This window comes from Oerskovia gallyi, from assembly GCF_014836745.1.
GTDB lineage: Bacteria > Actinomycetota > Actinomycetes > Actinomycetales > Cellulomonadaceae > Oerskovia > Oerskovia paurometabola.
Genome location: NZ_JACSQE010000004.1, coordinates 257,571 through 311,528, shown reverse-complemented (window position 1 = coordinate 311,528; position 53,958 = coordinate 257,571). Strand labels below are relative to the sequence as shown.

46 protein-coding genes and 1 riboswitch are annotated in these 53,958 nt (G+C 73.1%); of the genes, 24 read left to right on the top strand and 22 right to left on the bottom strand.

Annotated elements, in window-relative coordinates:
• Positions 1-37 precede the first annotated feature (37 nt).
• Together H9640_RS07135 and H9640_RS07130 are read right to left on the bottom strand one after the other, a co-directional pair.
• On the bottom strand, positions 38-352 hold the full coding sequence (locus H9640_RS07135; protein ID WP_191790010.1) for a DUF4190 domain-containing protein: 315 nt from the start codon (positions 350-352) through the stop codon (positions 38-40).
• Between the two features lie 172 nt (positions 353-524).
• Positions 525-1,001, bottom strand: a complete 477-nt coding sequence (locus H9640_RS07130) for a hypothetical protein (RefSeq protein ID WP_191790009.1) — start codon at positions 999-1,001, stop codon at positions 525-527.
• A gap of 179 nt (positions 1,002-1,180) precedes the next feature.
• Here H9640_RS07130 and H9640_RS07125 point away from each other — a divergent pair, with 179 nt between their 5' ends.
• Positions 1,181-1,795, top strand: a complete 615-nt coding sequence (locus H9640_RS07125) for a 1-acyl-sn-glycerol-3-phosphate acyltransferase (RefSeq protein ID WP_191790008.1) — start codon at positions 1,181-1,183, stop codon at positions 1,793-1,795.
• Positions 1,796-1,880: 85 nt separating this feature from the next.
• Here H9640_RS07125 and H9640_RS07120 read toward each other — a convergent pair whose 3' ends face one another.
• The gene (locus H9640_RS07120; RefSeq protein ID WP_191790007.1) at positions 1,881-3,536 is read right to left on the bottom strand and encodes a bifunctional phosphatase PAP2/diacylglycerol kinase family protein; all 1,656 of its coding nucleotides are present in this window, start codon (positions 3,534-3,536) and stop codon (positions 1,881-1,883) included.
• 142 nt (positions 3,537-3,678) lie between these two features.
• Here H9640_RS07120 and H9640_RS07115 point away from each other — a divergent pair, with 142 nt between their 5' ends.
• The 3 genes from H9640_RS07115 (at position 3,679) to H9640_RS07105 (ending at position 4,996) form a co-directional block, all read left to right on the top strand.
• Positions 3,679-4,347 (top strand): response regulator, encoded by a 669-nt coding sequence (locus H9640_RS07115; protein ID WP_191790006.1) that lies wholly within the window; start codon positions 3,679-3,681, stop codon positions 4,345-4,347.
• Positions 4,348-4,478: 131 nt separating this feature from the next.
• Positions 4,479-4,682 carry a hypothetical protein gene (locus H9640_RS07110; protein WP_030152361.1) on the top strand — a complete coding sequence of 68 codons (204 nt, stop codon included), beginning with the start codon at positions 4,479-4,481 and terminating at the stop codon, positions 4,680-4,682.
• Entirely contained in the window at positions 4,679-4,996 is a 318-nt protein-coding gene (locus tag H9640_RS07105; RefSeq protein ID WP_191790005.1) for a type II toxin-antitoxin system PemK/MazF family toxin, read from the top strand. The genes H9640_RS07110 and H9640_RS07105 overlap by 4 nt, the downstream gene beginning before the upstream one ends.
• 38 nt (positions 4,997-5,034) lie before the next feature.
• On the opposite strand, the gene H9640_RS07100 is transcribed toward H9640_RS07105, so the two are convergent.
• The 4 genes from H9640_RS07100 to H9640_RS07085 form a co-directional block, all read right to left on the bottom strand.
• On the bottom strand, positions 5,035-6,243 hold the full coding sequence (locus H9640_RS07100; protein WP_318243687.1) for a GAF domain-containing sensor histidine kinase: 1,209 nt from the start codon (positions 6,241-6,243) through the stop codon (positions 5,035-5,037).
• A gap of 294 nt (positions 6,244-6,537) precedes the next feature.
• The gene (locus H9640_RS07095) at positions 6,538-7,134 is read right to left on the bottom strand and encodes a hypothetical protein (RefSeq protein ID WP_191790003.1); all 597 of its coding nucleotides are present in this window, start codon (positions 7,132-7,134) and stop codon (positions 6,538-6,540) included.
• A 155-nt stretch (positions 7,135-7,289) separates the two neighbouring features.
• Positions 7,290-8,489, bottom strand: coding sequence for a hypothetical protein (locus H9640_RS07090; protein ID WP_191790002.1), 1,200 nt, complete (start codon positions 8,487-8,489; stop codon positions 7,290-7,292).
• A 53-nt stretch (positions 8,490-8,542) separates the two neighbouring features.
• Positions 8,543-9,070, bottom strand: a complete 528-nt coding sequence (locus tag H9640_RS07085) for a hypothetical protein (protein WP_191790001.1) — start codon at positions 9,068-9,070, stop codon at positions 8,543-8,545.
• A gap of 406 nt (positions 9,071-9,476) precedes the next feature.
• On the opposite strand from H9640_RS07085, the gene H9640_RS07080 reads away from it, so the two are divergent.
• The 3 genes from H9640_RS07080 (at position 9,477) to H9640_RS07070 (ending at position 13,754) form a co-directional block, all read left to right on the top strand.
• The gene (locus H9640_RS07080) at positions 9,477-11,201 is read left to right on the top strand and encodes a M15 family metallopeptidase (RefSeq protein WP_191790000.1); all 1,725 of its coding nucleotides are present in this window, start codon (positions 9,477-9,479) and stop codon (positions 11,199-11,201) included.
• A complete protein-coding gene (locus H9640_RS07075; protein ID WP_191789999.1) occupies positions 11,198-11,704 on the top strand; it encodes a nucleoside deaminase in 507 nt (168 codons plus the stop codon). The genes H9640_RS07080 and H9640_RS07075 overlap by 4 nt, the downstream gene beginning before the upstream one ends.
• Positions 11,705-11,948: 244 nt before the next feature.
• Entirely contained in the window at positions 11,949-13,754 is a 1,806-nt protein-coding gene (locus tag H9640_RS07070) for an ABC-F family ATP-binding cassette domain-containing protein (protein ID WP_191789998.1), read from the top strand.
• Here H9640_RS07070 and H9640_RS07065 read toward each other — a convergent pair.
• Positions 13,743-14,939 (bottom strand): PrsW family intramembrane metalloprotease, encoded by a 1,197-nt coding sequence (locus H9640_RS07065; RefSeq protein ID WP_191789997.1) that lies wholly within the window; start codon positions 14,937-14,939, stop codon positions 13,743-13,745. The genes H9640_RS07070 and H9640_RS07065 overlap by 12 nt on opposite strands.
• Entirely contained in the window at positions 14,936-15,559 is a 624-nt protein-coding gene (locus H9640_RS07060; protein ID WP_191789996.1) for a hypothetical protein, read from the bottom strand. The genes H9640_RS07065 and H9640_RS07060 overlap by 4 nt, the downstream gene beginning before the upstream one ends.
• 166 nt (positions 15,560-15,725) lie before the next feature.
• Here H9640_RS07060 and H9640_RS07055 point away from each other — a divergent pair, with 166 nt between their 5' ends.
• The 4 genes from H9640_RS07055 (at position 15,726) to H9640_RS07040 (ending at position 21,253) form a co-directional block, all read left to right on the top strand.
• Positions 15,726-16,205, top strand: coding sequence for an aminoacyl-tRNA deacylase (locus tag H9640_RS07055; protein ID WP_191789995.1), 480 nt, complete (start codon positions 15,726-15,728; stop codon positions 16,203-16,205).
• A 119-nt stretch (positions 16,206-16,324) separates the two neighbouring features.
• Positions 16,325-16,669: an STAS domain-containing protein gene (locus H9640_RS07050; protein WP_191789994.1), complete on the top strand. Its 345-nt coding sequence runs from the start codon at positions 16,325-16,327 to the stop codon at positions 16,667-16,669.
• A 103-nt stretch (positions 16,670-16,772) separates the two neighbouring features.
• Positions 16,773-18,050: an exonuclease SbcCD subunit D gene (locus tag H9640_RS07045; protein ID WP_191789993.1), complete on the top strand. Its 1,278-nt coding sequence runs from the start codon at positions 16,773-16,775 to the stop codon at positions 18,048-18,050.
• Positions 18,050-21,253: an AAA family ATPase gene (locus H9640_RS07040; protein ID WP_191789992.1), complete on the top strand. Its 3,204-nt coding sequence runs from the start codon at positions 18,050-18,052 to the stop codon at positions 21,251-21,253. Before H9640_RS07045 ends, H9640_RS07040 begins: the two co-directional genes overlap by 1 nt.
• Here the strand turns inward: H9640_RS07040 and H9640_RS07035 are convergent.
• From H9640_RS07035 to H9640_RS07020, 4 genes are all read right to left on the bottom strand, one after another.
• A complete protein-coding gene (locus tag H9640_RS07035; protein ID WP_318243686.1) occupies positions 21,237-22,010 on the bottom strand; it encodes a uracil-DNA glycosylase in 774 nt (257 codons plus the stop codon). The two genes, H9640_RS07040 and H9640_RS07035, sit on opposite strands and share 17 nt — an antisense overlap.
• A 34-nt stretch (positions 22,011-22,044) precedes the next feature.
• Entirely contained in the window at positions 22,045-22,416 is a 372-nt protein-coding gene (locus tag H9640_RS07030) for a VOC family protein (protein WP_191789991.1), read from the bottom strand.
• Between the two features lie 270 nt (positions 22,417-22,686).
• Positions 22,687-24,048, bottom strand: a complete 1,362-nt coding sequence (locus H9640_RS07025; protein WP_191789990.1) for a multidrug effflux MFS transporter — start codon at positions 24,046-24,048, stop codon at positions 22,687-22,689.
• 69 nt (positions 24,049-24,117) lie between these two features.
• Positions 24,118-24,900 (bottom strand): LLM class F420-dependent oxidoreductase, encoded by a 783-nt coding sequence (locus tag H9640_RS07020; protein WP_191789989.1) that lies wholly within the window; start codon positions 24,898-24,900, stop codon positions 24,118-24,120.
• 125 nt (positions 24,901-25,025) lie between these two features.
• Between H9640_RS07020 and H9640_RS07015 the strand changes: the two genes are divergently transcribed.
• Entirely contained in the window at positions 25,026-25,712 is a 687-nt protein-coding gene (locus tag H9640_RS07015) for an LmeA family phospholipid-binding protein (protein WP_191789988.1), read from the top strand.
• A 1-nt stretch (position 25,713) separates the two neighbouring features.
• Positions 25,714-26,883, top strand: a complete 1,170-nt coding sequence (locus H9640_RS07010) for a winged helix DNA-binding domain-containing protein (protein WP_191789987.1) — start codon at positions 25,714-25,716, stop codon at positions 26,881-26,883.
• Between the two features lie 88 nt (positions 26,884-26,971).
• Here the strand turns inward: H9640_RS07010 and H9640_RS07005 are convergent, their stop codons facing one another.
• The gene (locus H9640_RS07005) at positions 26,972-28,876 is read right to left on the bottom strand and encodes an ABC transporter ATP-binding protein (protein ID WP_191789986.1); all 1,905 of its coding nucleotides are present in this window, start codon (positions 28,874-28,876) and stop codon (positions 26,972-26,974) included.
• 5 nt (positions 28,877-28,881) lie between these two features.
• The gene (locus H9640_RS07000; protein WP_191789985.1) at positions 28,882-30,876 is read right to left on the bottom strand and encodes an ABC transporter ATP-binding protein; all 1,995 of its coding nucleotides are present in this window, start codon (positions 30,874-30,876) and stop codon (positions 28,882-28,884) included.
• 571 nt (positions 30,877-31,447) lie between these two features.
• Between H9640_RS07000 and H9640_RS06995 the strand changes: the two genes are divergently transcribed.
• The 4 genes from H9640_RS06995 (at position 31,448) to H9640_RS06980 (ending at position 35,424) form a co-directional block, all read left to right on the top strand.
• Positions 31,448-32,377 (top strand): ABC transporter substrate-binding protein, encoded by a 930-nt coding sequence (locus H9640_RS06995; RefSeq protein ID WP_191789984.1) that lies wholly within the window; start codon positions 31,448-31,450, stop codon positions 32,375-32,377.
• 196 nt (positions 32,378-32,573) lie between these two features.
• Positions 32,574-33,497: an ABC transporter substrate-binding protein gene (locus H9640_RS06990; RefSeq protein ID WP_191789983.1), complete on the top strand. Its 924-nt coding sequence runs from the start codon at positions 32,574-32,576 to the stop codon at positions 33,495-33,497.
• A gap of 29 nt (positions 33,498-33,526) precedes the next feature.
• Positions 33,527-34,570: an amino acid ABC transporter permease gene (locus tag H9640_RS06985; RefSeq protein WP_191789982.1), complete on the top strand. Its 1,044-nt coding sequence runs from the start codon at positions 33,527-33,529 to the stop codon at positions 34,568-34,570.
• Between the two features lie 89 nt (positions 34,571-34,659).
• Complete coding sequence (locus H9640_RS06980; protein WP_191790054.1) at positions 34,660-35,424, top strand: amino acid ABC transporter ATP-binding protein; 765 nt, start codon at positions 34,660-34,662, stop codon at positions 35,422-35,424.
• Between the two features lie 98 nt (positions 35,425-35,522).
• On the opposite strand, the gene H9640_RS06975 is transcribed toward H9640_RS06980, so the two are convergent.
• A complete protein-coding gene (locus H9640_RS06975; RefSeq protein ID WP_191789981.1) occupies positions 35,523-36,536 on the bottom strand; it encodes an excalibur calcium-binding domain-containing protein in 1,014 nt (337 codons plus the stop codon).
• A 257-nt stretch (positions 36,537-36,793) separates the two neighbouring features.
• On the opposite strand from H9640_RS06975, the gene H9640_RS06970 reads away from it, so the two are divergent.
• A complete protein-coding gene (locus H9640_RS06970) occupies positions 36,794-40,735 on the top strand; it encodes a TM0106 family RecB-like putative nuclease (RefSeq protein WP_191790053.1) in 3,942 nt (1,313 codons plus the stop codon).
• A gap of 51 nt (positions 40,736-40,786) precedes the next feature.
• Here the strand turns inward: H9640_RS06970 and H9640_RS06965 are convergent, their stop codons facing one another.
• The 5 genes from H9640_RS06965 to H9640_RS06945 form a co-directional block, all read right to left on the bottom strand.
• Positions 40,787-41,785, bottom strand: coding sequence for a transglutaminase-like domain-containing protein (locus H9640_RS06965; RefSeq protein WP_191789980.1), 999 nt, complete (start codon positions 41,783-41,785; stop codon positions 40,787-40,789).
• 134 nt (positions 41,786-41,919) lie between these two features.
• Complete coding sequence (locus tag H9640_RS06960; RefSeq protein WP_191789979.1) at positions 41,920-42,672, bottom strand: hypothetical protein; 753 nt, start codon at positions 42,670-42,672, stop codon at positions 41,920-41,922.
• Between the two features lie 132 nt (positions 42,673-42,804).
• On the bottom strand, positions 42,805-43,179 hold the full coding sequence (locus tag H9640_RS06955; RefSeq protein WP_191789978.1) for a hypothetical protein: 375 nt from the start codon (positions 43,177-43,179) through the stop codon (positions 42,805-42,807).
• A gap of 105 nt (positions 43,180-43,284) precedes the next feature.
• Positions 43,285-43,396, bottom strand: a riboswitch (SAM riboswitch).
• 129 nt (positions 43,397-43,525) lie between these two features.
• The gene (locus H9640_RS06950; RefSeq protein ID WP_030152390.1) at positions 43,526-43,729 is read right to left on the bottom strand and encodes a cold-shock protein; all 204 of its coding nucleotides are present in this window, start codon (positions 43,727-43,729) and stop codon (positions 43,526-43,528) included.
• Positions 43,730-43,911: 182 nt separating this feature from the next.
• Positions 43,912-45,456, bottom strand: a complete 1,545-nt coding sequence (locus H9640_RS06945) for a polysaccharide deacetylase family protein (RefSeq protein WP_191789977.1) — start codon at positions 45,454-45,456, stop codon at positions 43,912-43,914.
• Positions 45,457-45,701: 245 nt separating this feature from the next.
• Here H9640_RS06945 and H9640_RS06940 point away from each other — a divergent pair, with 245 nt between their 5' ends.
• The 6 genes from H9640_RS06940 to H9640_RS06915 all read left to right on the top strand — a co-directional run bounded on the left by H9640_RS06940 (position 45,702) and on the right by H9640_RS06915 (position 52,458).
• Positions 45,702-46,553: an aldo/keto reductase gene (locus H9640_RS06940; protein ID WP_191789976.1), complete on the top strand. Its 852-nt coding sequence runs from the start codon at positions 45,702-45,704 to the stop codon at positions 46,551-46,553.
• 447 nt (positions 46,554-47,000) lie between these two features.
• The gene (locus H9640_RS06935; RefSeq protein WP_307823913.1) at positions 47,001-48,092 is read left to right on the top strand and encodes a branched-chain amino acid ABC transporter substrate-binding protein; all 1,092 of its coding nucleotides are present in this window, start codon (positions 47,001-47,003) and stop codon (positions 48,090-48,092) included.
• A gap of 170 nt (positions 48,093-48,262) precedes the next feature.
• Positions 48,263-49,297, top strand: coding sequence for a branched-chain amino acid ABC transporter permease (locus H9640_RS06930; RefSeq protein WP_191789974.1), 1,035 nt, complete (start codon positions 48,263-48,265; stop codon positions 49,295-49,297).
• The gene (locus H9640_RS06925; RefSeq protein ID WP_191789973.1) at positions 49,294-50,733 is read left to right on the top strand and encodes a branched-chain amino acid ABC transporter permease; all 1,440 of its coding nucleotides are present in this window, start codon (positions 49,294-49,296) and stop codon (positions 50,731-50,733) included. Before H9640_RS06930 ends, H9640_RS06925 begins: the two co-directional genes overlap by 4 nt.
• A 125-nt stretch (positions 50,734-50,858) precedes the next feature.
• Positions 50,859-51,752 carry an ABC transporter ATP-binding protein gene (locus H9640_RS06920; RefSeq protein ID WP_225226852.1) on the top strand — a complete coding sequence of 298 codons (894 nt, stop codon included), beginning with the start codon at positions 50,859-50,861 and terminating at the stop codon, positions 51,750-51,752.
• Complete coding sequence (locus tag H9640_RS06915; RefSeq protein WP_191789971.1) at positions 51,739-52,458, top strand: ABC transporter ATP-binding protein; 720 nt, start codon at positions 51,739-51,741, stop codon at positions 52,456-52,458. The genes H9640_RS06920 and H9640_RS06915 overlap by 14 nt, the downstream gene beginning before the upstream one ends.
• A gap of 121 nt (positions 52,459-52,579) precedes the next feature.
• Here H9640_RS06915 and H9640_RS06910 read toward each other — a convergent pair whose 3' ends face one another.
• Positions 52,580-53,797, bottom strand: coding sequence for a glycoside hydrolase family 3 protein (locus H9640_RS06910; protein ID WP_191789970.1), 1,218 nt, complete (start codon positions 53,795-53,797; stop codon positions 52,580-52,582).
• Positions 53,798-53,958: the final 161 nt, after the last annotated feature.

Below are 53,958 nucleotides of genomic sequence, written 5' to 3'. Positions count from 1 at the left end.
CCGGGGGGGGGGGGCCGGCCTCGTGGGCGGACCCGTGTCAGTACGAGCTGACGCTGCCCGTGGAGACGGCCGCGACGGCCACGATGACGACGAACACGAAGTAGACGACGTAGATCGCCGTGAACACGATGCTGAGGATGAGGCCCCACTTGGCGAGCTGGTTGTCGAAGCCGGCCTCGCGGGACTTCTTCTTGCCGATCGCGCTCAGCACGATGCCGACGGGTGCGAAGAGGAAGGCCAGGATGAAGCCGACGATGCCGAGCGTCTTGCCCGGGTCCTCGACGGGGGCGCCGTAGTACTGCGGGGCGGGAGCGGACTGCGGGGCCTGCGGGGAACCGTAAGGGGTGGTCATGGGGGTTTCTCGTTTCTCTCGCGCACACGAGCCTTAGTCGGGTGCGTGGGGGTCGTGGCGACGGGCGCCACGAAGTGCGGTGCTCATTGTGGTGGAGAAAGGCACCGCTGCACAGGGGGATTTCTCCCCATGCGGGTGAAAAACGAGAAGCAGGTCCGGAACGTGGGCCGGGTCAGGACGCGGCGCGGCTCGTCTCGCCCCGGAGGTGGTCGATCGTGTTCTGCACGTCGCGCAGCGTCGAGCCGACGTCGGCCCCCTGCGCCACGGTCTTGTCCGCGACGTAGCGGAGCTGGGCCGAGGCGGCGTCGAGCGCGACCTGCGCGTCGGTGAGGGCGATGACCGCGCGGCCGTCGCCGAACGGGTCGGCGGCTGCCTGGGCGAGCGCGGCGTTGGCCTCGTCGGTCGCGGCCTGGGCGTTCCCGACGGCGTCCTCGACCTCGCTGCGCAGGCCGGCCGGCAGGGAGGAGAGCTGGGTCGCGGCCTTCTCGAGGTCCTCGCCGATCGAGTCGACCTGACACTGGGTGTCCTCGAGGAACTGGGTGACCTCGGCGGCCGATGCGGTCGCGCTCAGCGGCAGCATCATCGCGAGGGCGAGGAAGCTGGCGGCGGCGAGCCGGGCGGCTGGTCCTGATGTCTTCGGCGACGTCATGTCGAGAAGTCTGCACGGCGAACCTGGGAAAAGACAGGGAGGACATGGACAGGAGGTGGAGATTTCGCCCACAGTCGCGGGGGACGCCCGCGCGCGGCACCTCGGCCACGACGGCCCGGTCGCGCGGGTAGCGTTGCTGCCGTGCCCCACCCCGTAGCCCCCGCCCCCGAGGCGCCCCGATGATCCGCCGCGCCCTGGCGCGCGCCTACTGGGCCGTGAGCAGGTGGACGCTGCGCACCGAGCAGCCCCCGACCGACCGGCCCGGCATCCTCATCGGCGCCCCGCACACGTCCAACTGGGACTTCGTGCTCATGCTCGCGATCTCGACGAGCGTGGGCGTGAGGGTCCGCTGGCTCGGCAAGCACACCCTGTTCAAGGGTGTCATGGGGCCGTTCGCGCGAGCGCTCGGCGGGATCCCCGTGGACCGGACCGACCCGAGCCTCGTCGTCGACGACATCGTGTCGCGGGTCCGCAGGGGTGAGGTGTTCTCGCTCGTCATCACGCCCGAGGGGACGCGCAGCAAGGGCGAGTACTGGAAGTCGGGCTTCTACCGGATCGCGCGCGAGGCGGGCATGCCCGTGACGCTCGGGTACGTGGACCGCACGACCATGACCGCGGGCCTGGGCCCCACGCTCGAGCTCACGGGTGACGTGCGCGCCGACATGGACCTGGTCCGCGCGTTCTACGCGGACAAGGCCGGGTTCGACCCGTCGCGTCGCACCGAGCCGCGCCTGCGCGAGGAGGACCGTCCCGCGCCGGACGCGGCCACGGGAGAAGCCGGCTCGACCGCCTGAGACGGGCGACGCCGTCGGGCCCGCTGCTCGCCTGCCCGACGGCGCCGCGCACCCCGCGCGCACCCAGCGCGCCTCGCCGGGGCGCTCAGCCCGCAGCCGGGTCGGTCGGCGCGTAGATCCGCAGGCCGCCGGGGACCATGGTGAGCGTCGCGCCGGTGACCTGGTCACCGTCGAGCTCGAGCGTCTCGCCGTCGTGCGCGAGGATCACGGGGTCGTGCGGGGCGCCGTCACCGAACCGGAGCGACAGGTCGGGCGTGGTCCAGGCGTCGAGCGCGAGGTGGCGTTCGAGTCGACGGACCCGTCCGGCGAGCGAGGACGCTGCCCCGCCCGCGACCGTCTCCAGGAACAGGCGTGCGCGGCTGTAGCGCTGCTCGGCGCGCCCCGTGCGGACGTCGAGCACGCCGTCGTCGAGCCGGATGCGCTCGACGGGCGCGAGGTTCTGCGGGACGTACTTGTTGACCCCCGCGAAGAACGACCAGTAGCTCCCGACGACCCCGTCGACCGACACCCGGAGCGGGGTCGCGGAACGCAGCACGCGCGACGTCGCCCAGACCGTCGCTGGCCACTTCCCCAGGCGCTTCTCGGCGCGTTCGCGCTGCGACACGAGCTCGGGGTAGATGCCGAGCGAGAACGTGTTGAGGACCGTCATCGGGTCCTGCCCGTCGACGCGGAGCTCGGCGACGTCGACGCGAACGCCCGACCCCGCCTGGACGGCCCGGACCGTCGCGGTCATCGACGTGAGGTCGGCGGCCTTGGCGAAGTGGTTGAGCGTGCCGCCGGGGAGGACGACGAGCGGGAGGTCGTGCTCGCGCGCTGCGGCGGCAGCGGTCGCGACGGTCCCGTCGCCACCGCTGATCCCGAGGGCTCGGGCGGGGCGGGCCTCGCTGTCGCCGTCGGACCCGCCGGTACCCTCGCCCTTCGCCGCCCGGTCGTAGATCTCGCGCAGGTCGTCGCCCTCGGCGAGCACGTGCACCCGCGCCTTCGGGAGGTCGCGGCGCAGGACCTCGAGCGGGTCCTCCTTGAGGATCCGCCCGGACCCTGCGGCCGTGTTGACGACGACGAACAGGCCCTCGCCGTCGGGGAGCGCGGGCACGTCCGTGGGCGGTCCGGCGGGTACGTCCGGCTCGGGCCCCGGTGGGGAGGGCACGAGCCACCGGCCGAGCACCGCGAGCCCGACCCCGAGCGCCGCGCCCCCGACGACGTCCGAGAACCAGTGCGCGCCCACGTGCAGCCGCGAGTACATGACGGCCCCCGCGACAGGAGCGACGACCAGCCCGGCGGCGGGCCACTCCAGGGCCACGCCCGCGGCGAACGCCCCCGCGGTGGCCGAGTGGCCCGACGGGAACGACGGCGTCGTCGGGTAGCGGCGCAGGCGCCGCACGAGGGGCAGCGGGTCGGCGGAAGGGCGGTCGCCGCCGAACAGCCCCTTGCCGAGCAGGTTCGCGGTCGCGCTCGCGGCGGCGACGCTCACGAGACCCCGCACCGCGGCGCGGCGGCCGCGCGCGCCGGTCGCGGCCAGCCCCGCGCCGAGCCCCATCCACAGGACGCTGTGGTTCGCGGCGGTCGTCAGGCGCACGAGGGCCGCGTCCGCCCGGGGCCCGAGCTGTCGCCGGTACGTCCGGTCGTTCATGCGGCGGTCGAGGCGGGCGACGGCGGGGAACGCCTCGTGGGGCTTGACGAGGCCCGTGAAGCGCGGCTTCCGTCGCGGGGTCTGGGGTGGCGGGACGGGAGCGGACGACATCCAGCCACGGTAGGACGCTCGCGCCCCGTCCGCCCACCCACGCCGCCCCGAGGGCGCCCGCGCACCCGGGGGAGCGGCGCCGTCGGGCCTCTTCGCGCGGCCCGGCACCCTCGTTCTGACACAACTCCGATAAGTTCTCCCTATGGGCACCACCCCCGACCCGATCCGGGTCTTCCTGCTCGACGACCACGAGGTCGTCCGCCGCGGCGTCGCCGCCCTCCTCGAGGCCGAGGACGACATCACGGTCGTCGGCGAGGCCGGCACCGCCGCCTCCGCGCTGACCCGCATCCGCGCCGTCCGACCCGACGTGGCCGTGCTCGACGTGCGCCTGCCCGACGGCTCGGGCGTCGAGGTCTGCCGTGACGTGCGCTCCGAGATGCCGGAGATCGGCTGCCTCATGCTCACGTCCTTCGCGGACGACGAGGCGCTGTTCCAGGCGGTCCTCGCGGGCGCCTCGGGCTACGTCCTCAAGCAGATCCACGGCTCGGACCTCGTGGGGGCCGTACGGACCATCGCGGGCGGCGGCTCGCTGCTCGACCCGGTCAGCACGGCGCGCATCCTCGACCGGCTGCGCACGCCGCAGGCCCAGGAGGTCGACCGCCTCGAGGGGCTCTCGCCGCAGGAGCGCCAGATCGTCGACCTCATCGGCGAGGGCATGACGAACCGGCAGATCGGCGAGCGCCTGTTCCTCGCGGAGAAGACGGTCAAGAACTACGTGTCGCACATCCTCTCGACGCTCGGGCTGCAGCGCCGCACGCAGGTCGCGGTCCTCGCGACCGAGATGCGCACGGAGGACCGCCCGCGCGGCTGAGCGGTGTGCCGCGGCGGTGCCGCGGCGTCGAGCAGCACGGAGATGCCCGACGACGGAGCGCACGTGGGTGCGCGGGTCGCGCTGGGCGCGTGATGTTCGACAGATGTTCGACACGCCCCTAGGGTGGGAACATGTCGCAGAGCACCGTCGGCTTCCGACCGACCGCCGAGGAACGCCGACTCCTGGAGGAGATCGCACGCAAGGGCATGTCCACGAGCGATGCCCTGCGCCGCGGCCTGCACCTCGTGGCCCACGAGCAGTGGCTCGACCAGGCGCGTGCCGATGCCGAGATGCTGCGTGAGGAGAACCTGAACGACGAGCCGGACGCCTGGTGATCCGCGGCGCCGTCTACCGGGTCGACCTCGGTGCCCTGCGGGGGCACGAACAGGGCGGGCGTCGGTACGGGCTCGTCCTCTCGCCCTCGGAGATGAACTGGTCGGTGGCGACCATCGTGCCGACCTCGACCAGCGCCCGACCGGCGACGTTCCGGCCCGAGCTGGTCATCGATGGGCAGCAGACCCTGCTCCTGGTCGACCAGATCCGGACCGTGGACACCGCCTACCTGGTGGGAGACCCCGTCGACCACCTCAACCACGACGAGCTCACCACGGTGGAGCAGGCCGTCATCCACTACCTCGGGCTGGTGTGATCGAGCTCCGCAGCCGTGCGGGCGCTCCTGGCTGACCGTCAGGCGTTCGGGATCCGCCACACGAGCGCGGTACCGCGGCCCGTGGGACCGACACCCGTCGACCCGTCCGCCGTCGACGCGTCCCCCGGCCCGCCGGCGGCGCCCGCGAGCTCGCGCGCCGCAGCCTCGGCCGGTCCGACGGACAGGGTCCCGCGCAGCGCCTCGGCGCGCGTCGCGAGGTTGTGCAGGCCGCCGCGGTGGTCGCCCGCGTCGACGCCCGCGCAGCCGATCCCGTCGTCGACCACGGACAGGGTGATGGCGTCGTCGGTCACGCGCAGCCGCACGTCGACGCGCGACGCACGTGCGTGGCGGGCCACGTTGGTCAGGGCCTCGCCGACCACGACCACGAGCTGGTCCGCGACTTCTGCGGGCACGAGCGACGAGTCGTCGCTCTCGATGATGATCGAGGGCGCGAACCCGAGCGCGGACGTCACCGCACCGGCGGCCGCGGTCAGGCGTTCCTGGAGGCTCGCCTCGGGGGGAGTGGTGGCCTGGAGCGCGAAGATCGTCGAGCGGATCTCGCGGATCGTGTCGTCGAGGTCGTTGACGGCCTCCTCGACGCGCGAGCGCACGAGCTCGTTCTCGATGTGCTTGGTCGTGCTCATGAGCGTCATCGCGGACGCGAAGATGCGCTGGATGACGACGTCGTGCAGGTCGCGCGCGATGCGCTCGCGGTCCTCGAGCACCGCGACCCGGCGCCCGTCCTCGTAGAGTCGGGCGTTGTCGACGGCCACCCCTGCGGCGGCGGCCAGGGCGCGGACCGCGGCCTCGTCGTCGCGCGTGAAGGGCGACCCGTCGCGCTTGTCGGTCAGGTAGAGGTTGCCGTAGACGGAGTCGCGGACCTGGATGGGGACGCCGAGGAACGTGTGCATGGGAGGGTGCCCCGCGGGGTAGCCGGACGCGGCCGGGTAGCCCTCGATCTTGTCGACGCGCAGGGGGTGCGGGTTGCGGATGACCTCGCCCAGCAGGCCGTGCCCGTGGGGCCAGTGGTCGATCGCCTCGACCTCGGAGTCCTTCATGCCGACCGGCACGAACCGGCCGAGCCGGTCCCCGTCGCGCACGCCGAGCGCCCCGTACCGGGCGCCGGTGAGGTCCATCGCGGCCTCGACGATGCGGCGGAGCACGGTGTCGAGGTCGAGGTTGCTCGTGATGGCGACGACGGCGTCGAGCACGCGGTGCGCGACGGCAGAGGGAAGAGACTCGGTCACCCACGTGAGTCTGTCAGACGTTCGGACCGGAACCGGTCTCGGCAGGACCGGGACGTCGCTCTCTCGTGCGTGGTAGGTCTTCAGGTACTCCATGACTACCCCCTCGATCTCCGTGAGCTCCGGGTGTGTCCCCGGCCGGTCGGCGGGTGGCCGACCGGCCGGGGAAAGAGCGACGGCCCTCCGGGAGGTGACCGGGAGGGCCGTCGGGCGGGGCAGGGTCTCGCGTTCCCTGGTGTTCCCCGCGTCTTCCTGGGTGTATCGCCGTGGCGAGCGGATCGCGTCGCCGAACCGGGATCAGACCAACCAGGAGTTCTTGCGGACGAGCGGGAGGCTCTTCCACTGTCGGCCGAGGCCGAGGGTGTCACCGGCGCCGATCATGGCCAGCGAGATGATCGCGAGGGCCTCGACGACGTGGCTGTCGATGATCGGGTTGGTGGTCAGGGGCAGGGAGGCCAGGTACATGAAGCCGAGGAGGACGGTGCCGGCGATCGCCGCGATCCGCATCCCGATCCCGAGCATCAGGGCGAGCCCGATGCCGAGGAGGCCTGCCATGAAGAGCCAGTCGGCCCAGGCGGCACCGGCCATCCCGTTGAAGAAGCTCGCGAACGGACCCTGGACGCCGCCGAGGAAGCCGGCCGTGGGGCTGCCTCCGTTGATCCAGGCACGCTCCGAGGGGGTCGAGAACCCGAGCCCGAAGGTCTTGTCGAGGAACGCCCACACGAAGTAGAAGCCCATGACGATCCGGAAGACCCCGAGCACGATCTGCGTCGGGAGGGTCCCGCGGACCGCGAGGCTCGCGGTCGTGGTGGCCCCCGAGACCTCGTGAGGGACGGCACGTACTGCTCGGGCCGAGCGGGCCGAGCTGGCCGGACGTTCGATCGTTGCACTCATGTCGTCTGTCTTCCTCTCCAGGACCGGATCCCCATCCGGTGCGTTGACTCCATTCCACCGGAGCGGGAGGGCCCGGACCTGGGGCGAAGGTCGAGGAACGCGGGGGACCTAGGTCCCCTCGTGCCGGGACCAGCGGGACAGCGTCTGCGGGTGGGTCACGTGAACGCGGGATACCCGCCCGACGGCGTGGGTCCCCACTCGCGCTCGGCCCACGCGACGGCGTCGGACAGGACGGTCGCGATGCTCGGGGTGACGTCTCGCAGGTGCTCGGCTCCCCACCGCCAGCGGGACGTCACGAGCTGCCGGTACGACGGCGACCTCCCCTCGGGCCCCACGTGGGGGCGGTCCGCGACCGCGCCGTCGACGAGCCAGCCCGTCATGGCGAGGATCCAGCCCGCGCACGCGAGCAGGACGTCGCGGGTCCAGGCAGGCTCGACGACGGCGTCGGGCAGGTGCTTGCCCAGGCCCGCGGTGAACGCGGCGAGGAGCCCGTCGGTCAGGCCCGGCGGCGGGTCGAACACGCACCAGCACGTCGAGAACGGCATGAGCGTGTACGCGGCGTCGAGCGCGGGGTGGTGGACGTTGGTGTCCTCCAGGTCGAGGAACACCCAGCCCGCCCCGGTGCGCACGGCGTTGTCGGGGCACGTGTCGCCGGGGGAGACGACGGCGCAGCTCCCGGGCGCGCGCAGGCTCGCGACCGCCTCGAGGTCGTCGTGCACGAACGCGAGCATCGCGTCGAGCGGTTCGCGTGCGAGGTCCGTCGGGGTGGGCAGGGCCTCGACGAGCCGGTGCACCCCGGCGCGGGCGTCGGCGTCGAGGTCCCACCCCTTGACGACGCCGCGGGCCGCGAGCTCGCCCGAGAAGCGTTCGACGTGCCGCCCTGACGCCCCGGCGAGCGCACCGAGCGCGGTCGCCCAGTCGTGCGCGCCCTGCCAGGCGGCGTCGCGGTCGGTGCCGAGCAGGAGGTCGGCGAGCGTGGGGCCGTCGCCGACGTCGCTCATGACGACCAGGCGGTGCGCCTCGTCGACGGCCAGCAGGGTGGGGGTGTGGTCGAGGGTCAGGAGCCCTGCGACCTCGTGCTCGAACGGCAGGCCGTGCACGCCGGGACCGTCCAGGAAGCGCTTGACCACGACCGTGCTGCCCGGTGCGTGCGCCGCGGCTCGGGTCGTGTCGAGGCGGTCGTCCGCGAGCCCCGCGACGACGCGGGCACGGACGACCAGGGACCGCTCCGACCCGCCGAGGGCCTCGGGTTCGGCGAGCGCGGCGCCCAGCGCGATGCCGGCGAGCGCCAGGGTCTCGTCGAGGTCGGGGAGGGAGGTCCTGGCGGGCTCCGGCGTCGGGGAGGCAGAAGGCATGGCCCAGTGTCCCCGGGCCCCGAGGTGGGGTCAACGGGAACCGTGACGGACTGTCAGGAGGTCGCGCCCTCGACGTCCTGCGAGAACTTCTCGACCTCGCCGCGCAGGTCGTCGAGAGAGCTGCTCACGGCCTCGTCGGCCGACTTCACGGCCTCGGACGCCGACTGGAGCTGGGCCGAGGCCTCGTCGAGCCGCGCGCGGGCGTCCGCGACGCGCTGCTCGGCCTGCGCCTTGGTCTCCTCCGTCGCGGTGGCGGCCTCGTCGAGGGCGGTCTGGAGGTCCTCCGTCGCGGTCTTGGCCGAGGTCACGGCCTCCTCGACCTGTGCGCGCTGGTCGGCAGGGAGCGAACCGAGCGAGTCGACGAGCGACTGGACGTCCCCGCCGATGGTCTCGGCCTGCGCCTTGGCGTCGTCGAGGAGCTGGTCGAGCTGGTCGCTCGAGATGGAGATCTCGGGGATCGTGATGCTCCCGTCGTCGCCGCACGCGCCCAGCACGGACGTGGACAGGACGAGCGCGAGCCCGACGGCGGCGCTCCGGCGGGTGCGTCGGACGCTGGCGGTGTGCGTGGCGTGTGTGTCCATCTCCCCATTGTGCCGACGTCGGATGAGAAGTCACCCATGAACGTCCCGGACCAGGGTGGCGCACACGCCGAAACTCCCTCAGGCTGGAGTCTGGCCGTGTTCGCAGATACCCTCGCACGGTCGAACGTCGCAGAACGGACATGGGAGTCTCGTGGTGACCTTGCCGACGCACCGGGTGCGTTCCAGCGGCCCAGGGGGCAGGCATGGCGCGCACCGCGCCGCGCCCGCCGCCACTGGCGCGCCCGCTGTCGACGACGCCCCTGCAGTGCTCGACCAGGCCGACAGGCCGAACGAGCCCGCCCGTCCTCCGGCGGAGCCCCACGACCACGTCGATGCCCGTCATGCGCGACGCCCGGCGCGGGCGGTCCCGCTGATCCTCTCGTCGACCCTGGTCCTCGGGTCGGCCATGACGGTCGGGTTCGTCGGGTCCTCGATCACGCACCGCGAGGCGTGGTCGGTGCAGTACGCGGCGGACGAGCCCGTGGCCGGCGCCGCGTTCGGCGTGCAGCCCCCCGCCTACGAGCCACCCAGCGAGGACGTCCAGCTCGACCGCGTGGTCAAGATGCTCGACCGGTCCGACGAGGTCCTCGGCACCGATGCCGCGGTCTCGGAGCCCGTGCTGCAGGCGCGCTCGGAGCTCGGGATGCTGCTCGCGACCTACCAGGCCCAGCAGGCCGCGGCCGGCGGAGGCGCCCGGGGGTCGGTCGACGCTCCTGGGCCCGTCTCGCCCGGCGCCCTGCCCGGTGAGGACCTCGCGACGCCGCCCGCCGCACCGACCCCTCTCGCCCCGACGCCCCCCGAGACCCCGGGCGAGCCCGGGGCGCCGGAAGCGGGCGCCGGGCAGGCGTCGACCGTGCCGCCGTCGACGGGCACACCGTCGACGCTCGTACCGGCCGGCCCGGGGGTCCAGCCCGCCGCGAACCCGGTGGTCCCGCCCCCCACGACGGCCGACGAGGGGTACGGGGCCGCGGACGTCCTGGCGACCGATCCCGACCCGTACGCACCCGGGGCGGCGGGGGCCGTCACGCCGGGACTTCCCGTCCCGCTCACGACAGCCACGACGCCCACGCCCCCCGCCGACGGCGCGGCGGACGGGTTCGACCCCGAGACAGGCCTGCCAGCAACGCCTGCCCCCGACCCCGCCGACCCGACCGACGACGAGGCCCCGTCGCACGAGGGCCTGGTGACGATCGACGACGTCGTCGCTGCCGCGACCCGGCTCGCCGAGCTCATGGGGCCCGCGTACGCGCTCGCGGCCGTGGGCGTCGTCCCGGCGGACGGCCAGGTCCCTGCCGACATGACCCTGGCCGACCAGCTCGCCGCCGCGGTCGCGAAGTACGCGGACAGCACCTCCCAGTACGCCAACGGACAGCTCCCCGACGCGGTGCTGTGCACGCTCGCCTTCGCCCCCGGGCACAGCCTGCGGTGCGACGCCGCCGAGCAGCTCGAGGCGCTCGCGGCCGAGTACCAGAAGGCGTTCGGCAAGCCGCTGCGCATCACCGACTCCTACCGCAGCTACGACGACCAGGTGGCCGTCAAGGCCGCGAAGCCGTTCCTGGCCGCCGTCCCCGGGACGTCCCAGCACGGGTGGGGTCTCGCGATCGACGTCGGCTCCCCGGTCTCGACCGGGACGAGCGCCGAGTACCAGTGGATGCGTCTGCACGCCCCGGACTACGGCTGGGACAACCCCACCTGGGCGCGTCCTGACGGGCGCAAGCCCGAGCCGTGGCACTTCGAGTTCTACGCGGCCGGGGCCATGCCGGACCGGTACGAGCCAGGGGCGGAGACGACGCCGACGGCACCTCCCGTGCCGACGGCCCCCGCCTCGCCGTCGACTCCTCCGCCCGCGCCGTCACCGACGAACCCCGTGCCGACGCCGACCCCGACGACCCCGGTCCCGACGGACCCGCCGCCGACCCCGACGCCGACGCCGACGACGCCGGAGCCCACCCCGACGACGCCGACCCCGACCCCGACGACGCCCGAACCCACCCCGACGACCCCCGCCCCGACGCCGGACCCGACGGACCCGCCGACGACACCGGCACCGTCGCCGACCGAGTCCTCCGTGGCTCCCTCGACCTCCCCGACGAACATCCCCGCGCCGACCGCGACGTCCGGAGCCCAGTGACCGCCGCGGCCCCCGACTCTCCGGACGCGCGCGACCACGCGTTTCTCCGGGTGTGCGTCGACCTCGCCCGGGAGGCGCTCGACGCGGGCGACGAGCCGTTCGGGTCGCTGCTCGTCGACGCCGAGGGGACGATCCTGCGCTCGGACCGCAACCGGGTCCGCGGCGGGGACGCGACCCAGCACCCGGAGCTCGCTCTCGCCAGATGGGCTGCCGAGCACCTGGACGCCGAGCAGCGGCGGACGAGCGTGGTCTACACGTCGGGCGAGCACTGCCCCATGTGCAGCGCGGCTCACGCGTGGGTCGGCCTGGGACGGATCGTGTACGCCGCGAGCAGCGCCCAGCTCGTCGGGTGGCGTGCGGGATGGGGCGTGCCCCCCGGACCTGTCGCGCCGCTGCCGATCGCCACGGTCGCCCCCGGGACTCCGGTGTCGGGCCCCGACCCGGCGCTCGTGGACGAGGTCCGGGCGCTCCACGCTCGCCTGCTGGGCGTGGACGACCACTAGGGCGGCCTCCCGTACGGCACGGCAGGCACGACGGTCGAGCCACGACGTCGGGGTAATCCGGTCGCGGCCCGCCCGCCCGACCCCGTAGGGTTGCCCTCATGTGGATCTGAGCCTGCTCGCGAGACCCCCTTCCTCTCGCGCCCCGACGTCGCCCCGCGACACGCCCTCGTCGTGTCCTGGCTGCGCTCGACGTCGGTCGGCAGCCTCTCGTGCCGCCGTGGCGCCCTCTTCGTCAGGTGATTCCGTGCCCCAGCCCTCATCCGCCCTCCTCGCAGCCTTCGACCTCACCAAGTCCTACGGTGACCGCACCGTCCTCGCGGGGGTGAGCCTCGCCGTCGACCCCGGCCACCGGACCGGGCTGGTGGGTGAGAACGGCGTCGGCAAGTCGACGCTGCTGCGCCTGCTCGCCGGGGTCGAGGACCCCGACTCGGGGACGGTCACGCGGCCCCCGGACCTCGGCTACCTGCACCAGGAGTTCCCGTACGGCCCGACGACGACCGTCGGCCAGGTCGTCGAGGACGCCCTCGCGGGGGTCCGGGAGATCGAGCGCGAGCTCGAGGCGGCCGGGGCTGCCCTCGCGTCGCTGTCCGAGCCGGACCAGGACGTCGCCCGGTCCGCTTCCGACGACCGGCGCGCTGACGTCGACGCCCTCACCGCGGCCTACGACCTGGCCCTCGCGCGCGCCGAGCAGTCGGACGTGTGGGGGGCGGACGCTCGCGCGTCCCGGGCTCTCGCAGGCCTGGGCCTCGACGTGATCCACCGCGACCGCCTGGTCTCGCGGCTCTCGGGAGGGCAGCGCACCCGTCTGGGCCTCGCGGCTCTCCTCATCCGCCAGCCCGGCGCGCTCCTGCTCGACGAGCCGACCAACCACCTGGACGACGAGGCCGCCGAGTTCCTCGCGTCGGCCCTGCGCGCGCTGCCCGGCGCGGTGCTGCTCGCGAGCCACGACCGCGTGTTCCTCGACGAGGTCTGCACCGAGATCCTGGACCTCGACCCTTCGCAGGAGGCCAGCTCGGCGGGTCGCACGGGCGGCACCCTGTACGCGGGCAGCTATCGCGAGTACCTGCGGGCCAAGCGCGTCGAGCGCGCACGGTGGGAGCAGCAGTTCGCGGCCGAGCAGGACGAGCTCAAGGCGCTGCGCCGGTCGGTCGCCACCACGGCCCGCAACGTCTCGCACAACCGTGAGCGCGGCAACCAGTCGAAGCTGCTCTACGACGCCAAGGGGGAGCGCGTGCAGTCGCAGGTGTCGCGGCGCGTGCGCAACGCCCAGCAGCGTCTCGACACGCTCCAGGCCGAGCAGGTGCGCAAGCCTCCGGCGCCGTTGCGGTTCGCGCCGCCGCACCTCGTGCGCGAGCGTACGGCGAGCTCGTCCCCGGGACGCTCGGGCGGTCGGCGCGGCTCCCAGGGAGCGTCGAACGGGACCGACGGCCTGGCGCTGTGGGCGCGTGACGTCGTCGTGCAGGGAGGAGCGACCGAGCCGGGCTCCGCCTCGGACGGTCGTCCGCGCCTCGACCTGCGGGCGGCCGGCGTGCCGTCGATCGACCTCGCCCCGGGCGCCAAGCTGCTCGTCACCGGGGCCAACGGGTCCGGGAAGTCCACGCTGCTGCACGTGCTGGCGGGCGACCTCGCGCCGTCGTCGGGCACGGTGGGCCGCGCGCGGGGCGTCGAGGTCGCCCTGCTGGAGCAGGACGTCCGCCTGCACGACGACGCGCGCACCCCGCGCGACCTGCTCGCCCTCGTCACGGGGCAGGACCCCGCGGACCGCCCGCACGTCGACGCGCACGGCCTCGTCGCGCCCCGCGACCTGGACCGACCGCTGGCGTCGCTGAGCGTGGGCCAACGACGGCGGGTGGTCCTCGCGATGCTCGTGACGCAGGCGCCCGACGTGCTGCTGCTCGACGAACCGACCAACCACGTCTCGCTCACGCTCGCGGAGGAGCTCATGGCCGCGGTCGAGACGTGGCCAGGTGCCGTGGTCGTCGCGTCGCACGACCGGTGGCTGCGGCGGACATGGAAGGGCGACGTGGTGGACCTCGGCTCAGGGAGCTGACCGCGCCGGCGACGGTGACGCCTGGACCGGCACGAGGAGCTGCGCGCGGATCTCCCGCACGACCTCCTTCTGGACCTCGACGGGCGGTGACCCGTCGGGATGCAGGCCCAGCAGCGTCGCGAGCCGGAGCTGCGCCTCCTGGAGGTCGGCCAGCCGACGGCTCTCGGCCCGCCCGCCCGCGCGCCGGGCCGCCTTGCGCGCCGCGCGGCGTCCGTGGACGGAGCGCAGGGCCTCCCTCTCGCCGGGCGTCACGACGTCGTCGGGCTGGCCGGCGAGCGCCGCCTCGAACCAGCGGTGGTCGATGTGCCGCGCGTAGCGGACGACGAGCACGAACGCGAGGATCAGGACGACGTACTTGACGACGACCGACGCGAACGCACCGGCCTCCGACGACGGGAAGAAGATCTCGGGGGCGTTCCACGCGAAGTGCAGCACCCAGGCGAGCGCAGAGGCCGCGACCGCGACCGTGACGCGCCGCGCCGTGGAGACCTGGAACGCCACCAGGGCGTAGGCGATGCCGAAGCCCGCGATCGCGCTGAACATCGCGTGGCCGCCCAGACCGACGAGCACGCGGCTCAGGCCGACCTGGAGAGCGCCTACGGCGTCGGCGTTCGGGTCCATGATCGCGCCCTGCACGATGTAGCTGATGTTCTCGCTGACCTCGAAGCCCAGGCCGACCATCGCCCCGTAGACCAGGCCGTTGAGCGGGCGGGTCACGTGCGCGCGGCCCGCGTACAGGACCAGGACCACGCCGAGGAGCTTGACGAGCTCCTCGTCGGTCGGCCCGACGAGGGCTGCCGACCAGGAGGCCAGCCCGACGCGCTCGAGCGCGGAGATCAGGTGGTCGTTCGCGACCACGACGATCGTCGGGGCGGCCACGAATCCCCACGCGTAGGCCGCGAGGAGCATGCCGACGGGCTCGTCCTCGAACAGGTCGAGCCGCCGGACGACCGCCGTGAGGAGCAGCGTGACGAGGACCGCGAGCAGTACCCCGATCGCGAGCCCCTCGGGTGTGAGGAACGCGTCCTGGCGGGCGACCCGGAGCATCCCGACGCCGGTCACGACCAGGCAGACCCAGTAGAGCCAGGTCGCCCACTGGTAGTGGGGGAAGAGGGCGCGCCGTCGTCGCCCGGGCGCGCTCGTCGGAAGGACGACCGGGACGTTGCGCGGGGCGTGGTCGGTCATGAGATCGTCACGGCCTTCACCAGGTCCGCCACGGCCTCGGCCTGCGCCTGGAGGTCGGACGCCGTCCCGTACGCGAGGATCGACACCCCGCCCTGTGCGTGCTGCGCCGTGACCTTGACCGTGAGCGTGGCCGCCTCGGGACCGCTCGACCGGAAGACCCCTGAGACCTCGGCGGGGTCCCCGTCGGACACGATCTGCGCGTCGTACAGGGTCGTGCCCGTCGAGAGCTCGGCGAGCCGGGCTCGCCGCGTGAAGAAGACGTTCGGGTTCTCGACGCCCGAGACGACCTCGATCTGGACCTCGACGCCTCGGCGGTCGACCGTGAGGCTGGCACCCTCGAACGTCGACTCGCTCGCGTCCCCCGACGCGATGTCGGCCGTGGTGGACCACCCTGCCGGGAACCGGACCGTCGCGGTCGAGGCGCCGTCGGAGACGGTCACGACCCGCCCTGCGGCGATCTCGGTCTCGGTGGGCGGGGTGCCCTCGTCGACAGCTGTCGGGACGAGCCACAGGGCCACGAGGGCCAGCAGCACGACGGCCGTCGCGACCGAGCCCACACGGTCCATGCCGAAGCGTCCGCGACGCTCGGGCCGCAGCAGCGGGGGCGGTTCGGGTCGCATGGCTCTCCTCGGGCTCGTCCGGGTCGGGCGTCCCTCGATGCAAGCACCGGGGCGCGAGGTCCGCGACCCGGGACGGCGCGGACACCACGGGGAGGTGACGTGGACGACACGTGCTGATCGGCCCTTCGCGTGGTGAGTGTGGGCGGCGATGCCTAGGGTCGAGGGCATGAGCGAAGAGCGGGCACGCGCCGCGCTGGAAGCGTCCGGGATCGACTTCACGATCACCCGGCACGGACCCGTCGGTTCCCTCGAGGAAGCCGCCGAGGCGCGTGGGATCGACCCGGCCAACATCGTCAAGACGCTCGTGGTGCGCCGCGGCGACGAGGACTACCTGTTCGTCCTCGTCCCGGGCGACCGGACCATCTCGTGGCCCAGGCTGCGGACCCTCCTGGGCGTCTCGCGCCTGTCCATGCCGGACAAGGAGGTCGCGCGCGAGGTCACGGGGTACGAGCGAGGGACGATCACCCCGTTCGGCGCGACGACCGCCTGGCCCGTGGTCGCCGACTCCCGGGTCGTGGACCGCGACGGGGCGTCCCCGCTCGTGTCGATCGGCGCAGGCGCCTTCGGGGTCGCGGCGAGCGTCGACGGCGCGAGTCTTGCGAAGGCGTTGGGCGCGCAGGTCGCGGACGTGACCGAGCCGGTCTAACCTCTCAGAGTTTGACCTCCACGGATCCCGACAACGGGAACACCGTTCATTGCCCGATCGTTGACCAGGAGGACGGTCCGCGAGGCCACCCTCACCGACTGACGGAGCACGAGAAGAGCATGACCATCCCCAGTACGTACGACTCAGGCATCAGCTACGAGGCGACCCCCGAGGGGTCGCTCATCACCCTGTGGGGAGAGATCGACGCAGCGCTGAGGGACCGCGCGAGCGACGCCATGGCACAGGTGCTCACGCATCCCGGACCGGTGACGATCGACGTCGGACGCGTGACGTTCATCGACTCGTCCGGCATCGCCTTCATCCTCCAGGTCTACATGCTGGGCTCCGAGGACGGGCGCGCCGTGGTCCTGCAGGACCCGACGACCTCGCTCGAGGACCTGCTCGAGATGATCGGCATGGCCGGGACCATCCCCGTCGTGCGGACCGCGACCGCAGGGTCGTAGCCCGTCGGGTCCTCGCGGCTCGATCGGGGTGACGACGAGGTCGACCCGGGGGCCGAGGGGCTGGTGCACAGGGCTGTGGGTGGCGCCCGCTACCGTTCGGGGCATGCGCATCCTGCACACCTCGGACTGGCACCTCGGTCGCACGCTGCACGGCGTCGACCTGCTGGACCATCAGGCTGCGTACCTGGACCACCTCGTGGACGTCGTCCGCTCGGAGGGGGTCGGGGCGGTCCTCGTCGCGGGCGACGTGTACGACCGCGCGATCCCGCCCGTGGACGCCGTGAACCTCCTCTCGGACACGGTCGCACGGCTCGCCGAGCATGCGGACGTCGTGCTCACGCCGGGCAACCACGACTCGGCGATCCGGCTGGGTTTCGGGGCGTCGCTCATGCGGGCGGGCGTCCACTTCCGCACGCGCGTGCCCGACGTCGGCACGCCCGTCGTCCTGGACCCCGCCTCGCGCGGTGGCTCGGGCGGCCGCGTCGCGGTGTACGCGATGCCCTACCTCGACCCGGACGCCGTGAGGTGGGAGCTCGCGGACGGCTGCGGATGCGGTGGTGACGCGCGGGACCTGTCCGGGAGAGAGCACGAGCGCGCCCCGCTGCCGCGGTCGCACGAGGCCGTGACCGCAGCGGCCGTGCGGCGGGTCGCGGCGGACGTCGCGCGCCGCCGCGAGGGTGGCGGCGACCGGCTGCGGAACGTGGTCGTGGCTCACGCGTTCGTCGTCGGCGGACAGGCCTCGGAGTCGGAGCGGGACATCCGGGTGGGCGGCGTGGACTCGGTGCCCGCCGGGGTGTTCGGGGGAGCGGGCGTGGACTACGTGGCCCTGGGTCACCTGCACGGCCCGCAGACCGTCACGGTGCCCGGTGTTTCACGTGAAACCACAGGTCAGGGCGACGAGGTCGCGACCGTGGCCCGCTACTCCGGCTCGCCCCTCGCGTACTCGTTCTCGGAGATGCACCAGAAGAAGTCGACCGTCCTGCTGGACCTCGACGCGACCGGGGACGCCCGGACGCAGCTGCTCCCGGCACCGGTCCCGCGGCGTCTCGCGGAGGTCACCGGGACGCTCGACGAACTCCTCGGCGCGGCCGGCGACCCGCACACCGACGACTGGCTGCGCGTGTTCGTCACCGATCCCGCCCGGCCCACCGAGATGTACGCGCGCGTCCGCGCCCGGTTCCCGCACGCGCTCCAGGTCCAGCACCGCCCACCGGTGACCGCGGAGCGCGAGGTGATCTCCGTCGTCGGGCAGGGGAGCGACCCGCTCGAGGTGACCCACGAGTTCGTCCAGCACGTCACCGGGTCGGGCCCCGACCAGGCCGAGGGGGCCGCGCTGCGCACCGCGCTCGAACGCGCCCTCGCGAGCGAGCGGAGCGCCTGATGCACCTGCACTCCCTGACCCTCCAGGCGATCGGGCCGTTCGCCGGACGGCACGTCGTGGACTTCGCCCAGCTCGCGACCTCGGGCATCTTCCTGCTCGAAGGCCCCACGGGCGCGGGGAAGTCGACCATCATCGACGCCGTCGTCTTCGCGCTGTACGGCAAGGTCGCGTCCGAGGCCGCGAGCGATGACCGGCTCCGCTCGGCGTACGCCGCCCCCGACGTCGAGTCGTTCGTGGACCTCGTCTTCGAGACCGGGTCCGGGGTCTACCGCGTGCGACGCACCCCCGAGTTCCAGCGCGCCAAGAAGCGCGGCACGGGCACCACGACCCAGCAGGCCGGGGTGAAGCTCTGGCGGCTCGCCGGGGCGGACCAGGCCGCGGTGGTGCCGGGGGCCGCCGCCGACGACGTACCCGGCGAGCTGCTCTCGACGCGGCTCGACGAGGCCGGGCTGGAGATCCAGCGGGCCGTCGGGCTCGACCGCCGACAGTTCGTCCAGACCATCGTCCTGCCGCAGGGGGAGTTCGCGAACTTCCTCCGGGCGGACCCGGAGCACCGGCGCAGCCTGCTCCAGAAGGTCTTCGGCACCGAGATCTACGACCGCGTGCAGACCGAGCTCGCGGCCCTGAACCGCGAGGCGCAGGGCGCGGTGTCGGCCGCCAAGGGCATCGCGACGGGGGCCGTCGAGAACTTCGTCGGTGCCGCCGGGCTGACGAGCGAGGCCACAGCGACCCTGCGAGAGGCCGCGCGCGACGACGTCCGGCTCGCGGGGCCGCTCGACGCGGCCAAGGAGCCGGCGGTCGACGTCGACGGTGACCGTGACAGCGACGTCGACGGTGGCGAGGTCGGCGCTGTCGCAGAGGTCGCGGCCTTGCCGTCGGTCCGGACCCTCGTCCACCGGCACGTCGCCGCGATGCAGCGGACCGCCGACGAGCTCGGCGCGAGCGAGATCTCGGCCAACGGCGTGCTCGTCGCGGCCCGTGACGCCTTCGAGGCGGCGCGCTCGCTCAGCGCAGCCGTCGTGCGCCGCGACGCGCTGCTCGCCGAGCAGGCGGCGCTCGACGCCGCTGCGGACCAGGTGGCCGCCGACCGTGAGACTCTCGCCGCCGCGCAGCGGGCGGCCGTGGTGGAGCCCGTCCTCGCGGGTGCCCGCCACGCCGCGACGGAGCACGCTGCCGCGCTCGAGCGGCTCCTGCTCGCCCGCACCGGGGTGCCCGAGTCGCTGGCGTCGGCCGACGTCACGGCCCTCGACGTCCTGCGGTCGAGCCTCGCGGCCGCGAGCACGCGCCTCGTCCGGCTCCTGCCCGTGGGGGAGTCGCTGCCGCTCCGGGAGCGGGACCTGGTCGACGGCCGCAAGGAGATCGAGCGCGACCGCGAGGAGCGTGCACGGGTCCTCGCCGAGCTCGAGGCGCGCCCGGCCGAACGGGCCGAGCGGGAGGCGCGGCGCGACGAGCTCGCCGACGTCGCCGGACGCCTCGGCGAGCGGCAGGAGAAGGTGCTCGCGGCCGAGTCCGTGCTGCGGGCCGCGCGCCAGGCCGTCGAGACCGGCGCCGCCCTCGACGCCGCCCGAGCCGGTCAGGAGCAGGCGGTCGCCGCCGCACGGGCCGCGTCCGACGCCGAGCACGCACTGCGCACGGCCTGGCTCGGGGGGATCGCGGGCGAGCTCGCGGCAGGGCTGGAGCCCGGGGACGCGTGCCCTGTCTGCGGCGCGCACGAGCACCCCGCGCCCGCCCGGACGGGTGACGAGCACGTGGGCCGGGACGGTGTGGAGGCCGCCGAGGCCGCCCGTCGGGCCGCCGAGGAGATCGTCGCGGCGGCGTCCGCCGAGGTCGCGACCCTCGCCGAACGCCTCGACGGGTTCCTGCGGGCGGCCGGAGGCGTCGAGGTCGACCAGGCGCGGGCGGCGCTCGCCGCGGCCAAGGAGCTCGTGTCGGCGTCCTCTGCGGCCGCCACCGAACGGTCCGAGGTGTCCGCAGCCCTCTCGGCCTTCGACGCCGAGACCGGCGACCTGATCACCCTGGCCTCGACGCTCGCCGAGCGGATCGCGGGCGAGAGCGCGCGCCTCGACGCCCTGGCCGCCGGGATCGAGCAGGACCGCCGCGAGATCGCCGACGAGCTCGACGCGACCGGGCCGCTCCTCGCGGGCGCCGGCCTCCCGGACCCCTTGGCCGACGAGGGCGCGCCCGCCAACCCTGTCGCGGTGCTCGCGGCAGCCCTGCGGGACCGCGATCTCGCCGTGAGCGCCCTGCTCGACGCCGAGGCCGCGGTCGCCCGCACGTCGGCCACGGTCGAGGCCCGGGCGGCCGAGGTGGCGGCAGTCGTCGCCGAGGCCGGGTTCGACGACGAGCAGCAAGCCGTGGACGCGCTCCTGCCGGCCGAGAGCCGTCAGGAGCTCGACCGCAGGCTCCGCACGGTCGACGCGGACACCGAGCGCGTCCGGAGAGGGCTCTCCGAGGAGGTCGTCGCGTCCCTGCCCGCGGACGTGGAGGTCGATCTCGACGGCGCGCGTGACGCCGTCGGGCAGGCCGAGGCCGCCGAGCGGATGGCCGCCCTCCAGGCGAACGGTGCGTCCCGGCGCGCGACGGCGGCCGCGACCGCAGCAGCCGAGATCGGGTCGACCGTGTCGGCCTGGGTGCGCGCCCGTGAGGACGCCGCCCCCGTCGCACGCATGGCCGCGCTCGCCGCGGGGTCCGGCAGCGACAACGCCAAGGCGCTGTCCCTCGCGACGTTCGTGCTGGTCAGGCGGTTCGAGGACGTCGTCGCGGCCGCCAACGAGCGGCTCCGCGAGATGTCGGACGGGCGCTACGAGCTCGAACGGTCCGACGAGAAGGAGGACGTCCGCACCCGCCGGACCGGGCTCGCGATGAAGGTCCTCGACCACCGCACCGAGCAGGCGCGCGACCCCCGCACGCTCTCGGGCGGCGAGACCTTCTACGTGTCGCTGTGCCTCGCGCTCGGCATGGCCGACGTCGTGACCGCCGAGGCCGGAGGTGTCGACCTCGGGACGCTGTTCGTCGACGAGGGCTTCGGGACGCTCGACCCCGAGACCCTCGAAGCGGTGCTCGGTGAGCTCGGCAAGCTCCGTGCCGGTGGTCGCGTCGTCGGCGTCGTGTCGCACGTCGACGCGCTCAAGCAGGCCATCGCGGAACGTATCGAGGTGCGGCGGCTCGCGAACGGGTCGAGCACGCTCACCGTGCGGGCGTAGGTCGGTCGGCGAGGTCCCGTGCCCGCAGCAGCACCGCGTCGAGCATCTCGGGCGTCAGCCGACCCGTGAACGTGTTCTGCTGGCTCACGTGGAAGCACCCGAGCAGGGTCAGCGTGCGACCGTCGGGATGCGTGAGACGCACCTCGGCCCCGTGACCGAACCGCGGTCGCGGGCGCGGGACCGACCACCCCTGGTCGTCGAGCGTCGCGAGCAGCGCCTGCCACCCGAACGCGCCGAGCACCACCGCGACCCGCGGCCCGACGAGCTCGAGCTCGCGCCCCAGGTACGGCGCGCACGTCCGACGTTCGAGCGGGGTCGGCTTGTTCGCGGGCGGGGCGCAGCGGACCGGAGCCGTGACGCGGATCCCGGTCAGCACGAGCCCGTCGTCCGCGCTCACCGACGTGGGCTGGTTCGCGAACCCCGTGCGGAACATCGACGCGAACAGGAAGTCTCCCGAACGGTCGCCCGTGAACATGCGTCCCGTGCGGTTCGCGCCGTGCGCGGCAGGCGCCAGCCCGACCACGAGGACCGCGGCCCGCTCGTCGCCGAACCCGGGTACGGGCCGCGCCCAGTACGTCTCGTCACGGAACGAGGCCCGCTTCTCCGTCGCCACCCGTTCGCGCCACGCGACCAGTCGCGGGCAGGCCCTGCACTCGACGAGCACCTCGTCGAGCGCCCCGACGCTCCGGGCGGAACGGGCCTGGAGGGGGTACGTGGCGTTGTCGGGCCCGACGACGGCGCTCACCTCGCGCGGCACGTCACCTCCCGCGAACGTCGCCCCACCGCTGCTGTCACCCCTGCGGGACGATCTGCTGCAACGCCCAGGTGTTGCCGTCCGGGTCTGCGAAGTACGTGAACCGGCCCCACGGCAGGTCCTCGACAGGAGGGGCGTCGACGCCGTGGTCGAGGAGGTGCTGACGGGCCTCGTCGGCGTCCGGTACGACGACCTGCAGACCGCGCTGCGCACCCGACGGCATGTCGGTCATGTTGACGTCGAGCACGATCGAGCAGGCGGAACCCGGTGGGGTGAGCTGCACGAACCGCAGGTCGTCGTTGACGGGGATGTCGTGGTCGGCGTGGAACCCGACCTGGTCGACGTAGAACGCCTTGGCCCGGTCGATGTCCGACACGGGCACGGGGATGAGCTCGAGCTTCCAGTCCATGGTTCTCGCTCCTGCTGATCGGCTGGTGATCTGCACGGCCCGCCGGGGGGCGGGCACGTCTCCACCGTACGAAGAGAAGCGGCCACCCGCTGGCCGGGACTGTCCCGCGTCGCCGCCCCCTGGGTGCCACCTCCTCGGTGCCGAGCATGCGGTTGGCGTCGCGATCCGGGGGAGTTCGGACGCCCACCGCATGCTCGGCGGACGCCCACCGCATGTTCGACCGGCGTCGACCGGGCGCGGGGCGGCAGGCGGGGTCCGAGCAGGCGCGGCTCAGGCGCGGCGGGGTGCCGGGGTTGCGGTCGCCGACGCCTCGGCGGCCTCGACCACGGCCTCGGCCGCCGCGACGACCCCGAGCTCGGACGCGTCGGAGACCAGCACCGGCTCGTCGGCCGTCCCCTCGACCGGAGCTGCCCGCAGCGACCTCGTCAGGCTCAGCAGCAGCAGCCCCGCGACCGAGATGACGCCGAACATGACCGCGGCCATGGTGATCGTGACGTCCCCGCCGATGAGGCCCGTGAGGGGCGCGATGCCTGCGCCGACGCCGAACTGCATGGCCCCGAGCAGGGCCGCGGCGCTGCCGGCCCGGTGCGCGTTGCGCTCGAGGGCGACCGCAGGGACCGACGGCATGACGAACCCGGCGGTGCCGAGCGTCAGGACGATCAGGGCGACGATCACGGGCAGTCCCGCCCCGCTCAGGGTCGCGGCGAGCAACCCCGCGGAGAGGACCATCCCGACCGGCACGATCACGCGCAGGATCTGCTCGGGCGTCACGCGCCCGACGAGCGCGCCGTTGACCTGGCTGCCGATCGTCACCGACACCGCGCCCGCGCCGAAGATGATCGCGTACTGCTGGGCGCTCAGGCCGAACTGCTCCTGGAACACGAACGTCGACGCCGAGATGTAGGTGAACATGGCGGCCATGTAGAACCCGCCGAGCAGCGCGAGGCCGAAGAACGACCAGTCGCGCACGAGCGACCCGTACGAGCGCAGCGCCGCCGACGTGCCGCCCGTCCGCCGCATCGCCGGGGGCAGCGACTCCTTGAGGCGCAGCGCGGCGAGGACGAGCAGCAGCACGCCGAAGACCGCGAGGGCCACGAACATCAGGCGCCACGAGCCCATCCGCAGGAACTGGGCGCCGATCGTCGGGGCAAGGATCGGCGCGACGCCCACGACCAGCATGAGGCGCGCGATGACCTTGCCGACCAGGAAACCCTCGAAGTTGTCGCGCACGATCGCCATCGACAGGACCATGCCGGCTGCGGCCGTGAGGCCCTGGACGAACCGCAGCACGGTCAGCATCTCGATCGACTGGACGAACACGATCCCGACCGAGGCCAGCACGTAGATCGAGAGCGCGGACAGCAGCGGCAGGCGCCGCCCGACCGCGTCGGAGAGCGAGCCGATGAGGAGCTGGCCCAGCGCGAGGCCCGCGAGGGTCGCGGTGAGCGTGAGCTGGATGCGGGACTCGGTCGTGCCGAGCTCCGTGACGATCTGCGGGAAGGCCGAGAGGTACAGGTCGATCGTGAGCGGGCCGATCGCCGTGAGCGCCGACAGGAGCAGCACGAAGCCGACGGTGATCCGGGTGGCGCGCGTGGGCGCGGCCGCTGACGGCGCTGGTGGTGGGGTGGCCATGACTGCGCCAACCCCGACCACCAGACCGTTGTTCCCGGACGGCGTACGGCATCCGAGGGGTGAGACGGGTCAGCCCTGGGCGCGCTCGTCGCGCCAGGCGACCCACTGCTTCACGAGCGACAGGTCGTAGTCGGGTCCGCTGACCCCGACGGTCAGGAGCGTCGCGCCGAGGCCCACGAGCTCCTCGCCCACCTCGGCGGGCGGACGGTTGACCGCGACCGACCGCTCGACGAGCGAGGCCGTGTCCCTCCCGACGGCGGCGCCGTGCTCGTCGAGGATCGCGCTCTTGCGGGCGAGCGTCGCGGCGTCACCGAACGAGTGCCAGGCCGTGGCGTGCTCGGCCACGATGCGCAGCGTCTTGCGCTCGCCACCTCCCCCGACGAGGATCGGGATCTCGCGCGTGGGCGCCGGGTTGGACGCGGCCCAGCGGGCCTTGATGCGGGGCAGCGCGTCCGCGAGGTCGGCGATGCGCGAGCCCGCGGTGCCGAACTCGTAGCCGAACTGGTCGTAGTCCTTCTCGAACCAGCCCGCGCCGATCCCGAGGATCAGGCGGCCACCGGAGATGTGGTCGACCGTGCGGGCCATGTCGGCGAGGAGCTCGGGGTTGCGGTAGCTGTTGCACGTGACGAGCGCCCCGATCTCGACGCGGCTCGTCTGCTCGGCCCACGCGCCGAGCATGGTCCAGCACTCGAAGTGCTTGCCGTCGGGGTCGCCCGTGAGCGGGAAGAAGTGGTCCCAGTTGAAGATCACGTCGACCCCGGCGTCCTCGGCGCGGGCGACCGCGTCGCGGATCTGGGGGTAGTCGGCATGCTGTGGCTGGAGCTGGACACCGATGCGTACGGGACGAGTCATGGGCCTCAGCCTAGACATGCCTGGTGCCGAGCCGGCGAGGTCTTTCCTCGCATCGTGGCCAACTCCGCAGGTCACAGATGCGCAACGGCCGGGCGATGTCCAGAATCGGCACCTACTGTGGGCGGATGAAGCGATGGTGGTGGGTGGTCGGCGGGCTCGTCGTCCTGGTGCTCGTGCTCGTGGTGGTCGACCGTGTCACGGTGCGCATCGCCGAGGGGACCGCGGTGCGGTCCATGGAGCAGGGTGACGTCGAGCTCACCGATGCGAACCTCGACATCCTGGGCTTCCCGTTCCTGACCCAGGTCGCCGGCGGCGAGCTGGACCACGTGACGGGGTCGGCGGCCACGGCCACGTTCGGCGGGTACACCGTGACCGACCTGGACCTCGACGCGCGCGGTGTCTCGACGAGCGACCCCTACGTCGTCCGGTCGGGGACCGCGACGGGGCTCCTCGCGCCGTCGTCGCTCGACGCGGTCGTGAGCGAGGCGGTCGGCGAGCCGGTCACGTTCAGCACCGAGGGGGACCTGCTCGTCGCGAGCATGGACGTCCTGGGGGTGCCGCTGTCGGCGCGGCTCACGCCGCGCGTCGACGGCAACACGATCGCGGTCGACGTCTCCGCGCTGACCCTGGGCCCCGCGACCATCACGATCTCGGACCTCCCGGCACCGATCGCGAAGCTCGTGACGAACCTGACGGTCCCGCTCGACCTTCCGCAGGGCGTCAGCCTCACGTCGGTCGGGGTGAGCGACGGGGCGATCCGGGTCGAGCTGTCCGGGAAGGACGTCGCGCTCGCGGACCTCGCGGTGTCGTGAGGTGAGCGGCTCGGGGGCGCTCGGGTCGCCTGACGCGGAGGCGGTCGTCGCGACGCGCCTCGTCGCGCACTCCCTGCGGGGCGACGGGCTCGCGAGCGTGCGCGCCGTCGTCGGGCACCTGGGGGCCGTCCAGTCGCAGGAGTTCCACCCGTCGCTATGGGGGCTCGCGCAGCGCACCGTGGGGACGCCCTCGGCGGCTTCCGTGCGCGACGACTTCTCCGCGGGAGCGTTCCTGCGCACGCACGTCCTGCGCCCCACGTGGCACCACGTCCTGCCCGACGACGCCCGCTGGCTCCTGCGGCTCACCGCGCCCCGGGTGCATCGCCTCAACCGGCCGTACTACCCGGACCTGGGCGGCCCGGCGCACGACGCGGCCGCGACCGACGTGCTCGCCGAGGCCGTCGCGGGAGGGAACCACCGCACGCGGGCCGAGCTCGCGGCGCTCCTCGCGGACCGTGGCCTGCCGTCGAGCGGGCTCGCGTTCACGTACATCGTGATGCGGGCCGAGCTCGACGGGGTCCTCGTCAGCGGCGCGCTTCGCGGCAAGCAGCAGACGTACGCGGCGTTCGACGAGCGCGTGCCCGCGGGCTACGGGCCTCTCGGCGCGACGTACGACGACGACGCCGCGCTCGTCGAGCTGCTGCGGCGGTACCTGCGCAGCCGGGGGCTCGCGACCGTCAAGGACTTCGCGGGCTGGTCGGGCCTCACGCTGACGCGGGCGCGCGAGGGGCTGGCGCTGCTGGGTGCGGCCGTCGAGCAGGTCGCAGGCGTGGGCGATGCCGAGGGCCTGTCGTTCTGGCGGCTCGTCGACGGCCAGCCACCCGCCGAGCAGGGCGGCACCGAGCGCGCTGTACAGGTGGACCTGCTCCAGGGGTACGACGAGTACTTCGTGTCGTACAAGGACAGCCGCGACCTGGCCCGCGACCCGCTCTCGGCCGAGGCCCCGGCCGTGCTCCCGCTGCGCCTTCCCGGCACGGAGGTGTCGCCGTTCCTGCACGTGATCGCCGTGGACGCCCGCGTGGTCGGGCGGTGGCGGCACGTCCTGACCGCGAAGACCCTGCGCCTCGACACCCAGCTCTTCCGGCCGCTGACCCGGGCCGAGCAGCAGGGCTTCGACGCCCAGGCGGAGCGGCTCGCAGCCCACTGGGGCGTGGCGTACGAGGCGTCCTGACACGGCGCCGGACCCGGCGCCGGACCCGAGGTGGGCCAGGCGGCTCGACCGAGCCACCCGACCCACCCACCCACCTCGGGTGCGACCCCTACGCGTACGCGCCCGCCTGGAGGCCGAACAGCTCCGCGTACAGGTCGCCGCGCGCCATGAGGGCCGCGTGGTCGCCGTGCTCCCTGACCTTCCCGGCGTCGAGCACCACGATCTGGTCCGCGTCCCGCACGGTCGAGAACCGGTGCGACACAAAGCATGTGATCGCACCCCCGGCCCGTCCGGCCTCGTCGGCCGTCGCGACGAACCGCTCGAACAGCGCGTGCTCGGCCGCGGCGTCGAGCGCAGCGGCGGGCTCGTCGAGGACGAGCAGCAGCGGCTCACGGCGCAGGAGCGTGCGCCCGAGACCGAGCGTCTGCCACTGACCGCCCGAGAGCCCGACACCGTTCCCGTACCCGTGCCCCAGGAGCTGGTCGAGCCCGGCCGCCTGCTTCTCGACGATGCCGCGACCGCGCGCCCGGTCGAGCGCGGCCCACAGGTCCTCGTCGACGTCGAGCGACGCGAGCCGCCCCACGCCCACGTTCTCGCGGATCGTGAGCTCGAACCGCGCGAAGTCCTGGAACAGGGTCGCGGTGCGCGCCTGCCACTCGGCGTCGTCGAGGTCGCGCAGGTCGACGCCGTCGACGAGGATCCGCCCCGACGTCGGCCGGTACAGCCCGCACAGCAGCTTGACGAGAGTGCTCTTGCCCGCGCCGTTGTCGCCCACGACCGCGAGGGTCGACCCCGCGGGCACGTCGAGGCTCACGCCGTCGAGGATGACGCGGTCCGTGTCGGGGTAGGTGAAGGTCACGTCCTCGAAGCGCACGCCGCGCGTGAGCCGCGCGGGCACGCCCCGCGGGTCCACGGGCTCACCCGCGGGCGCGGTGACGGTGCCCGACGACGCGGTCGCCACGTCCTCGCCGACCGGGGTGCCGGACGCACCCGGGTGCGCGGCGCCGTCGGGCACCGGTTGGCCGGGTGCCGCGGGAGAGGCGGAAGAGGCGGGACGCGCGACCGACGCGCGCAGCTCCTCGACGTGCGACACCGTGCGCCCGACCCCCTGCAGGGTGCCGAGCAGCGCGAGCGCGCCCGAGACCTGGACGCTCACCTGGACCGCGAGCGTGATGACCAGGACGACCTGGCCCACGTTCGCCGATCCCGTGACGGCCTGGCGCACGACCAGGAACACCGCGACGCCGTACGCGCACGCGAACCACGCCTGCCCGGCCGCGCGCAGCAGGGCGCTGCGGCGGTGCGCCGACCACACACGGGCCGTCGTCGCCGACCACGCCGCACGCTGGCGCGCGACGACCGGGGCCTGTGCGCCGAACAGGCGCACCTCCTTGGCCGAGCTGCCCGTGGTCGCGAGCGAGACGAGGTGCGTCGAGAGCTGGACCTCGTGCGCGGACGCGTCGCGGGCGGAGTCGAGCACCTTCTGTGCCCGGTTGTTGAGGAGCACGGGCGGCAGCGCGGCGAGCGGCAGCAGCAGCAGCCACGGCTCGACCATCGCCAGGATGACGGTCGTGATCGTGACCTGGAGCAGCAGCCCGCTGAGCTGGAGCGTCGCCTCGAGCGCGGACCGCACGCGCTGCAGCCCCTCGGTGACGAGGGTCAGGAGCTCGGCGAACCGCGGCCGGTCGAACTGGTCGATCTGCGGGTTGCCGTGCGCGAGCCCCGCGACCTCGTCGGTCAGCTCGAGCTGCTGCAGATCCGCGAGCTCGAAGTAGTACAGGTGCGCGAAGTGGCCCATCATGAGCTCGAAGATCAGCAGGACCGCGACGCACACGCCCAGGCTGATCGCGAGGCCCGTCTGCTGGTCGAGGGCGGCGTTCGTCAGGGCGCCGAGCGCGACGCCGACGAGCGGCCCGGCGAGGTAGCCGATCGTCATGAGGATCGCCGCCGTGAGCAGGCGGCGCCTGTCCGTGCGGTAGCCCAGGACGAGGAAGAAGCGTGCGGCTCTGAGCATGGTCCTCACGATGCGGTCTCCGTCTCTGCGGTGGGGCGGGTGGGGTCGTCGGCCTCGGCCGACGCGGTCGCGCCCACGGACGCGGTGTCGCGGAAGCGTTGTGCCTGGAGCTCGAACAGGTCGGCGTAGCGGCCGCCGAGCGCGACGAGCTCGACGTGGTCGCCGCACTCGACGACGCGGCCGTGCTCGATCACCGCGATCCGGTCCGCGTGGCGGACGGTCGAGAAGCGGTGCGAGATGACGACGCTCGTGATGTTCTCCGTGGTCGCGAGGAAGCGGTCGAAGAACTCCGCCTCGGCACGCACGTCGAGCTGCGCCGTCGGCTCGTCGAGGACCAGGACGGACGAGCCGCCCTGGATCGCGAGGAGCGCCCGGGCGAGCGCGACCCGCTGCCACTGCCCGCCCGACAGGTCGCGCCCGCCGGGGTAGCGGCGCGAGAGCGTGGTGTCGAGCCCCTCGGGCAGTCCGCTCAGGGCGTCGAGCGCCCCGGCCTTGCTGGCCGCGGCCGTGATGGCGTCACGGTCGTCGAGCAGCGAGGGCGCACCCAGGCCGATGTTCTCCGCGGCCGAGAGCTCGTAGCGCACGTAGTCCTGGAAGATCAGCGCGAGCTGCCGCTGCCAGTCCTGCGTGTCGAGGTCGCGCAGGTCGACGCCGTCGACCAGGATCCGGCCCTCGACCGGCTCGTAGAGCCCGGCGAGGAGCTTGACGAGCGTCGTCTTGCCCGCGCCGTTGAGCCCCACGATCGCCGTGGACCGCCCGGCGCCGAGCTCGAGGTCGAGGCCGTCGAGCACCCACGGGGTGTCGTCGGTGTAGCGGAAGCGCACGCCCTCGAAGCGGATGCCTCGCTCGGGGCGCCGCGCCGCGACGCGAGCCGTCGGACGCGCCGGACGGGCCGAGGCGATCTGCTGCTCGAACGTCCGCAGCGCGTGGAACGAGTGCAGGCCGAACTGGGTCTGCACGTCGGCCTCGGGGAAGTACACCCCGAACCGCATGGGGATCAGCACGGCCTGGAGCGCGACGCCGAGCTGGAACAGGTTCAGCCTGCCGGACGCGGCGGCGTCGGCCAGGAGCGCGAGGACGACCGCGCCACCCACGAGGCCCACGCACGAGAGCCCGATGATGGGCCAGAACTGGAGCTTGCGGCTCCCCGCCCAGGCGGGCTCGTACGCGGCCATGGTGTCGGCGCGCAGGCGAGCCCGCACCCAGGGGAGCAGACCCAGCAGACGGATCTCCTTGGCCGCACGCGCCCCCGTGGCGAGGTCCCGCAGGTAGAAGACCTTGCGACGCGAGCCCGACAGCGCGTCCCACATGTCGGCGAACTTCCCGAGGGTCCCGCGCACCCCGAACCGCATCGAGAGCCCGGTCGCCAGGATCACGACCCCCGCGAGGGGGGAGATGACGACGCCCACCAGCACGATCGCGCCGAGCAGCTGGACGTAGCGCGACAGGAGCGACAGCAGCGCGGCGGCCGCGTCCCCCGGTGGGCGCGCCTCGCGGGCGAAGGCCGCGCGGGCGTCGGCCAGCAGGTCGAGGGCCTCGGGGCTCTCGAGCGCGTTCAGCGGCGCGTCGTGCAGTGCGGCGCTCATGAGCCGGTCGATGCAGTGCTCGTCGACGCGGCGCGCGATGACCTCGGTGACGCCCGCCTGGAAGGGCGCGAGGACCTGCTGGACCACGAACACGCCGACCGCGAGGGCGAGCGTCGTCCAGAGCTCGGACCAGCCGGGGGTGCCGGGCGGGTGGCCCGTCCCGGCCGTGCTCTCGGCGACGAGCGGCACGAGGTACAGGACGTAGCCGATGAGGACGATGAACGCGAGCGGCAGCAGCCCCAGGAGCACGTTGAGCAGCGCGGCCGCGGCGACGAGCGGCTTGCCGGCCTGGGGCAGGAGCTGCGCGAGGTCGGTCCAGCGCGAGGCGCGGGCGGCGAGCGTGGCCTTGAGCGCGCTCGTGCGGGGCAGTCGCGCCGCACCGTCGGGGGCGTGCGCGGGTGGGTCGTCGGTCATCGGTACCTCCGGTGGGTGGGACGGGTCGGTCTGCGGGTGCGCCTGCCTGCGAGGCCGCGCGGCCCGACGGCGTCGCTCACGTCCGGGGACGGGTACGCCGACGGGTGGGTCGGGTGCTGGTGGGGGTGTGCTGCCGCGGCCGGGCGGGTCGCGCGGCTGCGCGGGTCCCAGGGACTCCGCACGGCGGTGGGCGTGCGGAGGCTGCGGGGGCGGACGGTGCGGGCCCGGGACGGCGCTGGTCGGCTCCGAGGAGCCTGCCGAGCGAACGTCCCGCGCCGCGTCATCCGGTGGTGACCTGGCGGGGTGTGCAGGGGGAGGGGCGCCAGCGCGGGCACGTGGGTGTGCGTGTCATGGGCGGCTCCCCTCCGGTCGCGTGCGGCTGCCGTCGGTGGCGGCCGTCTGTCGGTGCGCGCCGACAGTAGCGCAGGTGGTTGGTGAGGGTCGCTTCCTTTTCGCAGGGTGGTCGGCGAGCGGGCGAGCAAGGTGCCGAACCGAAACCCGTCCGTGACGCGAGCGAGACGTATCACCCCTAGAGTGACGCGCCACGACGTACCCACCGATCGGAGCTCTCATGCGCAAGATGCCACTCCTCGTCGCGGTCACGGCCGCGGCGACCCTGGCCCTCACGGCCTGCACGGACGCCTCGCAGCCTGCCGACTCCTCGTCCGCCGGGGCCTCGGGGGAGACGGCCACGGTGGCCCCCTTCGACCTCACGTCGGTGCAGAAGGACGACGCCGCGGCGGCGCTGCTGCCGGCCGAGATCGCGAGCGCGGGCAAGCTCGTGGTCGCGTCGAACACCGAGTACGCGCCCGCGGAGTTCATCGCGGCGGACGGGTCGACGCCCGTCGGGTACGACATCGACATCATCTCGGCCGTCGGCGCGGTCCTGGGGCTCGAGGTCGTCGTCGAGTCGGCGGACTTCCCGGGCATCATCCCGGCGCTGGGCACCAAGTACGACGTCGGGATCTCGTCGTTCACGATCACGGCCGAGCGCATGGCCGAGGCCAACATGATCAGCTACTTCAACGCGGGCGAGGCGTTCTCGGTGCAGAAGGGCAACCCGAAGAAGGTCGACCCGTCGAACATCTGCGGGCTGACGGTCGCGGTCCAGACGGGCACGGTCGAGGACGAGGGGGCCGACGAGATCAGCACGACCTGCGAGGAGGACGGTGAGCAGCCGCTCCAGATCCTGCGCTACGACAACCAGGCCGACGCGACGGTCAACCTCGTCGGCGGCAAGGCCGACATCATGTACGCGGACTCGCCGATCGTGTCGTACGCGGTCGAGCAGACCAAGGGAGAGATCGAGCAGATCGGGGAGGTCTTCGACTCGGCGCCCCAGGGCATCGTGACCGCGAAGGCGGACACCGCGCTCGCGGCCGCGATCCAGGCGGCGCTCACGGTCCTCATGGAGGACGGCACGTTCAGCGACATCCTGGCCTCGTGGGGCAACGAGGACGGGGCTCTCGACGAGGCCGTGGTCAACCCGCCGGTCTCCTGACGCTGCCGGTGGTGCCGGGCCCGACCTCGGGTCCGGCACCACGAGGCGCCCCCCGTTTTGCCAGTCCGGGCGCCCGCGCGGGAAACTGGGAGGGCAACGGTGCGGCGCCGCTCCGTGCTGCCCGCGTTGCGCGGCGTGTGACCCACCCCCCTGAGGTCGGCGCCGGAGATCACCACCACGAAACGAGAGACCCCCCATGCGCAGGCTGCCCGTCCTCACCGCCCTCACCGCCATCGCCGCGACGCTCGCGCTCACGGCGTGCACCGACGCCTCCTCGGGCTCTGGTTCCTCGCCCACCGAGGGCGGCTCGTCCGCCGAGGCGTTCGACCCGTCGACCATCGCCAAGGACGACGCGATCGCGGCGATGCTCCCGGCCGACGTCGCCGAGGCAGGCACCCTGACGGTCGGCACCAACGCGACGTACGCCCCGGCCGAGTTCATCGGCGACGACGGCAAGACCATCGTCGGGTACGACGTCGACCTCGCCAAGGCGATCGGCGCCGTGCTGGGTCTCGACGTCGAGGTCACCAACGCCGACTTCTCCTCGATCATCCCGGCGATCGGCTCCAAGTACGACATCGGCGTCTCGGGCTTCACGATCACCCCGGAGCGCACTGCCGAGGTCAACATGGTCAGCTACTTCCGTGCGGGCGAGGCGTTCGCCGTGGCCAAGGGCAACCCGAAGGACGTCGACCCGTCCGACGTGTGCGGCCTGAGCATCGCGGTCCAGACGGGCACGGTCGAGGACGACGCGCTCGACGGGCTGATGGCGGACTGCGAGGCCGCGGGCAAGGCGGACATCACGCCGCTGCGCTACGCGAGCCAGGCCGACGTCACGACGAACCTGGTCGGCGGCAAGGCCGACGTCATGTACGCGGACTCGCAGGTCGTCGCGTACGCCGTGACGCAGACCGGTGGCCAGATCGAGCAGCTCGGCGACATCTTCGCCGACTCGCTGCACGGCATCGCGATCGCCAAGGACGACACCGCGCTCGCGCAGGCCGTGCAGGCCGCGGTGCAGAAGCTCATGGACGACAGCGACTACACGACCATCCTCGACACCTGGGGCAACACCTCCGGTGCGGTGACCACGGCCGAGCTCAACCCCGTGGTCTCCTGAGCCGATCCCCTGACAGAACAGAGGTAGCCATGGCCCAGCCGCCCAGCACCCCGACGCCCGACGGTCCCCCGAGCGGTGGTTCCGCGAGCCGCGGCACGGCGACCGCGCCTGTCGACCGGATACCGGACCGCATCCGTGCGGTCCCGGTGCCCCGGCCGGGGCGCTGGGCGGCGGCCGTGGTCCTCCTGGTCCTCGCGGCCATGGCCGTGCACGGCCTGGTCACGAACGAGAAGTTCCGGTGGGACGTCGTCTGGCTCTACCTGCGTGACGTGCAGATCATGCGCGGCGTCGGGTGGACGCTGATCCTGACGTTCTCCTCGATGGCCATCGCGGTCGTCCTCGCGGTGATCCTCGCGGTCATGCGGCGTTCGGACAACCCGGTCATGCGCGCGACGAGCTGGTTCTACATCTGGTTCTTCCGCGGCACCCCGATCTACACGCAGCTCGTGTTCTGGGGCCTCATCTCGGTGCTCTACCCCAAGCTGAGCCTGGGGGTCCCGTTCGGGCCCGAGTGGTTCGTCTTCGACACCGCGGACCTCTTCACCGCGGCCCGCGCCGCGATCCTGGGCCTGGCGCTCAACGAGGCCGCGTACCTCGCGGAGATCGTGCGCGCCGGTCTCGGGTCGGTGGACCCGGGGCAGGCCGAGGCCGCGAAGGCCCTGGGCATGAAGGACGGCAAGATCCTGCGGCGCATCATCCTGCCGCAGGCCATGCGCGTGATCGTCCCGCCGACGGGCAACGAGACGATCTCGATGCTCAAGACCACGTCGCTGGTCCTCGCGGTGCCGTTCAGCCTGGACCTGACGTTCGCGTCCAACGCGATCGCGAACCGCATCTTCCTCCCGATCCCGCTGCTCATGGTCGCGGCGATCTGGTACCTGCTGATCACGAGCATCCTCATGGTCGGCCAGCACTTCATCGAGCAGTACTACGGGCGCGGGTTCGGCACGTCGACGGGCACGAGCCGTCGTCGCAAGCCGGGCAGGGGCCCGAAGAAGCCGAGCAAGCAGGAGGCGATAGCGGCGTCGGGCACGACCGCGAACGCCGACCCCTTCCTGGAGGTGACCCCGTGACCGCGGACGCACTCAGCCCCGCCCCCGGCCCGGCTGCGGGCTCCGCCTCCGGCCCGACGGCGTCGCCCGCCGACGCGTCCGTCGCGCCCATGGTGGAGATCGTCGGGGTGCACAAGGCCTTCGGCGACGTCCACGTCCTCAAGGGCGTGGACCTCGAGGTGCCGCGCGGCTCGGTGTGCGTCGTCCTGGGCCCGTCGGGCTCGGGCAAGTCCACGCTGCTGCGCTGCATCAACGAGCTCGAGGACCTCACGGCGGGACGCATCTACGTCGACGGCGACCTGATCGGCTACCGCGAGGTCGAGAACAACGGCAAGAAGCGGCTGCACCGTCTGCACCCCAAGGTCATCGCCGAGCAGCGCTCGCGCATCGGCATGGTGTTCCAGCGCTTCAACCTGTTCCCGCACATGACGGCGCTCCAGAACGTCATGGAGGCGCCGGTCCAGGTCCGCGGGCTGTCGCGGGCGCAGGCCCGCGCGCGGGCCGTGGAGCTGCTCGAACGGGTCGGCCTCGCGGACCGCATGGACCACTACCCGGCCCAGCTCTCGGGCGGCCAGCAGCAGCGCGTCGCGATCGCGCGGGCGCTCGCGATGGACCCCGAGCTCATGCTGTTCGACGAGCCGACGTCGGCGCTCGACCCCGAGCTCGTGGGCGAGGTGCTCGCGGTCATGCGCGACCTCGCCGAGAGCGGCATGACGATGATCGTCGTGACCCACGAGATCGGCTTCGCGCGCGAGGTCGGCGACCACGTGGTGTTCATGGACGACGGCGTGATCGTCGAGCAGGGCGACCCCCGCGAGGTGCTCACGAACCCGCGCGAGGAGCGCACCCGGGAGTTCCTGGCGCACGTGCTGTAGAGGTCTGCCCAGCACGACTCGCGGCCCCTGGATCGAGAGATCCGGGGGCCGTCGTCGTCCCGGCGCGCGCCCGCCCCGGGCGGCTGCCCCCCTCGGCGTCAGCGCTCGCAGGCGACCCCGTTGCCGTCCCAGTCGAGCGCCGGGTTGAAGCCGTCGTCGCCCTGCTTGAGCGGGGCCTTGCCGTCACGCTTCACGGCGTCGCACGTCAGGTAGATGCCGTTGACCTTCCCGCTCTGCCAGCCGCCGTCGTCGTTCCCCGCGTCGGCCTCCTTCTCCGCGATCGTGGCCTCGCGCTCGTCGAGCGCGATCTTGCGCGCCTCGAGCTCGGTCTCGAGGGCCGAGACCGCGGCCTCCCGGGCGGCGACCGCCTCGGTCGAGGCCGTGATGCCCGCGAGCTGGGTGTCCAGGTCGGCGCGCTCGGTGTCGAGCTTGGCCCGTTCGGCCGCCATCTGCTCGGTCGTCTGCGCTGCGGCGGCGGTGGCGTCGCCGGCCTCCGACTGCGCCTTGAGCGTCACGCCCAGCCCGAGGATGAGCCCGACGGCGACCCCTCCGACACCGACGCCCAGAGGCAGGAGCCAGCGCATGTACGAGCGCTCCTCCCGGGGCTCGTCGTCGCCCGAGAAGATCGCGAGCGGCCCGTGCGCGGACGCGGTCGGCTCGGCCGGGGCGGCGGGGAGGGGGGCGGCTGGACCCGCGGCGTGCCCGGCGTGACCAGCCGCCCCGGCACCGCCGACGACCGGCAGGATCATGGTCGAGGACGGCGACTCGGTCGGGGCTCCGCTCGCGCCGCCGACGTCGCGCAGCGAGCGACGCGTCGGCCCGGACGGCGGGCTCGACGGTGACGGCGCGGAGGGGGACGCAGCCCCGTACCCCGGCGTCACGGGGACGATCGCGGTCGGGAAGTGGAGCGGGATCCCGCCGCCCGGGGTCTGTCGCGACCACGCCTCGGCACCGGCCGTGGGCGGGGCGGGCGGGGGCGTCGGTGCGGCCTCGACCCAGAAGACCCAGCCTGCGGGAGCGGCCGGCCAGGCGGGATCCGGGTGCCACTCCGACGAAGGGGAGAAACCGGGAGGTACCAACCAGCCGGGCGGCGGGTTGAAATGTACGGCCATGGGAGCTCTCCTTCGACGGTTCCTGCGCGCTCACTATGCTGCAGGACGGCCCGTCGATGCCAATTCCCGGGTGTCCTGGGTGCGTCCCGGGGCCCGGCACGGTCGGCGACTGGCCGGGAGGCGCCTCGTGGTCGTCGGCGGAGACCAGGATGTGGGCGGCGCCCGGTAGAAAGGAACCGGGCCGGGGCGCCGCCGCGTCCTCGATCGACAGCCCGTCGTGACCGGCCCAGTGACCGCGAGGAGTCGCCGTGTTCCTGATGGACCAGCAGGACCCGACCGTCGAGCCCCTGCTCGTCTTCTCGGCCAGCGACCTCGTCGCGGCGAGCGAGTGCGAGTACCGCCTGCTGCGCACCCTCGACGAGAAGGTGGGGCGCGCCGCGCACCCCGCTGTCGAGGTCGACGACATGCTCGAGCGCACCGCGACGCTCGGCGACGTGCACGAGCAGCAGGTGCTCGCGGGCTTCGTCGACCTCGTGGGGGCCGACGCGATCCGCGAGGTGCCGGTACCGCGCACCATGCGGCGCGGGGACCTGGAGGCCGCGCACGCCGCGACGCTCGACGCCCTGAGCGACGGCGTCGACGTCGTCTACCAGGGCTCCTTCTTCGACGGACGCTTCCACGGGCGCGCGGACTTCCTGATCCGCACCGACAGCCGGGCGGCGCACGCGTGGCCCCACGCAACCGGCCCGACGACGTCGGGCGGCCTGGGCGCTCCGGGAAGCGCCGGCCCGGTGTACGCCGTGTACGACGCCAAGCTCGCGCGCCGCGCGAAGGTCCCCGCGCTGCTCCAGCTCGCGGCCTACGCCGACCAGCTCCTCGCGGCCGGGGTCGAGACCTCCCCGGCCCTGCACCTGATCCTCGGGACGCGCGCCGTGACCGACCACCGGCTCGCGGACGTCCTGCCCGTCTTCCGCGAGCGGCGCACCGAGCTGCTGCGCCTCCTGGACGCGCACCGGGCGAGCGCCGAGCCCGTGGCCTGGGACGCGCCCGGACTGCGTCAGTGCGGCACGTGCGCGTACTGCGCGCAGCAGGTCACCGAGCACGACGACGTGCTGCGCGTCGCGGGCCTGCGCAGCACCCAGCGCGTCCGGCTCCGCGCCGCCGGCATCACGACCATGACCCAGCTCGCGGCCGCGACCGAGCCGCCCCAGGGCCTGGCGGCGCGCACGTTCGAGACCCTGCGCGTCCAGGCGCGGCTCCAGGCCGGCCTGGTCGACGTGCCGGTCGACGGGGGAGGGGTGCCAGACGTCGGGCCGGGCCCCAGCGGGTCGGTCACGTGGAGCACGCCCGCCGCCGTGGGCAGCGGGGAGGGAGCCGGCCCCGAGGGCGCCGTCGAGCCCGAGCAGCACACGCTGTCCTACGTCGTCGTCGATCCCGCCCCGCTGCGCGACCTGCCGCGCCCCGACCCGGGCGACGTGTTCTTCGACTTCGAGGGCGACCCGCTGTGGTCCGCGCCCGACGCCTCGCCCGAGGGCATCGTCTGGAACATCGACTACCTGTTCGGGCTCGTCGAGCGACCGACCAGCCCCGGCGAGAAGCCGCCCTTCACCGCGTTCTGGGCCCACGACCTCGACCAGGAGAAGCAGGCGCTCGTCGACTTCGTCGACTACCTCGCCAAGCGCCGCGCCCAGTACCCGGGGCTGCACGTCTACCACTACGCGCCGTACGAGAAGACGCACCTGCTCTCGATCGCGGCCCGGCACGGCGTGTACGAGCAGGAGGTCGACGACCTCCTGCGCGAGGGCGTCCTCGTGGACCTCTACTCGACCGTGCGCCACTCGCTCAAGGTGTCGGCGCCGTCGTACTCGATCAAGAAGCTCGAACCCCTCTACATGGGCGACCAGCTCCGGGGCGGCGACGTCACGGACGCCGCGGCGTCGGTCGTGGCGTACGCGACGTACTGCGCGGCGCGCGACGCGGGCCGCACCGAGGAGGCCGAGCGCCTGCTGCACGGCATCGCCGACTACAACGAGTACGACTGCCTCTCGACCCTGCGCCTGCACGAGTTCCTCCTGGGGCTCGCGGGGCGCGCCGCTCCCGCGACCTCCGCCCCGGGCCCGCTCGCCGCCCCTGCCGGCGACGGCTGGGAGGACGACCTGCCACCCGCGCTCGAGCTGACCGACGCGGAGGTCGCGCGCCGCGCCAAGCGCGCCGAGGCCGAGCAGGTCGAGCTCGACGTCCGCGCGCTCGCGGGCGGCGTGGACGGTCGCGCGGGGGACGGACGGACCGACGACGAGGAGGCCGTCGCGCTCCTGGGCGCGGGCGTCGGGTACTACTGGCGCGAGGCCAAGCCGTTCTGGCAGGAGTTCTTCGCGCGCCTCAAGGACCCGGTCGACCAGTGGCAGACGCCGCGCGCGTACTTCCTCGTGGAACGGGCCGAGGTGATCGAGGACTGGGCGAAGGCCACACCGCGCAGCAACCCGTCGCGTCGCCTGCGCCTGTTCGGCGAGCTGCCGGACGGTTCGGAGCTCAAGGCCGGGTACGACGGCGCCACCGCGCTCTTCGAGGGACCGGCACCCGAGGGGATCGAGCCCGCGCACGGCGCGGTGCGGTGGTCGACGGGGAGCGTGCGCGTCCACGGCGTCGAGCGCGGACGGCTGGGGAACGGGCGTGAGGTCGACGTCCTCGACGTGCGCCTGCCCGTGCCCAAGGGGGTCGCTCCGCACGACGCGCTGCCCATGGCGCTCGCGGTCGGGCAGGTGCTGCCGACGCCCCAGCAGGAGGCGTCGATCCGGGCGCTGGCCACGACCGTGCAGGCGCAGAATCCCTACGGGCCGCAGGCGCCCCTGGTGCTCCCGGACCACCCGGCGCTCGACCTGCTCCGCCGTCGCCCGCCGCGCACGGTGTCCGGCGACCCGCTGCCCGTCCTGGGCGACGGCCCCGAGCGGTACGTCGACGCCGTGACCGACGCGGTCAGGGACCTCGACGGCTCCTACCTGGGTGTCCAGGGCCCGCCCGGCACGGGCAAGACCCACCTCGCGTCCAAGGTCGTCGGCCGCCTCGTCGCCGAGGGGTGGCGCGTGGGCGTCGTGGCGCAGTCGCACGACGTCGTCGAGAACGTCCTCGCGGGCGTGATCACCAAGGGCGGCGTGCCCGCGGACCGCGTGGGCAAGAAGGCCTCGGGTCCCAAGGGGCGCGACGTGTCGGCCGTCGGCCGTGAGGTGGGCGCAGGCCTGCCCGACGACGTCGCGGCGGCCGCCCTGCCCGAAGGGTCGCGGCTCGTGCCCTGGCGCCTCGTCGACTCCCCGCAGACCGCGGCCTTCGTCGCCGAGGGGCCCTGCGTCGTCGGCGGGACGGCCTGGGACTTCGCGCACGCCGAACGCTTCGGCGACGGCGAGCTCGACCTGCTCGTGATCGACGAGGCCGGGCAGTTCTCGCTCGCCAACACGATCGCGGTCTCCCGGGCCGCGCAGAGGCTCCTGCTGCTCGGCGACCCGCAGCAGCTCCCGCAGGTCTCGCAGGGTCAGCACCCCGAGCCCGTCGACCAGTCGGCGCTCGGGTGGCTGACCCGTGCGGGTGGCGGGCACGACGTGCTGCCACCCGAGTTCGGCTACTTCCTGGCCCGCTCGTGGCGCATGCACCCCGCGCTGTGCGACGCCGTCTCGGAGCTCGCGTACGAAGGGCTCCTGCACGCGGAGGCCGCCGCGGGCGAGCGGGTCCTCGTGGGCGTCGAGCCCGGCGTGCACGTCGTCGAGGTCGAGCACGCGGGCAACGCGGTGTCCTCGGTCGAGGAGGCGCAGGAGATCGTGCGGCAGGTCAAGGGGCTGCTCGGGACGACGTGGTACCCCGGAGGGCCCGGTGGGTCGGACGGCGCCGCACCTGCCTCGCGAGCACTCACGGAGGACGACTTCGTCGTCGTGGCCCCCTACAACGCGCAGGTGTGGACCGTGCGCCACGCGCTCGCGGCCGCAGGGCTGGGCGACGTGCGTGTCGGCACGGTCGACAAGTTCCAGGGCAAGGAGGCGCCCGTCGCGATCGTCTCGATGACGGCCTCGGCGCGGGAGGACGTGCCGCGCGGTATGGAGTTCCTCCTCTCGCGCAACCGCGTCAACGTCGCGGTCTCGCGGGGTCAGTGGTGCGCGGTCGTGGTCCGCTCGCCCCGGCTCACCGACTACCTGCCGAACCACCCCGAGGAGCTCGCCGAGCTGGGCGCGTTCATCGGTCTGTGCAGCTCGGGCAGCCGCTCGCCGCTCCGCTGAGTGCGGGGTAGTCGTCGTCGTGGCGGGCTCCCGACGACGACTATCCCGCACTCAGGCGGTCGGCGGCCTCAGGCTGCCGGCGGCGTCGAGGTGCCGGTCGGTGAGGTCGGTCCATCTGCTGGGTCCCGTGGGGGAGAGGGTGCGCACCCGTGGCCCAGGATGCAGCCGGTCGTCGACGGCATAGCGTGCGGTGAGCTCCTCCTCCGCCTCCTGGTCGCCCTGGTCGGCACGGACGAGCAGGGTCGCGATCTCGTCGACCAGCGTGAGGTCGGCGCCCTCGAGCGTGTCGTCCGTGCTCATCGCCCCCCACGTGTCCCACAGCAGCAGCTCGTCCCCCTGACGGTGGGCCAGCTCGAACAGGACGTAGTCGTGGACGAACCAGTCGCCGCGGAACGGCAGCCCCGGGTCCACTCCGAACAGGTCCGCGTCCGCCAGCCCGGCACGGAGCGCGAGCCAGGCCGTGGCTGCGGGGACGAACGGTAGAGCCAGGTCCTCGGCGACATCCCCCGTGCCCCGTGGAAGATCCAGGGGGTCGAACGGGAACACCGGGTCTCCCGCGGTGAGCTCGGGGTCCCAGCGCAACCAGCGGCCGTCCGCCCAGTGCTCGACGACGACGTGATCGTGGTGGAAGCCGGGCGTGAAGTACGAGACGAACCCCACGCGGGTCCTGGCGGGGATGCCGTGCTCGCGCAGCACCCCGACGGTCAGCAGCGCGTGGTCCCGGCAGCAGCCTCCCACCCGGTCGCAGACCGCCCGAGGCTCGGTGAGCGCGGTCCCGTGCCGGGAGTGGTCGAGGTCGAGGATCGTCGCGAGCCACCGGCTGTCGACGTCCGTGGCACGCTCGGCCGGCATGAACTCGGCCTCGGCGCGATAGTGCGCGATCACGTTGCGTGCCACCTGCCCCAGCGCGTCCGGGTCGGTGGGTACGCCCCGCAGGAGCTGGGCGTGCTCCCCGGGCGAGGAGTACGGCGAGTGGGCCACCCAGCGGGCGACCGCGGGATGGACGGCGGTCGTGCCGACCGGCTCGAGGCGGCTGGACGGGTCGTTCATCGGATCCTCCGAGGTCGCGGGTCACGAGCGGCGTGATGCCGGGCACCAGTGTCGACCGCGTCGCGCGCCAGGGCAATGCCTCGGCCCGGCGGACCGTCGGCTCCGTCCGAGCGAGGGCCGGGCGGACGAGGTCCTCAGAAGTCTCCGAACCCGCCGAAGTCCCCACCGCCGAAGTCCCCACCGCCGAAGTCGCCGAAGCCCCCGCCTCCGGCCTCGGTGAAGTCGCCGCCGCCCGCGTCGCCGCCGCCCGCGTCGTCGCCGCCCGTGTCGCCGGCTCCGGGGTCGCCCTCGGTCGCGCCCGGGTCGCCTGCGCCCGAGGTGCCGCCGTCGCCCGCGAAGTCGGCCGTGGGGTCGCCGAACATCGGGCCGAACATCATGTTGGCGACCGCGGAGCCGATCACGACGCCCGCGATGGTGCCGAGCATGCTCGAGCCGATCATCGAGCCCATGCCCGGCCCGCCCGGCCCGCCCGGCCCGCCCGGCCCGCCCGGCCCGCCCGGCCCGCCCTGCCTGCCGCCGAACGACCGTTCGAGCGTGCCGGGGTTGCGCATCTCGGCGCGGGTCGCCATGCGGGCGAGCGACTGCGGGTCGTCGGAGGTAGCGCGCTCGGCGGGCGGCACGTTCTCACCCAGCTCGGTCAGCACGCGTCGACGCTGCTCGGGCGTCAGCCGCTCGAACGCCTCGGCGTGCGCCTGCTCGACGGCCTCCGGGGGAGCCGTGCGCAGCAGGTAGCGGTAGCGGTCGATCGCGACGTCGTCCTCGCTGCGCGCGGGGCCGGTCGGGGCCGGGGGCGCAGTGCCGTAGGCGGGCGCACCGGGACGGTCTGCCGAACCGTGAAGCCTGTCGTCCTGCGGGGTGCGGCCGAGGAGGCGGTCGAGGAATCCCATGAGCGTGTCCTTCTGGTCGAACCGTCGAGGGCGGGTGCCCTCACCGGTTCAACGCGGCGCCCGGCCCGCCCGTTCCGTCGAGTGCATGGTCCGGCTGCGAGACGCCCGGCGAGTCGCAGCCGGATCACGCACTCAGCGGCGAGCGTGGGGCGGCTCCGGCGCCGGACCCACCCCGCCGACCAGCCGGACGTTGAGCGCCCGTCCCGCGAGCTCGAGCGCGTGGTACTGCTCGTGCACCCGCACGGTGACCCCGGGGTCGAGGGCGAGGCTCGTGTGGTGCCACACCCGGCACGCTCCCTCGCCCGTCGCGTACTCGACGACGACCTCGGTGCCGCCGCTGGTCGTCCGCACCGCGAGCACGACGCCCTCGCGCCACCCCCAGGGCCGGTTGCGGAGCATGCGCTCGTGGACGGGGTGCAGCAGGTGCCCCGTGTCGAACCGGTCGCACACGGTGGGCGGGGGACAGGCGACGACCGTCGCCCGGCGTTCCATGACGCGCTCGGCCATGGTGCTCCTTCTCTCCGTGCCCGACGACGGGGCTCACCCGCGTGCGCACGCCCACCCGGGAGGCTCCCCGGGTGAGGGGCACGAGGAGGCGCCCTACGACGTCGGGCCTCGCTCTTCCCCCACGGTCGTGGGGGCGGGTCTTCCTCCGGGAGCACCGTGCGCGTCGCGCGGTTGCCGGACCAGCACGCCGGAGGGCGGTTCGCTGGTCCTCTGGACCGTTCTCAGTTCTACCACGGCGTCACCGACCGAGCACAGGGAGCACCTGGTCCTGGACGCACGAGTGCCCCCGACCGAGACGGTCGGGGGCACTCGTTCAATGATCAGCTACGCCCGGAGGCGAGTGAGATCAGAGCGGGCGGATGTTCTCCGCCTGCGGGCCCTTGGGGCCCTGCGTCACGTCGAACTCGACGCGCTGGTTCTCCTCGAGCGAGCGGAAGCCCTGCGTCTGGATGGCGGAGTAGTGCGCGAACACGTCGGCGCTGCCGTCCTCAGGTGCGATGAAGCCGTAGCCCTTTTCGCCGTTGAACCACTTCACGGTTCCCAATGCCATGGGGATCTCCTTCTAGAGTTTCAAACAGCTCCATGATCTGGAGCCGAACATCACGGTGTTCGTCGTCAACTCTTGGGTAACAAGGTTCGCGGTGGCATGGGGCCGTTGCGCAAGGACAAGCGAGGCACTGCAATCTCACCGGCTACGGTACAGGGGTTACTCCGACTGTGCTAGCCCTGATGCTAACGATTGAAGTACGCCTGTCCGCCAACCAGGTCAGGGTCGAGCAAATCGGGCACCGTCACGAGCGTGTAGCCGGCAGCCCGCAGACCGTCCACGATGCCCGGGACGGCGTCGACGGTCGAGGCGTGGATGTCGTGCATCAGGAGGATCGCCCCAGGTCGGACGCCTGCGAGCGCCCGTTCGGTCGTCATGGCCGCGTCCTTGTTCTTCCAGTCCTCGGTGTCGACGTCCCACAGGATCGCCGGCTCGTTCCGCTGGGAGAGGACGCTCGTCACAGTGTCGCTCGTCGCGCCGTACGGAGGGCGCACGAGGGTCGGTCGGACGCCTGACGCGGCCTCGACCGCGTCCGCCGTCGACGTCAGCTCGTCCGTGATCTGGTCCGTGCCGAGCTTGGACAGGTCCGGGTGGGACCAGGTGTGGTTCCCGATGGCGTGCCCTTCGGCGACCTCGCGGCGGACCAGGTCGGGGTGCGACGTGACGGACCGGCCGACGAGGAAGAACGTCGCCTTGGCCTGCTTCTCGGCGAGGGTGTCGAGCAGGCGCGACGTGTGCTTGCCGGGTCCGTCGTCGAACGTCAGGGCCACGCACCTGAGCACCGAGCAGTCCGGGGCTCCCGGGGACGCGGGCGGCACGGGCGGGGTCGTCACGGGGGGCTCGACGGGCGGCGGCGTGATCCCCATGAACGGGGTGCCGCTCGACGCGGTGTCCGCGAGCTGCTTCCCGACCGCGGACAGGACCGTCCGCGTCGCGTCGGGCTCGATGCGCACGGCCAGCTCTCCGTCCGAGCGGGCAGAGACCAGGCCGGGGGAGAAGACCAGGGTCGCGGCGCCGTCGGGCCCCAGGCGAACGTCCCGGAAGGTGTCCTCCGACGCGGGCACCGGCTCCTCGAACCCGAGCCCGGCCTGGTCGAGCGCCGCGTCGACCCACTGCGCGGCCTGCTTGCGGCCGTCGGCCGTGAAGAGGTCCGAGGACCACGTCGTGGTCGCGCGCGGGAGGTCGGTGTAGAACGTCTGGGCGCCGGTCGTGCCGTTCGCCCCGCCCGTGAAGGAGTACGTCGTGGCACGCACGCCCAGCACGTCTCCCTGCGCGAGCACCAGGTCCCATCCGACGTTGAGCTCGTTGCCCACCCCGGCCGGGTCGACCGCGGCGTCGTACGCCTTCTCGGTCTCGTCGACGAACGTGCCGAAGGCGTGCGAGAGGGAGCGCTCGCCCGGGACGGAGACCGTCGAGATCGAGCGGGCGTCGCCCGTGCTCGCGGTCGACTCCTGGTGGATCTCGAGGTTCTCGACCGACGCCGGGTCCAGGACCGGCGGCGGGTCGACCCGTTCGGCGGGGGCCGGAGGGGCCGTGGGCGACGGGGTACCCGTGGGAGACGCCTCTCCGGAGGGGTCGGCCGCGGCACGCGTCAGGTAGAACGTGACGCCCGCGGCGACGACCAGGAGTGGTACGAGCACGGCGAGGACCCAGAGGGCTCGGTTCCGCGGGCGCGCGGGAGCGGAGCCGCCCGGCGTCTGGCCGCGGGACGGAGGCAGGGACTGGGACATCAGTCCACCGTGCCACCCGCGCAGGGTGCGCGTCGCGACCGGCACGGCCGATGAGAGCAGCGCCACAGTCGTCTGCGACACCCTCTCGCACGGTCCTCGCAACGGCTCCACGGCCTTCACCGACCGGTCACCTGCCGGCTCTCCGCCTGCGGTCCGCCTGCGCCCCGGCCGCGACGCACTCGCGACCCGTCCGCCGCCGCCGGGACGGGTGGTGCGGGCCACGGGCGTCGGGGTAGAAAGGGGTGATGGTCTCCCCCACGCAGGTCCCCGACGTCGTCCTCAACAACGGTGTCGCCGTCCCGCAGGTCGGGCTCGGCGTCTTCAAGGTGCCCGACGACGCGACGCAGAAGAACGTCGAGCAGGCGCTCGAGGCCGGGTACCGGCACATCGACACCGCGGCCGGCTACTACAACGAGGCCGGTGTCGGTGCGGCGCTGCGGGCAAGCGGCCTGCGACGTGACGAGATCTTCGTGACGACCAAGCTCCGCAACGGCGACCAGGGGTACGAGTCGGCGCTCCAGGCGTTCGAGGACTCGCGCGAGGAGCTCGACGTCGAGGTCGTCGACCTCTACCTCGTCCACTGGCCCGTCCCCAGCAAGGACCTCTACGTCGAGACCTGGCGAGCCTTCGAGAAGCTCTACGCCGACGGCGCGGCCCGCGCGATCGGCGTCTCGAACTTCCTGCCCGAGCACCTCGCGCGCCTGCTCGCCGAGACCGACGTGGTCCCGGCCGTCAACCAGATCGAGGTCCACCCGACCTACCAGCAGCGCGCGACCCAGGAGGCCACCCGGGCGGCGGGCATCGCCGTGGAGGCGTACTCGCCGCTCGGACGCGGCGCCGACCTCGACCACCCCGCGGTCGCCGCGGTCGCCGACGCCCACGGCGTCACGCCCGCCCAGGCGATCCTGCGCTGGCACGTCCAGAGCGACCGGATCGTCATCCCCAAGTCCGTGAACCCCGAGCGCCTCGCGTCCAACATCGACCTGTTCGGCTTCGAGCTCTCGCCCGACGAGATCGCGGCGATCGACGCGCTCGACTCGGACGCCCGGCTCGGCTCCGACCCCGCGACCGCCGCGTTCTCGCAGTACCCGTCCTGATCCCCGGACCGGATCGAGACGTTCCTGTGACGGCCCCGTAACGCGGGACGGAGTCTCGCGTAACCGCGCCCACGTACGTTCCAGGCACTCAGGTCGCCGGACCCGGGGCCCGGGACCTCGGGCGCCTTGTCCGGTTCGCCGCGTGTGAGTCCCTGGTTGCAATTGTGCATCTGGGGTTTCGCGCTGGTCCGACCTGTGCCATCGTCAGCACGTTATTCAGTGCTGAATATCAGGTGATCCACCGCGGGTGCGAGGTCTCCGAGCACCCGGGTGCGATCTGGCGCACGGAGGTTCGGAATGCAACGCACAGCACGTCGAACGACGGGTGGGCTGGCTCTCGTGCTGGCAGCCGCCCTCGCCATCACCGCTTGCGGTACCCAGTCTCAGGGGGACGACGGAGGTTCGACGGAGTCGTCGAGCGCGTCAGGGTCGGCCGATCTCAAGATCGTGCCGTCCGTCCAGATCGACATCGACGGGGCCGAGGTCCCGGTCGAGACCTCGGGCGACCCCGTCGACCCGGCCGGAGACGGCACGGCCGAGTGTGCCGAGGGCACCTCGATCGCCATGGCCGGTGCTCTGACCGGCCCCAACGCCGCACTCGGGCAGAACATCCTCTACGGCGCCAAGGTCGCGGTGGACGCGTTCAACGCAGCGAACGCGGGCTGCCAGGTCACGATCAAGGAGTTCGACACCGAGGGCGACCCGCAGAAGGCGACCCAGGTCGCCCCGCAGATCGTCGGCGACGCGAGCATCATCGCGCTCCTCGGCCCGGCGTTCTCCGGGGAGACCTCCGCGACCGGCGACGTCTTCAGCCAGGCGGGCCTCCCGTCGCTGTCGGCGTCGGCCACCAACCCCGACATCACGAAGAACGGCTGGAAGACGTTCTTCCGCGGTCTCGCGAACGACGCGGTCCAGGGTCCGGCGGTCGCCAAGTACATGGTGGACACGCTCGGGTACGAGAAGGTCTGCGTGGTCCAGGACAACTCGGACTACGGCGTGGGGCTCGCCAAGGAGATCACCGCGGGCCTCGGCGACGCGGCCGACGACTCGTGCTCTGCCGAGGTCAAGGTCGGCGACAAGGACTTCGCTGCCGCGACGCAGCTCATCTCGAGCTCCGACGCGGACGCCGTCTTCTACGCCGGCTACTACGCGGAGGCCGCGCCGTTCGCGCAGCAGCTGCGTGACGCGGGCGTCGACATCCCGTTCGTGTCCGCGGACGGCACCAACGACCCGCAGTTCGTCACCCAGGCGGGCGCGGCGTCCAAGGGCGCGATCCTGTCCTGCCCCTGCGGCCCGGCTCCCGACGACTTCGCGGCCGCGTACGAGGCGCTCAACGGTCAGGCCCCGGGCGTCTACTCGGTCGAGGGCTACGACCTCGCGACGATCATGCTCACGGGCATCGCGTCGGGCGTCACGGACCGGGCCGGGATGCTCGACTTCGTGACGAGCTACGACGGTGAGGGCCTGGCCCGCACCTACAAGTGGGACGACACGGGCGAGCTCTCGTCCGCGCTGATCTGGATCTACGAGGTCCAGTAGCCGGTCGGCGCCTGCCGGTCCGGAGCGCCGCCCCTTCCCGGCCAAGCACGGCCGGGCCGGGGCGGTGCGCCTGACGGCAGCCGCCGAGCGGACCACGGTGCGCCCGCCTCCTCGCGGGGTGGGCGCACGGTGGTCGGCCGACCGCCCTCCCACCGGCTTCAAGGAGCAGCATGTCGATGCTCGTCCACGGCGTCCTCGCCGCCGACCCACTCATCGGATTCGACCTCGCGGCCCTCGGCCGCAACTTCTGGGCCCTCACCGTCGACGGCCTGACCTACGGCGCGGTCTACGCGCTCGTCGCGGTGGGCTACACGCTCGTCTACGGCGTGCTGCGCCTCATCAACTTCGCCCACTCCGAGATCTTCATGCTCGGCATGTTCGGGCAGTACGCCACGCTCCTCGCCCTGGGCTTCTACCCGAGCGGCGACGCGTTCGACAAGGGCATCCTGCTCACGGTCCTCTATCTGGGGATCGCGATGATCGGCGGCATGGTGGTCGCGGGAGGGGCCGCTGTCGGGCTCGAACGCGTGGCCTACAGACCCCTGCGCAAACGCGGGGCCCCGTCGCTCGTCTTCCTCATCACCGCGATCGGCGCGTCGTTCGTGATCCAGGAGTTCGTGCACTTCGTGCTCCCGGCCCTGACGGGCGGTGAGCTCGGCGGCGTGAACGCGGAGCAGCCCATCCGGCTCGTCGAGCCCGAGGTCCAGTTCACGCTCTTCGGCGCCAACGTCACCAACGTGACGCTCATCATCATCTTCTCGGCCCTGATCCTGGCCCTCGCGACCGACATGTTCATCAACCGGACCAAGTTCGGGCGCGGTATCCGGGCGGTCGCGCAGGACCCCGTGACGGCGACCCTCATGGGGGTCTCGCGCGAGCGCATCATCATGCTGACGTTCCTCATCGGCGGCGTCCTGGCCGGGGCCGCGGCCCTGCTGTACACGCTGCGCGTCCCCAACGGGATCATCTACTCGGGCGGCTTCATCCTGGGGATCAAGGCGTTCTCCGCGGCGGTCCTCGGCGGGATCGGCAACCTGCGCGGCGCGCTGCTCGGTGGCCTGCTGCTGGGCGTCATGGAGAACTACGGGCAGGTCGTGTTCGGCACGGAGTGGCGCGACGTGGTCGCGTTCGTCCTGCTGATCGTGGTCCTGATGTTCCGCCCGACCGGCATCCTCGGCGAGTCCTTGGGGAGGGCACGAGCATGAGCACCAGCACTCCTGCGGGGAACGACGGGGTCCCCGGCGGCACGGCCGCGACGAACGGCGCCACCCCGCCCGCACGGCCCCGCCCCGAGCTCCCGCCTGCGGGCCAGACGCCCGTGGCCCAGCGTCCGCACGGCGGCGTGGGGGACCGGTTCCGGCTGTGGTGGGACGCGCTCGCGCGGCCCGCGCAGTGGGGGGTCGGCGTCCCGTTCATCCTGTTCATCGCGCTCCTGCCGATCCTCAACATCCCGGTCCTGACCACGGTCGGTACCAACTTCGGCGCCGTGATGGCGCAGTTCGGGATGTACGCGCTCATCGCGATCGGCCTGAACGTCGTGGTGGGGCAGGCGGGTCTGCTCGACCTCGGCTACGTGGGCTTCTACGCGATCGGCGCGTACACGCTCGCGATCATGACGAGCCCCGACAGCCCGTGGAACGTGACGCAGCCCGAGGGCTGGCTGTCGGATGACTGGGCGTGGCTCGCGATCCTGCCCGTCGCGGTCGCGATCACGGCCATGTCGGGCCTGGTCCTGGGGTCGCCCACGCTGCGCCTGCGCGGCGACTACCTCGCGATCGTGACGCTCGGCTTCGGTGAGATCGTGCGCCTGCTGGCGGACAACCTCGACGAGATCACGGGGGGCGGTCAGGGGCTCAAGTCGGTCGCCTACCCGCGGCTCGGCGTGACCGAGGAGCTGCCCAACGGCGTGTTCTCGGCGGGCAACGTCGGGACGACGCTCAACTCGGGCGTGTGGTGGTTCTGGCTGTCCCTGGTGTTCATCATCATCTCGCTCATGCTCGTGGGGAACCTCGAGCGTTCGCGCGTGGGCCGGGCGTGGGTCGCGATCCGCGAGGACGAGGACGCGGCCGAGATCATGGGCGTGCCCACGTTCCGCTTCAAGCTGTGGGCGTTCGTCATCGGGGCGTCGATCGGCGGCGTCTCGGGCGCGATCTACGCGGGCCAGGTGCAGTTCGTCATCCCGACGAACTTCAACATCATCAACTCGGTCCTGTTCCTGTGCGCGGTCGTCCTGGGCGGCCAGGGCAACAAGCTCGGCGTGATCCTGGGGGCGTTCATCATCGTGTATCTGCCGAACTTCTTCCTGGGGCGCACGTCCCTGTTCGGCATCCCGATCGACGGCAACGAGATCGCGAACTACAAGTACCTGTTCTTCGGGGTCGCGCTCATGGTGCTCATGATCTTCCGGCCGCAGGGGCTCATACCCGTCCGGCAGAAGCTCCTCACGTACGGGCGCGAGCTGTACGTCGCGGCGCGCCGCACGCTCGCCAAGATGCCCGACGGCGGCCCGCAGGCCGCGTACGCGACGTCCGCTCCGGCGTCGGGCACGGGGAGCGGGACGGGGCGCGACGCCACCGGGAGCGGCCCCGCCGGGACCGGTGCCGGCGAGCACGACGAGACCACCGACGGGGGGAACCGATGAGCAACGATCCTGGTGGCATGGGGGCCGGCGGCGACGTCGGCGACGCGCACCTGTCGCTGTCCGCGGACGCGGGCGAGCCCATGGCCGAGAAGTACCTGCCCGGTGCCGGGCTCGCCGAGCCGGTGATGGTCGACGTGACCGAGGTGCGGCCCGAGCTCGCGGACTCCGCGCTGGTCGACGCGATCGTCGCGGCCGACCGCACGGTCCGCACCGAGGTGGGCGAGCCGCTGCTGCGCATGGAGGACGTGTCGGTCGTGTTCGGCGGTCTGACCGCGCTGGACTCCGTCTCGTTCGACATCCGGCGCGGGGAGATCCTGGGGCTGATCGGGCCCAACGGGGCCGGCAAGACGACGGCCTTCAACGCCATGACGGGCGTCTACCGGCCCACCAAGGGGCTCGTACGGTTCGACGGGCAGGTCCTGGGCAAGGCCAAGCGCAACCAGATCACGCGCCTCGGCATCGCCCGGACCTTCCAGAACATCCGTCTGTTCAACGAGATGACGGCCCTGGAGAACGTCGTCGTGGGGACGGACGCGCGGCACCGGACCTCGGTGCCGGGCGCGCTGCTGCGCACCAGGCGGCACCGGCAGGAGGAGCGCGACGCGATCGACCGGTCCATGGCGATCCTCGAGTTCGTCGGGGTGGGGGCGCGCGCCACGGAGAAGGCGCGCAACCTGTCCTACGGCGAGCAGCGGCGCCTGGAGATCGCGCGGGCGCTCGCGACCGAGCCCAAGCTGCTGTGCCTCGACGAGCCCGCGGCCGGCTTCAACCCGGCGGAGAAGGAGGCCCTCATGGACCTCATCCGCCACATCCGCGACGACGGGTACACGGTCCTGCTCATCGAGCACGACATGCGTCTCGTGCGGGGCGTGACGGACCGCATCGTGGTGCTCGAGTTCGGCAAGGTCATCGCCGAGGGCACCCCGGAGGACGTCACGGCCGACCCCAAGGTCATCGCCGCCTACCTGGGCGTACCCGACGAAGAGCTGCCCGAGGGAGACACCGATGCCCCTGCTTGAGATCACCGACATGACGGTCGCGTACGGGCGGATCGAGGCCGTGCGCGGCGTGTCGATCACGGTCGAGGAGGGCGAGCTCGTGACCCTCATCGGGGCCAACGGCGCCGGGAAGACGACGACCATGCGCGCGGTCTCGGGCATCCGTCCGCTGTCGCGCGGGAAGATCCTGTTCGACGGCAAGGACATCACGCGCATGAAGCCGCACCTGCGGGTGCTCGAGGGGATCGTGCAGGCACCCGAGGGGCGCGGGATCTTCCCCGGCATGACGGTCCTGGAGAACCTCGAGATGGGGGCCTACGGGCGCACGTTCGAGAACAAGGCCGTGCACGACGAGACCCTGGCCCGGGTCTTCGAGCTGTTCCCACGCCTCGAGGACCGCACGTCGCAGGTCGGCGGGACCATGTCCGGGGGCGAGCAGCAGATGCTCGCGATCGGGCGCGCGCTCATGGCCCGGCCGCGGCTCATGCTGCTCGACGAGCCGTCGATGGGTCTGGCACCCATGGTCATCCAGCAGATCTTCCGGATCGTCTCGGAGATCAACGCGCAGGGCACCACGGTGCTGCTCGTGGAGCAGAACGCGCGGCAGGCGCTGTCGCGCTCGCACCGGGCGTACGTGCTCGAGACGGGGGAGGTCGTGCGCTCCGGGGGCGGCCGGGAGCTGCTCGCGGACCCGAGCATCAAGGAGGCGTACCTCGGGGTCGCGTGAGCGGTGGTGCGCTCCTTGTGCACACTGTCCCCAGGCCTGTGGATAACTTTGTGGACAGGCATGGGGACAACGTGTGGAACAAGGTGTGGGCACGTGGGGACAGGAGCGGCCGACGGGCCTCTCAGGAGCCCAGGCGCTCCTTGGCCGCCAGCACGCGCAGCACCGAGGCGTCGACCTTGGCGGCGAAGGCGGGGTCGGACTGCGCACGCTCGACGAGCGCGGTCGCCATCTCGGGGATCACGGTCGGGTCGGCCGACGCGAGCACCATGTCGCCCCCGGCGGCGATCGTCAGGACCGCCCGCTCGCCGGGCGACCACGCCTGCACCTGCTCGGCCTTCGACACGTCGTCGGTGATGACGACGCCACCGAAGCCGAGGTCGCCGCGCAGCAGCCCGTCCACGACCTCGGGTGAGAACGCTGCGGGGAGACCGGCGTCGATCTGGTCGTAGATCGCCGTCGACGTCATGACGAACGCCGCGCCCGCCTCGATGCCGGACCGGAAGGCGTCGACCGACGGGTCGTCCCGCGTCGTCACGGCGTCCCGCACGTCCGCCGTCGTGTCGGTGTTGCCCCCGACGCGACCCAGCCCAGGGAAGTGCTTGATCGCGACGTCGACGTCGTTCGCCTCCATGCCCGCGCTGAACGCGTTCGCGTGCGACGTCACGGTCTCGACCCCGAACCCGTAGTTCCGCTCGAAGTACCCGATCGGTGCGTTGGTCGCGGCCGTCTCGGGGCTCGTCACGACGTCCATGACGGGTGCGAGGTTGAGGTCGATGCCCACGTCCGCGAGCTCCTTGCCCCACGTGGTGGCCTGGCTCTGGAGCTCCGCGGGGGCCAGCGTGGACTGCTCCATGGCGCTCGGCAGGTCGGAGAAGCCGGGCCCGCGGAGCACCTGGACCGTGCCGCCCTCCTGGTCGGTCGAGACGAACATCGGCGTCCCGTGGGTCGTCTCGTCGGACACGAGGGCAGTGAACGAGTCGACGAGGTTCTTGACGCGCACCGACCCGGCCTGGGTACGCCCCGCGAGGAACACGTTGCCGACGTGGTGCTGGTGCACCGCGTCGTAGCTCGCCTGGTCGATCTTCCCCACGTTCACCCCGACCATGAGGAGCTGGCCCACCTTCTGCTCCAGGCTCCACCCGGCGAGGGGGTCCGGGGCGTCGGTGGTCGGGTCGGGTGCGGGGGTCGGCGTGGGCGTCCCGGTCGCGGTGGGGGTGGGCGTGCCCGACGGCGGAGCGCTCGTCGGGGAGGGCGTCCCGCCTCCCGGCGAGCACGCGGCGAGCAGCAGGACGGTGGTGAGCAGGGCGGCGCTCGTGGCGCCTCGACGGGACGACCTCATGCTTCGACCCTAGGACGGTTCCCGGGGGCACCGCGTCGCCGGGCGGTGCTGGGAGCGTGTTCTTCGCGTCACGTGCCGGGGTGCGGGGTGCTCCGCTGCCGAGCATGCGGTTGCCGTCGGCCGAGCATGCGGTTGGCGTCCGGAACCCCCCGATTCCGGAC

What these genes read in the sequence shown, in the direction of transcription:
- H9640_RS07135 (WP_191790010.1), bottom strand. Translation starts at nt 352, where the DNA reads ATGACCACCCCTTACGGTTCCCCGCAGGCCCCGCAGTCCGCTCCCGCC.
- H9640_RS07130 (WP_191790009.1), bottom strand. Translation starts at nt 1,001, where the DNA reads ATGACGTCGCCGAAGACATCAGGACCAGCCGCCCGGCTCGCCGCCGCC.
- H9640_RS07125 (WP_191790008.1), top strand. Translation starts at nt 1,181, where the DNA reads ATGATCCGCCGCGCCCTGGCGCGCGCCTACTGGGCCGTGAGCAGGTGG.
- H9640_RS07120 (WP_191790007.1), bottom strand. Translation starts at nt 3,536, where the DNA reads ATGTCGTCCGCTCCCGTCCCGCCACCCCAGACCCCGCGACGGAAGCCG.
- H9640_RS07115 (WP_191790006.1), top strand. Translation starts at nt 3,679, where the DNA reads ATGGGCACCACCCCCGACCCGATCCGGGTCTTCCTGCTCGACGACCAC.
- H9640_RS07110 (WP_030152361.1), top strand. Translation starts at nt 4,479, where the DNA reads ATGTCGCAGAGCACCGTCGGCTTCCGACCGACCGCCGAGGAACGCCGA.
- H9640_RS07095 (WP_191790003.1), bottom strand. Translation starts at nt 7,134, where the DNA reads ATGAGTGCAACGATCGAACGTCCGGCCAGCTCGGCCCGCTCGGCCCGA.
- H9640_RS07090 (WP_191790002.1), bottom strand. Translation starts at nt 8,489, where the DNA reads ATGCCTTCTGCCTCCCCGACGCCGGAGCCCGCCAGGACCTCCCTCCCC.
- H9640_RS07085 (WP_191790001.1), bottom strand. Translation starts at nt 9,070, where the DNA reads ATGGACACACACGCCACGCACACCGCCAGCGTCCGACGCACCCGCCGG.
- H9640_RS07080 (WP_191790000.1), top strand. Translation starts at nt 9,477, where the DNA reads ATGACGGTCGGGTTCGTCGGGTCCTCGATCACGCACCGCGAGGCGTGG.
- H9640_RS07065 (WP_191789997.1), bottom strand. Translation starts at nt 14,939, where the DNA reads ATGACCGACCACGCCCCGCGCAACGTCCCGGTCGTCCTTCCGACGAGC.
- H9640_RS07060 (WP_191789996.1), bottom strand. Translation starts at nt 15,559, where the DNA reads ATGCGACCCGAACCGCCCCCGCTGCTGCGGCCCGAGCGTCGCGGACGC.
- H9640_RS07055 (WP_191789995.1), top strand. Translation starts at nt 15,726, where the DNA reads ATGAGCGAAGAGCGGGCACGCGCCGCGCTGGAAGCGTCCGGGATCGAC.
- H9640_RS07050 (WP_191789994.1), top strand. Translation starts at nt 16,325, where the DNA reads ATGACCATCCCCAGTACGTACGACTCAGGCATCAGCTACGAGGCGACC.
- H9640_RS07045 (WP_191789993.1), top strand. Translation starts at nt 16,773, where the DNA reads ATGCGCATCCTGCACACCTCGGACTGGCACCTCGGTCGCACGCTGCAC.
- H9640_RS07040 (WP_191789992.1), top strand. Translation starts at nt 18,050, where the DNA reads ATGCACCTGCACTCCCTGACCCTCCAGGCGATCGGGCCGTTCGCCGGA.
- H9640_RS07030 (WP_191789991.1), bottom strand. Translation starts at nt 22,416, where the DNA reads ATGGACTGGAAGCTCGAGCTCATCCCCGTGCCCGTGTCGGACATCGAC.
- H9640_RS07025 (WP_191789990.1), bottom strand. Translation starts at nt 24,048, where the DNA reads ATGGCCACCCCACCACCAGCGCCGTCAGCGGCCGCGCCCACGCGCGCC.
- H9640_RS07020 (WP_191789989.1), bottom strand. Translation starts at nt 24,900, where the DNA reads ATGACTCGTCCCGTACGCATCGGTGTCCAGCTCCAGCCACAGCATGCC.
- H9640_RS07015 (WP_191789988.1), top strand. Translation starts at nt 25,026, where the DNA reads ATGAAGCGATGGTGGTGGGTGGTCGGCGGGCTCGTCGTCCTGGTGCTC.
- H9640_RS07005 (WP_191789986.1), bottom strand. Translation starts at nt 28,876, where the DNA reads ATGCTCAGAGCCGCACGCTTCTTCCTCGTCCTGGGCTACCGCACGGAC.
- H9640_RS07000 (WP_191789985.1), bottom strand. Translation starts at nt 30,876, where the DNA reads ATGACCGACGACCCACCCGCGCACGCCCCCGACGGTGCGGCGCGACTG.
- H9640_RS06995 (WP_191789984.1), top strand. Translation starts at nt 31,448, where the DNA reads ATGCGCAAGATGCCACTCCTCGTCGCGGTCACGGCCGCGGCGACCCTG.
- H9640_RS06990 (WP_191789983.1), top strand. Translation starts at nt 32,574, where the DNA reads ATGCGCAGGCTGCCCGTCCTCACCGCCCTCACCGCCATCGCCGCGACG.
- H9640_RS06985 (WP_191789982.1), top strand. Translation starts at nt 33,527, where the DNA reads ATGGCCCAGCCGCCCAGCACCCCGACGCCCGACGGTCCCCCGAGCGGT.
- H9640_RS06980 (WP_191790054.1), top strand. Translation starts at nt 34,660, where the DNA reads ATGGTGGAGATCGTCGGGGTGCACAAGGCCTTCGGCGACGTCCACGTC.
- H9640_RS06975 (WP_191789981.1), bottom strand. Translation starts at nt 36,536, where the DNA reads ATGGCCGTACATTTCAACCCGCCGCCCGGCTGGTTGGTACCTCCCGGT.
- H9640_RS06970 (WP_191790053.1), top strand. Translation starts at nt 36,794, where the DNA reads ATGGACCAGCAGGACCCGACCGTCGAGCCCCTGCTCGTCTTCTCGGCC.
- H9640_RS06965 (WP_191789980.1), bottom strand. Translation starts at nt 41,785, where the DNA reads ATGAACGACCCGTCCAGCCGCCTCGAGCCGGTCGGCACGACCGCCGTC.
- H9640_RS06960 (WP_191789979.1), bottom strand. Translation starts at nt 42,672, where the DNA reads ATGGGATTCCTCGACCGCCTCCTCGGCCGCACCCCGCAGGACGACAGG.
- H9640_RS06955 (WP_191789978.1), bottom strand. Translation starts at nt 43,179, where the DNA reads ATGGCCGAGCGCGTCATGGAACGCCGGGCGACGGTCGTCGCCTGTCCC.
- H9640_RS06950 (WP_030152390.1), bottom strand. Translation starts at nt 43,729, where the DNA reads ATGGCATTGGGAACCGTGAAGTGGTTCAACGGCGAAAAGGGCTACGGC.
- H9640_RS06945 (WP_191789977.1), bottom strand. Translation starts at nt 45,456, where the DNA reads ATGTCCCAGTCCCTGCCTCCGTCCCGCGGCCAGACGCCGGGCGGCTCC.
- H9640_RS06940 (WP_191789976.1), top strand. Translation starts at nt 45,702, where the DNA reads ATGGTCTCCCCCACGCAGGTCCCCGACGTCGTCCTCAACAACGGTGTC.
- H9640_RS06930 (WP_191789974.1), top strand. Translation starts at nt 48,263, where the DNA reads ATGTCGATGCTCGTCCACGGCGTCCTCGCCGCCGACCCACTCATCGGA.
- H9640_RS06925 (WP_191789973.1), top strand. Translation starts at nt 49,294, where the DNA reads ATGAGCACCAGCACTCCTGCGGGGAACGACGGGGTCCCCGGCGGCACG.
- H9640_RS06920 (WP_225226852.1), top strand. Translation starts at nt 50,859, where the DNA reads ATGGTCGACGTGACCGAGGTGCGGCCCGAGCTCGCGGACTCCGCGCTG.
- H9640_RS06915 (WP_191789971.1), top strand. Translation starts at nt 51,739, where the DNA reads ATGCCCCTGCTTGAGATCACCGACATGACGGTCGCGTACGGGCGGATC.
- H9640_RS06910 (WP_191789970.1), bottom strand. Translation starts at nt 53,797, where the DNA reads ATGAGGTCGTCCCGTCGAGGCGCCACGAGCGCCGCCCTGCTCACCACC.